Origin of the sequence: Pseudomonas sp. MWU16-30317, assembly GCF_020515695.1 — a bacterium.
In the GTDB taxonomy this organism is placed as follows: domain Bacteria; phylum Pseudomonadota; class Gammaproteobacteria; order Pseudomonadales; family Pseudomonadaceae; genus Aquipseudomonas.
In genome coordinates this window covers 1-45,233 of sequence record NZ_JAIWJA010000017.1, presented here as the reverse complement: position 1 = coordinate 45,233, position 45,233 = coordinate 1, and the positions used below count along the sequence as shown (strand labels likewise).

General features: G+C 60.5%; 44 protein-coding genes and 6 pseudogenes. 29 read left to right on the top strand and 21 right to left on the bottom strand.

Features of this window, described 5'->3' with window-relative positions:
• Positions 1-121: 121 nt before the first annotated feature.
• A pseudogene (locus tag LIX93_RS28955) lies at positions 122-382 on the bottom strand (transposase); the annotation flags it as partial.
• Between the two features lie 88 nt (positions 383-470).
• Positions 471-1,121, bottom strand: a complete 651-nt coding sequence (locus tag LIX93_RS28950; protein ID WP_226507453.1) for a TetR/AcrR family transcriptional regulator — start codon at positions 1,119-1,121, stop codon at positions 471-473.
• Between the two features lie 124 nt (positions 1,122-1,245).
• On the opposite strand from LIX93_RS28950, the pseudogene LIX93_RS28945 reads away from it, so the two are divergent.
• From LIX93_RS28945 to LIX93_RS28935, 3 genes and pseudogenes are all read left to right on the top strand, one after another.
• Positions 1,246-1,464 (top strand): annotated as a pseudogene (locus LIX93_RS28945) (transposase domain-containing protein); the annotation flags it as partial.
• A 313-nt stretch (positions 1,465-1,777) separates the two neighbouring features.
• Positions 1,778-3,265: a SulP family inorganic anion transporter gene (locus LIX93_RS28940; RefSeq protein ID WP_226507452.1), complete on the top strand. Its 1,488-nt coding sequence runs from the start codon at positions 1,778-1,780 to the stop codon at positions 3,263-3,265.
• Positions 3,266-3,633: 368 nt separating this feature from the next.
• Positions 3,634-4,853 (top strand): IS3 family transposase gene (locus LIX93_RS28935; RefSeq protein WP_226507451.1). Its coding sequence is split into 2 segments (ribosomal slippage): positions 3,634-3,979 and positions 3,979-4,853, totalling 1,221 coding nucleotides; the frame shifts between segments, so codons are not numbered across the junction.
• Between the two features lie 39 nt (positions 4,854-4,892).
• Here the strand turns inward: LIX93_RS28935 and LIX93_RS28930 are convergent.
• Positions 4,893-4,999, bottom strand: a pseudogene (locus LIX93_RS28930) (VOC family protein); the annotation flags it as partial.
• 776 nt (positions 5,000-5,775) lie between these two features.
• Between LIX93_RS28930 and LIX93_RS28925 the strand changes: the two are divergent.
• Complete coding sequence (locus LIX93_RS28925) at positions 5,776-6,480, top strand: YoaK family protein (RefSeq protein ID WP_226507450.1); 705 nt, start codon at positions 5,776-5,778, stop codon at positions 6,478-6,480.
• 87 nt (positions 6,481-6,567) lie between these two features.
• Here LIX93_RS28925 and LIX93_RS28920 read toward each other — a convergent pair whose 3' ends face one another.
• Positions 6,568-7,425: a LysR family transcriptional regulator gene (locus LIX93_RS28920; protein ID WP_226507449.1), complete on the bottom strand. Its 858-nt coding sequence runs from the start codon at positions 7,423-7,425 to the stop codon at positions 6,568-6,570.
• Positions 7,426-7,538: 113 nt separating this feature from the next.
• Here LIX93_RS28920 and LIX93_RS28915 point away from each other — a divergent pair, with 113 nt between their 5' ends.
• The 7 genes from LIX93_RS28915 (at position 7,539) to LIX93_RS28885 (ending at position 14,836) form a co-directional block, all read left to right on the top strand.
• The gene (locus tag LIX93_RS28915; protein ID WP_226507448.1) at positions 7,539-8,768 is read left to right on the top strand and encodes a gamma-glutamyl-gamma-aminobutyrate hydrolase family protein; all 1,230 of its coding nucleotides are present in this window, start codon (positions 7,539-7,541) and stop codon (positions 8,766-8,768) included.
• 217 nt (positions 8,769-8,985) lie between these two features.
• Positions 8,986-9,804 carry an ABC transporter substrate-binding protein gene (locus LIX93_RS28910; protein ID WP_226507447.1) on the top strand — a complete coding sequence of 273 codons (819 nt, stop codon included), beginning with the start codon at positions 8,986-8,988 and terminating at the stop codon, positions 9,802-9,804.
• 69 nt (positions 9,805-9,873) lie between these two features.
• Positions 9,874-10,599 carry an amino acid ABC transporter permease gene (locus LIX93_RS28905; protein ID WP_226507446.1) on the top strand — a complete coding sequence of 242 codons (726 nt, stop codon included), beginning with the start codon at positions 9,874-9,876 and terminating at the stop codon, positions 10,597-10,599.
• Between the two features lie 28 nt (positions 10,600-10,627).
• Positions 10,628-11,386: an amino acid ABC transporter ATP-binding protein gene (locus LIX93_RS28900; protein WP_226507445.1), complete on the top strand. Its 759-nt coding sequence runs from the start codon at positions 10,628-10,630 to the stop codon at positions 11,384-11,386.
• Between the two features lie 38 nt (positions 11,387-11,424).
• Positions 11,425-12,567: a M20 family metallopeptidase gene (locus LIX93_RS28895; RefSeq protein WP_226507444.1), complete on the top strand. Its 1,143-nt coding sequence runs from the start codon at positions 11,425-11,427 to the stop codon at positions 12,565-12,567.
• Positions 12,564-13,661, top strand: a complete 1,098-nt coding sequence (locus LIX93_RS28890) for a mandelate racemase/muconate lactonizing enzyme family protein (protein WP_226507443.1) — start codon at positions 12,564-12,566, stop codon at positions 13,659-13,661. The genes LIX93_RS28895 and LIX93_RS28890 overlap by 4 nt, the downstream gene beginning before the upstream one ends.
• Positions 13,661-14,836, top strand: coding sequence for a Xaa-Pro peptidase family protein (locus LIX93_RS28885; RefSeq protein WP_226507442.1), 1,176 nt, complete (start codon positions 13,661-13,663; stop codon positions 14,834-14,836). The genes LIX93_RS28890 and LIX93_RS28885 overlap by 1 nt, the downstream gene beginning before the upstream one ends.
• A 41-nt stretch (positions 14,837-14,877) precedes the next feature.
• Here the strand turns inward: LIX93_RS28885 and LIX93_RS28880 are convergent, their stop codons facing one another.
• From LIX93_RS28880 to LIX93_RS28870, 3 genes are all read right to left on the bottom strand, one after another.
• The gene (locus LIX93_RS28880) at positions 14,878-16,083 is read right to left on the bottom strand and encodes a pyridoxal phosphate-dependent aminotransferase (RefSeq protein WP_226507441.1); all 1,206 of its coding nucleotides are present in this window, start codon (positions 16,081-16,083) and stop codon (positions 14,878-14,880) included.
• A 103-nt stretch (positions 16,084-16,186) separates the two neighbouring features.
• The gene (locus tag LIX93_RS28875) at positions 16,187-16,972 is read right to left on the bottom strand and encodes an SDR family oxidoreductase (RefSeq protein WP_226507440.1); all 786 of its coding nucleotides are present in this window, start codon (positions 16,970-16,972) and stop codon (positions 16,187-16,189) included.
• 35 nt (positions 16,973-17,007) lie between these two features.
• Positions 17,008-17,964 (bottom strand): GntR family transcriptional regulator, encoded by a 957-nt coding sequence (locus tag LIX93_RS28870; RefSeq protein ID WP_226507439.1) that lies wholly within the window; start codon positions 17,962-17,964, stop codon positions 17,008-17,010.
• Between the two features lie 166 nt (positions 17,965-18,130).
• Here LIX93_RS28870 and LIX93_RS28865 point away from each other — a divergent pair, with 166 nt between their 5' ends.
• The 3 genes from LIX93_RS28865 (at position 18,131) to LIX93_RS28855 (ending at position 20,970) form a co-directional block, all read left to right on the top strand.
• Entirely contained in the window at positions 18,131-19,054 is a 924-nt protein-coding gene (locus LIX93_RS28865) for a dihydrodipicolinate synthase family protein (protein WP_226507438.1), read from the top strand.
• 76 nt (positions 19,055-19,130) lie between these two features.
• Positions 19,131-20,096 carry an agmatinase gene (speB, locus tag LIX93_RS28860; protein ID WP_226507437.1) on the top strand — a complete coding sequence of 322 codons (966 nt, stop codon included), beginning with the start codon at positions 19,131-19,133 and terminating at the stop codon, positions 20,094-20,096.
• Between the two features lie 79 nt (positions 20,097-20,175).
• Positions 20,176-20,970 carry a transporter substrate-binding domain-containing protein gene (locus tag LIX93_RS28855; RefSeq protein WP_226507436.1) on the top strand — a complete coding sequence of 265 codons (795 nt, stop codon included), beginning with the start codon at positions 20,176-20,178 and terminating at the stop codon, positions 20,968-20,970.
• A 43-nt stretch (positions 20,971-21,013) separates the two neighbouring features.
• Here LIX93_RS28855 and LIX93_RS28850 read toward each other — a convergent pair whose 3' ends face one another.
• Positions 21,014-21,979, bottom strand: a complete 966-nt coding sequence (locus LIX93_RS28850; protein WP_226507435.1) for a biotin-dependent carboxyltransferase family protein — start codon at positions 21,977-21,979, stop codon at positions 21,014-21,016.
• Positions 21,976-22,707 carry a 5-oxoprolinase subunit PxpB gene (gene pxpB / locus LIX93_RS28845; protein WP_226507434.1) on the bottom strand — a complete coding sequence of 244 codons (732 nt, stop codon included), beginning with the start codon at positions 22,705-22,707 and terminating at the stop codon, positions 21,976-21,978. The genes LIX93_RS28850 and pxpB overlap by 4 nt, the downstream gene beginning before the upstream one ends.
• A 169-nt stretch (positions 22,708-22,876) precedes the next feature.
• Here pxpB and LIX93_RS28840 point away from each other — a divergent pair, with 169 nt between their 5' ends.
• Positions 22,877-23,650 (top strand): 5-oxoprolinase subunit PxpA, encoded by a 774-nt coding sequence (locus LIX93_RS28840; protein ID WP_226507433.1) that lies wholly within the window; start codon positions 22,877-22,879, stop codon positions 23,648-23,650.
• Between the two features lie 19 nt (positions 23,651-23,669).
• Here LIX93_RS28840 and LIX93_RS28835 read toward each other — a convergent pair whose 3' ends face one another.
• Complete coding sequence (locus LIX93_RS28835; protein ID WP_226507432.1) at positions 23,670-24,590, bottom strand: NAD(P)-dependent oxidoreductase; 921 nt, start codon at positions 24,588-24,590, stop codon at positions 23,670-23,672.
• Positions 24,591-24,727: 137 nt separating this feature from the next.
• On the opposite strand from LIX93_RS28835, the gene LIX93_RS28830 reads away from it, so the two are divergent.
• From LIX93_RS28830 to LIX93_RS28815, 4 genes are all read left to right on the top strand, one after another.
• The gene (locus LIX93_RS28830; RefSeq protein WP_226507431.1) at positions 24,728-25,363 is read left to right on the top strand and encodes an urea carboxylase-associated family protein; all 636 of its coding nucleotides are present in this window, start codon (positions 24,728-24,730) and stop codon (positions 25,361-25,363) included.
• A 4-nt stretch (positions 25,364-25,367) separates the two neighbouring features.
• A complete protein-coding gene (locus LIX93_RS28825) occupies positions 25,368-26,174 on the top strand; it encodes an amino acid ABC transporter ATP-binding protein (RefSeq protein WP_275948765.1) in 807 nt (268 codons plus the stop codon).
• A complete protein-coding gene (locus LIX93_RS28820; protein ID WP_226507430.1) occupies positions 26,171-26,827 on the top strand; it encodes an amino acid ABC transporter permease in 657 nt (218 codons plus the stop codon). The genes LIX93_RS28825 and LIX93_RS28820 overlap by 4 nt, the downstream gene beginning before the upstream one ends.
• Before the next feature lie 153 nt (positions 26,828-26,980).
• Entirely contained in the window at positions 26,981-27,694 is a 714-nt protein-coding gene (locus LIX93_RS28815) for a GntR family transcriptional regulator (RefSeq protein ID WP_226507429.1), read from the top strand.
• Between the two features lie 88 nt (positions 27,695-27,782).
• Here LIX93_RS28815 and LIX93_RS28810 read toward each other — a convergent pair whose 3' ends face one another.
• Complete coding sequence (locus LIX93_RS28810) at positions 27,783-28,796, bottom strand: GntR family transcriptional regulator (RefSeq protein ID WP_226507428.1); 1,014 nt, start codon at positions 28,794-28,796, stop codon at positions 27,783-27,785.
• A gap of 300 nt (positions 28,797-29,096) precedes the next feature.
• Here LIX93_RS28810 and LIX93_RS28805 point away from each other — a divergent pair, with 300 nt between their 5' ends.
• From LIX93_RS28805 to LIX93_RS28770, 8 genes are all read left to right on the top strand, one after another.
• Complete coding sequence (locus LIX93_RS28805) at positions 29,097-30,458, top strand: amidase (RefSeq protein ID WP_226507427.1); 1,362 nt, start codon at positions 29,097-29,099, stop codon at positions 30,456-30,458.
• A 71-nt stretch (positions 30,459-30,529) separates the two neighbouring features.
• Positions 30,530-31,411, top strand: a complete 882-nt coding sequence (locus LIX93_RS28800) for a polysaccharide deacetylase (RefSeq protein ID WP_226507426.1) — start codon at positions 30,530-30,532, stop codon at positions 31,409-31,411.
• 24 nt (positions 31,412-31,435) lie between these two features.
• On the top strand, positions 31,436-32,794 hold the full coding sequence (locus LIX93_RS28795; RefSeq protein ID WP_226507425.1) for an MFS transporter: 1,359 nt from the start codon (positions 31,436-31,438) through the stop codon (positions 32,792-32,794).
• 12 nt (positions 32,795-32,806) lie between these two features.
• Positions 32,807-33,580: an SDR family NAD(P)-dependent oxidoreductase gene (locus LIX93_RS28790; protein WP_226507424.1), complete on the top strand. Its 774-nt coding sequence runs from the start codon at positions 32,807-32,809 to the stop codon at positions 33,578-33,580.
• Positions 33,581-33,595: 15 nt separating this feature from the next.
• A complete protein-coding gene (locus LIX93_RS28785) occupies positions 33,596-34,360 on the top strand; it encodes an SDR family NAD(P)-dependent oxidoreductase (RefSeq protein ID WP_226507423.1) in 765 nt (254 codons plus the stop codon).
• Between the two features lie 58 nt (positions 34,361-34,418).
• Positions 34,419-34,718, top strand: coding sequence for a hypothetical protein (locus LIX93_RS28780; protein ID WP_226507422.1), 300 nt, complete (start codon positions 34,419-34,421; stop codon positions 34,716-34,718).
• Positions 34,715-35,704 carry a GTP-binding protein gene (locus LIX93_RS28775; protein ID WP_226507421.1) on the top strand — a complete coding sequence of 330 codons (990 nt, stop codon included), beginning with the start codon at positions 34,715-34,717 and terminating at the stop codon, positions 35,702-35,704. The genes LIX93_RS28780 and LIX93_RS28775 overlap by 4 nt, the downstream gene beginning before the upstream one ends.
• Entirely contained in the window at positions 35,701-36,885 is a 1,185-nt protein-coding gene (locus LIX93_RS28770) for an extracellular solute-binding protein (protein ID WP_226507420.1), read from the top strand. The genes LIX93_RS28775 and LIX93_RS28770 overlap by 4 nt, the downstream gene beginning before the upstream one ends.
• Before the next feature lie 124 nt (positions 36,886-37,009).
• Here the strand turns inward: LIX93_RS28770 and LIX93_RS28765 are convergent, their stop codons facing one another.
• From LIX93_RS28765 to LIX93_RS28720, 10 genes and pseudogenes are all read right to left on the bottom strand, one after another.
• Positions 37,010-37,222, bottom strand: coding sequence for a hypothetical protein (locus LIX93_RS28765; RefSeq protein ID WP_226507419.1), 213 nt, complete (start codon positions 37,220-37,222; stop codon positions 37,010-37,012).
• Between the two features lie 121 nt (positions 37,223-37,343).
• Positions 37,344-37,769 carry a hypothetical protein gene (locus LIX93_RS28760; RefSeq protein WP_226507418.1) on the bottom strand — a complete coding sequence of 142 codons (426 nt, stop codon included), beginning with the start codon at positions 37,767-37,769 and terminating at the stop codon, positions 37,344-37,346.
• On the bottom strand, positions 37,770-38,075 hold the full coding sequence (locus LIX93_RS28755) for a hypothetical protein (RefSeq protein WP_226507417.1): 306 nt from the start codon (positions 38,073-38,075) through the stop codon (positions 37,770-37,772).
• Positions 38,076-38,077: 2 nt separating this feature from the next.
• Positions 38,078-38,299, bottom strand: a pseudogene (locus LIX93_RS28750) (site-specific integrase); the annotation flags it as partial.
• A gap of 468 nt (positions 38,300-38,767) precedes the next feature.
• The gene (gene arsH, locus LIX93_RS28745) at positions 38,768-39,481 is read right to left on the bottom strand and encodes an arsenical resistance protein ArsH (RefSeq protein WP_226507416.1); all 714 of its coding nucleotides are present in this window, start codon (positions 39,479-39,481) and stop codon (positions 38,768-38,770) included.
• Between the two features lie 47 nt (positions 39,482-39,528).
• Positions 39,529-39,999, bottom strand: coding sequence for an arsenate reductase ArsC (locus LIX93_RS28740; protein WP_226507415.1), 471 nt, complete (start codon positions 39,997-39,999; stop codon positions 39,529-39,531).
• A 16-nt stretch (positions 40,000-40,015) separates the two neighbouring features.
• Positions 40,016-41,299 (bottom strand): arsenic transporter, encoded by a 1,284-nt coding sequence (locus LIX93_RS28735; protein WP_226507414.1) that lies wholly within the window; start codon positions 41,297-41,299, stop codon positions 40,016-40,018.
• Between the two features lie 39 nt (positions 41,300-41,338).
• A complete protein-coding gene (locus tag LIX93_RS28730; protein WP_226507413.1) occupies positions 41,339-41,680 on the bottom strand; it encodes a metalloregulator ArsR/SmtB family transcription factor in 342 nt (113 codons plus the stop codon).
• A 183-nt stretch (positions 41,681-41,863) separates the two neighbouring features.
• On the bottom strand, positions 41,864-42,532 hold the full coding sequence (locus LIX93_RS28725; RefSeq protein ID WP_226507412.1) for a response regulator transcription factor: 669 nt from the start codon (positions 42,530-42,532) through the stop codon (positions 41,864-41,866).
• A gap of 547 nt (positions 42,533-43,079) precedes the next feature.
• Positions 43,080-43,625, bottom strand: a complete 546-nt coding sequence (locus LIX93_RS28720) for a cytochrome b (RefSeq protein ID WP_226507411.1) — start codon at positions 43,623-43,625, stop codon at positions 43,080-43,082.
• Between the two features lie 256 nt (positions 43,626-43,881).
• Between LIX93_RS28720 and LIX93_RS28715 the strand changes: the two are divergent.
• Positions 43,882-44,560, top strand: a pseudogene (locus LIX93_RS28715) (thermostable hemolysin).
• A 117-nt stretch (positions 44,561-44,677) separates the two neighbouring features.
• Positions 44,678-45,097: pseudogene (locus LIX93_RS28710) on the top strand (transposase); the annotation flags it as partial.
• Positions 45,098-45,233: the final 136 nt, after the last annotated feature.

The window sequence follows — 45,233 nt, the reverse complement described above, 5'->3', positions numbered from 1 at the left end:
CTGGGTCAAGTTTTTTGACGGGGACTTAGCCTCCAAAAAGCCAGCGACCACTGTCCAGAGAGTTCAGTGTAGTACGTAGTGTTTCTAGTCCAGTGGGCCGCGGCGCGCCGGGGAGGCGGTTTTTTAATATAGATTTTTCCCGTTCCAACCGATTGATTCGAGCTTCCAGTTCCTGGATTTTTTGCTGCTCGGGTGTCAGCGCTTTGCTAGTCGGTGTGACACCACCCCGTTCCTGCTGGAGTTGATTGACCCACCGGCGCAGGGCCGACTCAACCAACCCAAGCGACTGCGCTGCATCTGCGTAGCTGTAGCCCTGGTCAAGCACCAGGGTGGCAGCTTCGCGCTTGAATTCGGGGGTGAAGGTACGTCGTTGTCTGCTCATCGAACACCTCTGTGTGGCGATCATTTTCGCCTAAAAAGGTGTCCGGGGTTAGTAGACCACTACAATGCGAGAACTGGTTAACGCGAGCCTAACTTTCAGTAGGAAGGGTGAGTGCCAGCCGATCGATGAAGCTATCGAAAAGCTGCATGGCATCAACCTTGTCGGGGCACCTGAGCCACTGGATCTGAGCACCATCCATCATGGCGAAAATTTCCTGCGCTAATAGCTTCAGATCAATTTTTGAACTAATCTCGCCCGCATCAACTAAGCCTTCCAAGTAGGAAGCCATGACCCCGTGGACGCGGTAAAACCGCTGCTGGAAGCGGAGCCATGCTGGATGGTTCTGCGCCAAACTTTCGACATTCAGCATCATGAATGCTTGGCTGATCTCTACGAACTCAATGCTGTGGTAAAAAATCGTGCGCAGTCCTTGCAGGAACTCAACCATAGAACCTCGCAAATTCAGTCGTTCGAATTCAGCTGTTGCCACTGCCTCTCGTCGATCCAGGACTGCGGTGAGTAGGGCTATCTTGTTAGGAAAATAGTGGAGCAATCCCGTAGTGGTGATACCGGCAAGCCTAGCAACGTCTTTCATCGACGCACTCGTATACCCAGTTCTGGCGATGATGACGATCGCGGCGTCCAGTAGAGCTTCACGTCGCATTTCACCTTTGGGGGCCTGTCGCCTTTTGGGGACGGCAGCAATGACGGGATCGGAGTGCGGATCTGACCATTTCATTAGAGCCTACTTGTCATTAACGTGTTACGTGTGAGGAACGCTCAAAACGATTGAGCTTACACCCTCGACTTTTCCACTGCACCCTAAGCTTGAAAATTTTCGGCACAGCGGCCACACCAACCCTGTCGAGAACACGATCCGCCCCTGGGCACTGGGTCGCTCCAACTGGTTATTTGCGGGGTCTCTGCGCGGCGGAAAACGTGCTGCGGCAATCATAAGTTTGATCCATTCGGCACGCATGAACGGTCATGATCCGTATGCTTATCTCAAAGATGTGCTGACGCGGTTACCGACCCATAAGGCTAGTGAGGTCTCGAGTCTGCTGCCTCACCATTGGCGTTAACGGGCTTTTCATCCTGCGGCACTGCCTCGCTGTACGGGGTGCGGTTGTAAGATTGCGCCTTTCACCTGTATAATTCGTGGGTTATTTCTACGACATCTCGAAGGGAATTACCTTTGCCCCGTTCCAACTGGCTGCCTACCCCTCCTTAGCGCTACGCCCCCTCGCAATACTCTGACCGCCTCATAGCTGCGGTCGCGTTCAGCTGCGCCTGATTTTTGGTCGCGGCTATCCCACAACCTAAATGAAGACAGAAGCACCTGCATTGCTCAGCGTTGGCCGCTGTGCGTCATGCCGTGCCTGCTATAGGTAAACCATGCTTGAAAAAATCAAAGCTGCCTGGCTATCAAATGTCCGGGCTGACGTTCTTGCTGGACTCGTTGTTGCGCTCGCCCTCATTCCCGAGGCTATCGCCTTCTCGATTATTGCTGGAGTCGACCCCAAGGTTGGCCTTTACGCCTCATTCTGCATTTGTACCGTGATCGCATTTGTCGGTGGCCGGCCCGCAATGATCTCTGCGGCCACGGGTGCTATGGCTTTGCTGATGGTGAATCTGGTCAAGGATCATGGCCTTCAGTACCTGCTTGCTGCCTCATTGCTTTGCGGCGTACTGCAAATAGCAGCGGGATATTTAAGGCTGGGAGAGCTGATGCGGTTTGTATCGCGCTCGGTTGTAACTGGTTTCGTAAACGCTTTGGCGATCCTGATTTTCATGGCGCAGTTGCCCGAGCTGACTGGTGTTACATGGCCGGTTTACGCCATGACCGCTGGAGGCCTCGCGATTATCTATCTCTTCCCTCGACTGCCTGTCGTAGGGAAGCTGCTGCCATCGCCGCTAGTGTGCATCATTGTGCTCACCGCAAGCTCGATATACATGGGCCTGAAAATTCATACGGTGGGAGATATGGGCTCATTGCCTGACAGCTTGCCAGTTTTCATGTGGCCAAGCGTACCGCTGAATTTGGAGACCCTGCTGATTGTGCTTCCTTACTCAGCCGCGTTGGCAGTGGTAGGACTCCTAGAGTCCATGATGACCGCGACGATTGTGGATGACTTGACGGACACCAACAGTGACAAGAACCGTGAGTGCAAAGGTCAGGGAGTTGCCAATATCGCAACTAGCCTCATAGGGGGCATGGCCGGCTGCGCCATGATTGGCCAGTCGATGATCAACGTTAAGTCAGGCGGTCGCACGCGACTTTCTACCTTGTTTGCTGGAGTTTCTCTGCTGATCATGATGATCTTCCTGGGGGATTGGTTGGGCCGGATACCAATGGCCGCGCTGGTTGCAGTAATGATCATGGTGTCTATCAGTACCTTCAGCTGGGGATCGATCCGCAATCTCAAGGGATATCCGCTCTCAACCAACATCGTTATGGTTGTCACCGTTGTGGTTGTAGTTGCGACTCATAACCTGGCGTTCGGAGTGGTCGCAGGAACCCTGCTCGCCGCGATGTTTTTCGCAAACAAAATCGGCCACTACCTGGACGTGTCCTCCAAGCGTGATCCGAAAAATGCTCACCGGACATACTACGTTACGGGGCAAGTGTTCTTCGGTTCAGCAGACAGGTTCTCCAACGCCTTTGATCTCAAGGAGCGGCTCGACACCCTGACGATTGACCTGTGTGAAGCTCATTTTTGGGATATCACAGCTGTAGCCGCGTTGGATAAGGTTGTGCTCAAGCTACGCCGCGAAGGCATCCAGGTAGATGTGATCGGGATGAACCAAGCGACCTCAACGCTGTTGGATCGCTTCGGAGTACATGACAAACCCGATGGTATTGACACGCTGATAGGACATTGACGGTGATCCCCGGGGGCAATATCTACTGACTTACTTAGGTACGTACACGACCAATGGGAGGCCATTGGTCTGTGGCTAGCAGTCAATATGTGTTCACGGGACGTGAACGTTGATTCCATAGCAAGCTTGGACATACGTAGGGGGGACCGTTAGAACGGAAGAAAATCTGGATGGGGCAAAAAGTGGGGGCAACAACGGGAGAGGGGAGGAAAGCTTGGGCATAAAAAAATCCAAGAACCGCTAAGCTCTTGGATTTGTTAAGAATAAATGGTCGGGACGGAGTGATTCGAACACTCGCTGAACGAGCCCCATGAAAGACAGGACACCGTTCCCCCCTTAAGATAACGGATAGGCAAACGGGTATGTTTATGACTAACAGCAACGATAAGGGTGGCGAGCTACTCGGACAGGAACGCCGACGCCGCTGGAGCACCGACCAGAAGCTGGCCATGGTTCGCGAGAGCCTTGAACCCGGACATTGTGTGTCCGTGGTGGCCCGGCGCAACGGCATCAATGCCAATCAACTGTTCCTGTGGCGCAAGCTGTACCAAGACGGGAGCTTGTCGGCGGTCAGTGCTGGCGAGGCCGTTGTACCTGCGTCGGAACTGACCGACGCGCTCAAGCAGATCCGCGAATTACAACGGATGCTGGGCAAGAAGACGATGGAAGCCGAAGTCCTCAAAGAGGCCGTGGAGATCGCCCGGTCGCGAAAATGGATTGCGCACTCACCCTTGTTGCCGGGGGACGACCAGTGAAACTGGTCAGCGAATGTCTCGGTGTGTCGCGCTCGCAATTAACGGTTCGAATCAAGCAATCGGTATCGCCCAAAGTACGGCGACGTCGGCTCGTGAACGATACGGAGTTGGTCGCTGAGGTTAAGCGGCAAGTCAGCGAGTTGCCGAGCTATGGCTACCGTCGTGTTTGGGGGTTGCTGCGCCGCGAGCGTGAAGCCCAGTCACTGGCCCCGATCAATGTGAAGCGGGTTCACCGCGTCATGCGCGATCACAATCTGCTGCTGGAACGCCGCATCAAACAGCCAGGCGTGCAGCGCCGGCATGAAGGCAGGATTGCCGTTACGACCAGCGATACGCGCTGGTGCTCGGACGGCTTCGAGTTTCGCTGCGACGACGGTGCGAAGTTGAGCGTGACTTTTGCCCTGGACTGCTGTGACCGCGAAGCCATCAGCTGGGTCGCCAGCCCGACGGGCTACAGCGGTGACGACATCCGAGACTTGATGTTGGAAAGCGTGGAGAAGCGATTTGGCGATCAACTACCGAGCACGCCCGTCCAATGGTTGAGCGATAACGGTTCGGCCTATATCGCCGAGCAGACGCGTCTGTTTGCTCGCCAGATCGGCTTGCAGCCGGTGACCACACCGGTACGCAGCCCGCAAAGTAACGGCATGGCAGAGGGCTTCGTGAAGACGATCAAGCGTGATTACGTGGCGCACATGCCTAAACCGGATCGAGAAACCGCGCTGCGCAATCTGACGATTGCCTTCGAGCATTACAACGAGCACCATCCTCACAGCGCCTTGAAATATCGGTCGCCGAGAGAGTTTAGGCGTTTGGCAGCAGCATCAATTTAACGGGGAGTTGGTGTCTGGTTTGGTAGGGGCAAGTCCAGTCTTAACCCCGGCCTTGCTGCGCGCGACGAAACCCACATACGCTGCCGCCCTTCGACAACCCCCTCACGTGACCAGAAGAACATCCGCTCTTTGGCGCCAAAACCTTTAAATCAGGATGCCGGGGCGACTAAATATCAAGTTAACGGCGCAGCTTTGAATGCGTCGCTGTGGATCGCAGGCGCGGACGATCCACAGCTTGGCCGAAGTCGGCGGGGAATCTGGCGGAAAATGATGTTCGGCTACAACGGTTCCAGGGGGTGGTCGATAGATTAGATGCCAAAACAGTCGTCGCAGAGCCGAATTGTTCCTAGCCCGGCCGGAGGAGCAATCACAAAGACATAATCCCGGGCTGGATCATCTGCGCATATGCTGCATACATCCGAGGCTCCCACCACTGTGATTCCAGCTTCCGTCATAGCCGCCTGTCTCGGGTCCCATTCGCGCAGAGAAGCAAACCACTCAGGTGAGTACGGACGGAGCACTCTGCGAGGCACCGGTTCAAGCAGTCCTCGGCATTCCAACCATGTAGTAGCCGCATTTATGCGTCGGGCGTGAAAACTCGCTAAGAGGTGGTATAGCTCCACCTGTAAGGCAAAGTACTTGCGCGGATACACCTCGTTTAAGCTCACATAGCCCCCGTGATTGAGCACAAAACGGTTTGGGCCTGTCTTCTGGTCTTCGAGCAGATCTTCGCAGTACTTCCGCTTTCGCTCCTCCGAAACTGAATCTGATAGTAATTCTTGAATTCCACGGTGGTGGTGCTCCGGGGACGACGATGACAAGCATCATGCACCCTGTAGCGGTTACCGTCTGCTGGGGACTGAGCTTAAGGTGATATAAATCGACAACGGCGCCCTGCCATCCCTTTACCAGGAACGATCCGATGCTGCCCAAGCCTCGCAGGATCTTCAATAATCAACGCCTTGCCCGTGCACGAATATGGCGAGGCCGGATCGGCCTGTTTCTTGTCGCCGCACTCAGCATGCTATCGGGCATGACGGATGCCATCGGATTCATGGCGACGGGGGATTTTGTCTCGTTCATGAGTGGAAATACCACGCGCCTGGCAGTCGAGGTCAGTGAAGGCAATTGGCGCGCGATCCTGCACTTGGTACTGGTGGTCATCACATTCGTGATGGGTAACTCGGTTGGGGTGGTCATCAGTCGAACAACCGGCCGACGCGCCTGGCCCTTGATGCTATGTATCGCAGCCCTGCTCTGCACCGCAGCACTTTCAACACTGGCGCCGCAAGCGCTCTCGCTGTTCACCACCATTCTTGCCATGGGCGCGCTCAATGCCGCCGTAGAACAAGTCAATGGCTTGCCGATCGGTGTCACCTATGTCACGGGTGCGCTTTCCAGATTTGGCCGGGGGCTTGGCGGATGGTTGACGGGAGAACGGCCTCTAGGGTGGCGCGTACAGCTTGTGCCATGGTCGGGAATGTTGATAGGGGCGATAGTCGGTGCGACATTGCAAAACCACCTTGGTTTGCGTGCACTGTGGGTCAGCGGCGTGTTCGCGTTGGTGCTAGGCATCACTTTTACCCAAGTCCCGCGGCGCTGGCAGCTGAGTTATACCTCCCGTTAAGGGCTTGGGCTCAGGGCCACTGGCGGGGGAGCGATCCCAAGGCCGGCTCGAAAGCAGAACCACCTCGATCCAAAACCCGCCAGCTCCTCAGCGTTTAGCCAACGATTGCAGCAAAGCCTCAAGCATACGTGGCCGGTCGGTATGGGCCAGCATGATCAACACGATCTGGCGGTCATAGCCTTCACCCACCGGAGTAATGTTGAAGTCCTGGGCCAGCCGATCCAGCCCCGCCCATTGAGGGACCAGACTGGCACCCACGCCGTCTGCCACCAGCATGGCAATCGCCTCCAGGCCGTCGAGGCTGAACAGCGGCTTGAGCGCCAGACCGTTGTCGTTGAGGTAGCGTTCGGCATGCAAACCACCCCAGGACCTCGGCTCGTAGCAGATATAAGGATGGGCCTGCAACACGTTGGCAATCCCGTTGGCGGGCAACGCTTTGGACGCCAGTACCAGCTTCTCCCGGTGGAGTAGCGCCACGCGAAACATCTTCGGGGGCTCGAACGGTGGCGCGACGATGATCGCCGCATCGAGCTCGCCGTTCTGCAGGGCCGCATACAGCGAGCGTGACGTGCCGGGAAGAATCGAGGTCTGGATACCGGGGGCCTGTCGACTCAGTTCCAGCAAGGCGCTGGGCAGCAATCCTGTGAGCATGGTGGAAATGGCACCGATGCGCAGGGAACCGGTCATGCCGCTCAAATCGGCATCGCCGGCCAGCAACTGCACCTCACTGACAATATGGCGGGCGCGTGGCAGCAGCGCCACGCAGGCTTCGGTGGGTTTGGCCGAATGCCCCACGCGTGATAACAGCGCGAACCCCAGCGAGCGTTCAAGCACTTGGATGCGTTGACTGACCGCCGCGGCAGTCAGACCCTCCGCGCGCGCAGCATCGGCGATGGAGCCGCATTCGATCACGGCCAGCAGGCTTTTCAGGTATCGACTGTCCATAAGAAATTCTTTTGATTGAAACAAAAAATACAGGCTATCTCTATCGGCGTTAAAGGGACACTCTTGATTGCATCGCAACGTTGCGCCCGTGCGCGCCCCAACGGAGACCCTCGATGGCCCTCACGCTGGTCACCCATTCCAATGCCAGCCCTGCCCTGTTCGGTGCCCTGGCGGCCAGCGTCGCGCACATGGACGACGCGCTGCTGATGCACTGCGCAGTCGCGTTCAGACCCGAGCATGGGGCAGACACCGTGCAGATGGTTGCCGCCGCCGGCGCGCTGGTGCCCAGCGGCCTGCTTTGGTATGAGCGCCTCACCGCCAATAACGTGCTGCCGGTCAGCAGTGTCGACCAAATAGTCGAGATGGCAACCCAGCGTGCCGTCGTGGTGCCGTGGCATCCCGAGTACCAAAATGCAGCGTTGCGTGCCGAGTTGCTCGATAAAGCCGACCGGGCTGGGGTGGCGGTCGTCCATCTGCAGGGTCGCCGCCTGCAGGATCGCTGGGTTCTGCAGACGGCCCAACAGCAGCCCTCGCAATACGGAACCTGGACCCGCGATGCCTTCGGCCGTTGGGGCCGCTCGCAAGATGGCCTGCAGAGCCCCCTGGGCACACCCACGCTCACCGTCGTACTGATCGGCACACAATCCGATCAGACCGACATTTACCCTGCCACGCTGGCAGCGCTGGGCGACGCCGCGCAGGCCACGCAGATCGATCTGCGGGTGCGGTTCGTTGCGCCACAGCATCTGCAGCCCTCGGAGCTGGCTGAAGCGGCCGGCATCGTTCTGCCAGGTGGCTCGGACATGCGCAACGTGCCGGGGCAAATCGAAGCGGCGCGACACGGCCTGCGCACGATGACCCCGACCTTGGGGCTGTGCCTGGGCATGCAATCGATGACCACCGCATTGGCGCAGTCTTGCCCCGGGCTCGAGCAGGTCAATATGGCTGAGGCAGCGCCCGATGCGCCCAGCAAAAGCTTTACGCCAATGGCCGGCACACCGGGTTTGCCGACGCATCGGCTGGGGAGCCACACGCTGAGCTTTGCGAACAGCGCGCTTGAACGGCAGTTCGGTGAGCACCGCGAGATTCGCTGCAACCACCGGTTCATGCTTGACCCCGCCCTGATTGAACCGCTGCGAATCGTTGGCCTGGAAATCACCGCAACCGATCTCAGTGGGCACATCATCGATGCTATCGACTGGCCACAGCACCCCTTCTACAAGGGCATGCAAGGCCATCCGGAACTTGGCTCACGAAGTGACAATGCACATCCGTTGATCGAAGCGTTTCTCCTTTCGGCCTTGGCGAAGGACAGCATGAGGCGTCAGGTCGCAGGCCCCTGAAATACCCCATCGGATAAAACAGCCAGAACATGGAATGCATATTGCTGCACAACCTTGACGCCTGATTAGGCATCACCCCTCCTGCTAAAAACGCCGCAAGTCGCACCCGCTGCATCATTACAGAGCGGCATGCCCCTCAAGGGCTCACTGCAACTGCCGGATAATTTGCACTTGTTGACACAACTCGTGCAATACACCCATAGTTTTGGAGTTATTCATGATGACACCCTCACGCATCAGCCTGCGCCCCATCACCCTGATGATCGCCCTCCTCGCCGCCCCGTGGGTCAACGCCGCCAGTTCAGCTCCGGTCATGACTCCAGGTCAGCTCACTTATGGCACTGCGGCGACTTTTGCGCCATTCGAGTTCCAGGCCGACGGCAAGCTCAGCGGTTTTGACATCGATCTGATCGAGGCCCTCGGCAAGGTCATGGCACTCAAGCCGACGGCCATGAACATGGAGTTCCAGGGCCTGATCCCGGCACTGCAAGGCAAGCGCGTAGACCTCATCAACTCGGCGATGTACATGAACGAGGCGCGGGCCGCACAGGTCGACTTCGTCCCTTATTTGCGCATTGGCAATCAGGTGGTGGTCACTCAGGACAACCCCGCGAAGATTACCGGTCGCGACAATTCGCTGTGCGGCAAGACCATCGCCGTGACGCTGGGCGGTATTGAAGAAACCTACGCCCGCCAGGACGACAAGCGCTGTCGCGATGCCGGGCTGAATCCGGTCACGGTACAGACCCTGCCCACCGCCCAAGCCTCGGCGCTCAGCCTGCGCCAGGGCCGCGCCGATGCCACGTTCGATTCCACCCCCGGCGTGGTGCAGATGCTGCGAGATGTGCCTGGCGTCTACAAGACGGCTGGCCCCGAGTTCGAATCCGAGACCCGCATCGGCATGGCCGTGGCCAAGGGCAACACCAGCATGAGCGATGCGCTGCAGGTCGCGCTCAAGCAGCTGGTTGCCGACGGTACCTACAAACAGATCATCGAGAAATGGAAGTTTCCTGCAACGGTTTCACTGTTCGACTGATGCCTGACCATCGAGAGGCCACGGCGCTGCAAGGCTTCAGCGCCAGGCAACTGCAATTGAGGACCGATCATGTCGCTTGAACTGGTTTGGCAATATTTCATCTCTGCGGCGTTTTTCCACGGGGCCGTGACGACGCTGCTCATCACCCTGTACTCGCTGGTGTTCGGCGTCGCGGTCGGCGTTGTCATCGCCCTGCTGCAAGACAGCCAGACGCGCCTGGGGCGCACGCTGGCGCTGATGTATCTGTGGTTGTTTCGCGGCACGCCAGTCTTGTTCCAGATCATCTTCATCTACAACGTTTTGCCCACCTTCGGCATTCGCCTGTCGGCCATGGTCAGTGCGGTATTGGCCTTGTCGCTCAACGAAGGTGCCTACATGGCCGAAATCATTCGTTCCGGCATGCAGGCCGTGAAAAAAGGCCAGCGCACTGCCGCCCTGGCACTGGGCATGAAGCCCTTTGCGGTGTTGCGCCATGTGGTGATCCCGCAAGCCACGCGGATGATTCTGCCGCCCATCGGCAATCAGATGGTCGGCATGCTCAAGCTCAGCGCGCTGGTCTCGGTGGTGGCGGTGGAAGAGCTGATGCTGGTGGCCAACCAGACCGCGAGCGCGAACTTTCGCTATTTCGAGGCCCTTACTGCCGCAGGGATCTACTACCTGATCCTCACCACCCTGTTCATGGGCGTTCAGGCGCTGATCGAACGCAAGCTCGATCCCAAACGACGTCGCAAAGGCCCGCGCACCAGCCTCACGGAACGCATGCTCGGCACTTCACGCGGCGCCGCCGTTCGTTAGGGCCACTGCTTGCCAGGAGCAATCGCACATGCAAAAGAATTTCTCGGCCAACGCCAAACCGCTGCTGGAACTCATCGGTATCGACAAAAGCTACGGGCCATTCAAGGTACTGAAAAACTGTTCGCTGAATGTCCAGACCGGCGAGACCGTAGTGATCATCGGGCCTTCCGGATCAGGCAAATCCACGTTGCTGCGCTGCGTCAATCAGCTCGAGCCTGCCGATGGCGGCGACCTGTTTTTCGAAGGTCGGCGCATTGACTACGACAAGCGCAACGTCCATCTGCTGCGCCGGGATATCGGCATGGTGTTTCAGAACTTCGAACTGTTCTCCCATCTCTCGGTGGTGGAAAACATCATGCTCGCGCCCATCCAGGTATTGGGCATGAGCCGCGCCGACGCCCATGACATAGCGCTCGAGTTGCTCGGCAAGGTGCGCATCCCGGAAAAGGCCGACGCCTACCCGGACGAGATTTCCGGCGGTCAGCAGCAACGGGTAGCCATCGCCCGCTCGTTGGCCATGAAGCCCAAAGTCATGCTCTACGACGAACCGACTTCGGCCCTGGACCCGGAGATGATCCGCGAAGTGGTCGACGTGATGGCCGAGCTGTCGAGCGAGGGGATGACCAGCCTGGTGGTGACCCACGAGATGGGTTTCGCCCGCCGCGCCGCGGACCGCATCGTCTTCATGGAAAGCGGCGAAATCATCGAAAACGCCAGCAGCGCCGATTTTTTTGGCGGTGCGGTCAACCCCCGCACCCGACATTTTCTTGATCAGATCCTGCACTGAGATCCTTGCACATGAACCAGCAACCTGATTTTGCCCGAATGAAACGTGACCTTGCCGCACTGGTCGCGATCAACACCGAGAACCCGCCGGGCCACGAGCTTGAAGCCGCTCAGTACCTGAAAACGCTATTGGAAGCCGAGGGCTTCGATCTTTCGCTGTCGGAGTACAAACCCGGCCGCGTCAATGTCATCGCCCGCTACGCCAACGGTCCTGGGCCGACCTTCGCCTTCAACACCCATATCGACACCGTACCGGCCGGCGAAGGCTGGGCCACGGACCCGTTCGTGCTGCACGAGGCCGACGGCAAGCTGTATGGGCGCGGCAGTTGCGACGCCAAGGGCCCGATGGTGGCGATGATCGAAGCCACGCGCATGCTCATGGCCTGCCGCGACCGGTGGTCCGGCACGCTGATGGCGGTGTTCACCGCCGATGAAGAAATCGCCAGCGAGGGTGCCAAGCACTACGTGGCCAACCAGCCGCCGCACATCGATTTTGCGGTGATCGGCGAGCCGACCTCCAACACCGCCTTTACCGCGCACAAAGGCAGCCTCAGGCCCTTGGTACGAGTGCACGGCGTGACAGCGCATTCCGGTACGCCGCACCTGGGCGAAAATGCAATCTACCGGGCCGGACAGCTGCTGGGCTTGATCGAGCAGCACCATGAAACCGCGGTCAAGTGCCACTGCCACGCGCTGGTTGGCGAAGCCAGCCTCACTGTCACACGGATCAACGGCGGGCACGCTGACAACGTGCTGCCCGGCGCCTGTGATCTGCTACTGGACCGGCGCATGGTTCCCGGCGAAAACGAAGACGACGTCAAAGCCGAAATTTCACAGCTGCTGGCCTTGGCCAATGAGCAGTTCGGTGTACGGGCAGAGGTGCTCAAGTACGTGCCCACCACCGGCGGTGCCACCGAGACCGCGCTGTCCGAGGCCATCGTGCAGGCCAGCCTCGCCGCCTGCCGCGAGCACAATCACGGCAACGCCGGGCCTTTCGGATTTCAGGGCGGCTGTGACCTCGTGCATTTCCGCAGCCTGGGCACCACCGGCACCGTGATTGGCCCGGGCACGCTGGCGGTGGCGCACAAGCCCGACGAGTTCGTGCCCATCGACGAATTCATCGCTGCCAGCTTGATCTACCGTGACATCGCCCTGCAGATGCTGCGCCAGGCGCAGGCATGAGCATCAAAGCTTCGTTGCGCCGTGCGGATCTGCATTACGGCAACGGCGTGCAACTGCACACTGCGGCCTCGGGCAGTGTCGGCGCGCTTGAGGCACTGTATCTGTGCCTGGACGACGGCCAGCATCAGGCCGTCGGTGAGGTGCGGATCAACATCGGCTACCTTAATGGCTATACGCCGGATCAGGTGATCGCGCAGGCACTGCAGGCCGTATCGTCACTCGACTGGCAGCAGGACCCGCAACGATTGCTGACCGACATGCCGCACTGGGCGGCCGACATGAGCATGCCAGTGCGCACGCTGATCGACTGCGCCTTGCATGATCTGCTCGCGCGGCGTGCCGGCGTGCCTTTGGCACAATGGTTGGGAGCCCCAGACGCGGTCGTTGGTCATGCCAGCAACCAGACACTGTTCTGGTCGTCGTTCGAGGTGTTTCTCGCACAGGCGCAGGCCTACGTCGATCGAGGCTTTCGAGACCTCAAAGTGCGTATCGCCGTGACCCACTTCGACGACGACCTGCAGCGTTTGCAGGCCTTGCGCGATCGCTTCGGTGACCGCATCAAGATCGCCGTCGATGCCAATGGGCAATGGACACAGCGACAAGCACCAGCGTACCTCCAGGCTCTGGCGCAATTCGATCTGGCCTATGTCGAACAACCCATCGCAGCCGGTGACTGGAACGCCATGGAGCGGCTCGCCGCGCACAGTCCGCTGCCGCTGATGATCGACGAAGGCCTGGCAGGGCCCGCCGATCTCGATCGACTCTGCGCCTTGCGCGGCAAGCTGTGGGCGCACCTGAAACTGGTCAAGATCGGCGGCATCGCGCCCTGCCTGGCTGCTGCTCGGCGCCTGGCCGACGCGGGTGTCACCTGCATGATCGGACAGATGAACGAAGGCGCGGCCGCGACGGCCGCCGCGCTGCATGTGGCCTGCGCGAGCCATCCGCCCTTCGCGGAACTGTACGGCGCCGATGGGCTATGTGACGACCCCGCGACCCCCCTCCACTACCAGGATGGCCAAGTCTGGATGCCCATGGCACCAGGCCTGGGCATCTCCCTTGACCTCGACAAAACTCAACTGATTTGGAGTTTCTGATGAACCTGACGCCCCCTGTCAACGTCCGCCAAGGCAGCGAGTCGGCATTCGCTGCCAGTGAATATGCTGAGCGCGTGCGCCGCGCCAAAGCCAATATGGTGCAGGCCGGTATCGACGTGATGATCGTCACTGGCCCGGAGAATATCTTCTACCTGACCGGCCAGCAAACGCCCGGTTACTACACCTTTCAGGCGCTGGTGTTGCCAGTGGAGGGCGAGCCGATGTTCGTCATTCGGCAGTTGGAGTACTTCAACTTCATCGCCAACACCTTTATCAGCGATGCCTCGGTGTATCTGGACGGCGACGACCCCGTGGGCTTTCTGGTGGCGGCCATTGCCCGCAAAGGCTGGAGCGGTCGGCGCATCGCCATCGAAAAGCGCGGCTGGTTCCTGCCTGTGGCGGTCTATGAAGCGCTTCAATCGAAGCTGGGCACGCTGCATGACGCCACTGGCGTCGTGGAAAAACTGCGGGCGGTGAAATCTCCCGCCGAGGTGGAAAAGCTCGAATGTGCCGCGCGCTATGTCGATGCCGGCATGCGCGCGGGCATGGCCGCGGTGCGCGAAGGCGCCAGCGAGAACGATCTGGTGGCGGCGATGCTGCACGCCTCGATTGGCGCTGGGTCCGAATACATGGGCATGGAGCCGCTGGTGTCCAGCGGGCCGCGGACGGGGATTCCCCATGGCACCTGGCGCCGACGCACTCTGCAGGCTGGCGAGCCTGCCTTCCTGGAAATGGCCGCCAGCCACGACCGCTATCACGCTGCGCTGATGCGCTGTGCCTGGCTTGGCAAACCACCCGCCATTGCGGTGGAAATGGAAAAAGTCTGCCAGGAGGCCTTGCAAGCGGCGCTGCAGGCCTTGCGTCCAGGTGAACCGTGCGAGGCATCGCACTTCGCGTGCCAGGCGGTCATCGATCAGGCTGGCTTCACCGACGCGTTCAAGAAGCGCACGGGCTACTCGGTGGGCGTTTCATTCGCGCCTGACTGGGGCGAAGGCTCGATCCTGAGCCTGTACAGCGGGGTGAAAACCGAGCTGCAAGCGGGCATGTGCTTCCACATCCCACCGGCCTTGCGCATCTACGGTGAATTTACGGTGGGCGTCAGCGAGACAGTGCTTATCACCGAAACCGGGTACCGCGTGCTCGGTACCGTCGAGCGTCCCTTGCTGTTGGTCTGAGCCGAAAACCGCGGGTACGAGCGATCGTACCCGCGCCTCGCCTAGCGCAACTGCGCGCAGGCTGTTTCGATTCGCTGGCACGCTTCATCAAGCACGCGATCATCGACCGCATAGGCAATGCGCAGATAACCCGGCGTTCCGAACGCCGAGCCATGCACGGTACCAACCTTCGCGACATCGAGCAGATAGCTGGCAAAATCGAAATCATCGGCAATCACCCTGCCGTCCGCTGTCTGCTTGCCGACCATGCCCTGGCAATTGACGAACAGGTAAAACGCCCCTTCCGGCAGCTGGCAGCTCAGCCCGACGATGCGCTCGATACTCGCAAGCACACGATCCCGGCGGCACGCCAGCCGCTCGATCCAGTCGTCGATAAAACCGGTGCCGCCATCCAGGGCAACGATTGCTGCCGCTTGGGAAATCGAACTGGGGTTCGAGGTGCTTTGCGATTGCAGCACCTGCAGCGCGTCCACCAGCCATTTCGGCCCGCCTGCGTAACCGATCCGCCAACCGGTCATGGAGAAGGCCTTGGACAGGCCGTTGACCGTCAACGTCCGGTGCAGCAAACGCGGCTCGACCTGGGCCGGGGTGCAGAACGCCTTGCCGTAACGGGTGTGCTCGTAGATGTCGTCGGCCAGTATCAGCACCTGTTCGTGACGCAACAGCACGTCCGTCAGCGCTTTCATCTCGGTTTCGCTGTACACCGCACCGGTCGGGTTGCTGGGCGAATTAAGCAGCACCCAGCGCGTGCGTTCGGTGATCGCCGCTTCAAGCGCCTCGGGCTGGAGTTTCCAGCCGTCGCCCTCATGACACTGGACCACTCGCGTTTCGCCTTCAGCCAGCGCGACCATGTCGGGGTATGACACCCAATACGGCGCCGCGATGATGACCTCATCGCCGGGATTCACCGTCGCCATCAGCGCATTGAAGATCAATTGCTTGGCGCCGGCACCGGCGATCACCTCGCCGGCGGTGAAATTCAGGCCATTCTCGCGGCTGAACTTGTCGATGATCGCTTGCTTGAGGCGCGCGCTGCCGGGCACCGCGGTGTACTTGGTTTCACCCGCATTGATCGCCACGATACCGGCCTGGGCGATGTGCGCTGGAGTAGGGAAATCCAGCTCGCCCTCACCCAGGTTGATCACCGAATGCCCCGCGACCGTCAACGCGCGGACCTTGTCGGAGATTTCTGCGGTGGGCGATGGCCGGACACGGCGCATGCGCTGTGCCAAAAGGGCTGTGGACATGGAATTTTCTCTCGGTCAGGGCATGGAAGGGGCAGATCCGCCCGCCCGCGTCAGGCACCGTGTCGGCGCCACAACGCTGGACTGATCTGCCCGTTGGGAGTGTTCAGATGCTGCGAATCAAGCCGCCATCGACGCGTAGATGGGTCCCGGTGATATAGCCTGCGCGGGCACTGGCCAGAAAGGCCACCGCGTCGGCGAATTCGGCGGGATCGCCATAACGGCCAACCGGAATGGTCTTGCGCGAGGCTTCGGCGACCGCTTGCGCGGTGGTGCCGGTGCGCCTGGCCGCTGCTTCGTCGAGCTCGCCGACGCGATCCGTGGCAATACGCCCGGGGATAACCGAGTTGACGGTAACGCCATCTGCCGCGACCTCTCCCGCCAAGGTCTTGGCCCAGCCGATAATGGCGGCGCGCAAGGTATTGGAAATACCGAGATTGGGGATGGGTTGCACAACGCCAGAAGACACCAGATTGATCACCCTGCCCCAGCCGCGCTCGCGCATGCCTGGAAGCACCATGGCGGTGATGTCGAACAGCGCGCTGACCATGCTCTCGAAAGCGCCCTGCCACTGCGCAGGCTCGACAGCACTGACCGCACCCGGCGCAGGCCCACCGCTGTTATTGATGAGGATGTCGTAGCCGCGCCCGTCGGCCAGTTGCGCTTCGAGCGCGGCGCGGCGCTGGAGAGGATCGGCCAGATCAAGCACCAGATAATCGGCGTTTGCACCGCTTGCGGTGATCTTTACGACCGCGTCCGTGAGCGCTTCACGGTTACGGCCGCATAACGTGACTGCGGCGCCTTCGGCCGCCAGTGACTGGGCAATCGCCAGCCCCAGGCCACGACTGGAACCCAGCACCAGTGCGCGTTTACCTTGCAAACCAAAATCCATGAAGACCTCTCTCGAATGGGGCGCTCCTCGCGAAGCTAGCCGGGAATGGGCACCGTCGCGACCTTGCGCGGCGGGCGGGGTTTGGTCGCCGGTCTGCGCGCCGATTTGTTGCCCGGCTGCGCGGCATCGTCGGCGTGAGTCAAGTGTTTGCGCATCAACGCGCTGGCCTCGGCGTACTGCCCATTGGCAACGGCGTCGATGATCGCCAGATGCTCCGTGCACCAGGCACGGACCCGCCGACGGTTGGCGTAGCCGGCAAACTCCAGCAGCTTGCGCAGGCGATTCTGTTGCTGGATGGCCTGAATCACGAAGGTGTTGCCACCGAACTCGGCGAACATCTCGTGGAATTGCGCGTCGGTTTCGAATAACAGCGCGTTGCTGACGGCCGCATAATCAGCATGGCTGGCCAGATACAGATGCTGTAGCCGCGAGCGCTCGAGCGCGGCGGGATTGGGCGTGAACTGAGGTTCAAGGAAGTTGGCCGGCTCGACCATCAGGCGAAACTGGTAGCCACTGCGCAGCGCCTTGTCGTTATCCAGCGTCGGCAGGAAACTCCAGCCGTGCCCCTTGTTGCGCATCAGCAGCCCATCTTCGGCCAGCCGCGTCAACGTGGTCATCAGCGTGACCCGGTCGACGTCATAGCGCTTGGCGATTTCGGTCTGGGTCACGGAATTGGCGATCTCGCCACTCAGACGATCATTCACCAGGCGTTCATACAGTGAATCCTCCAGGCTCGACGAGACACTCAGTTCCACCCGTTGCAGGGCATCGAACGCTTTGAGCAGGAAGAAGCCCTGGTTGCGTCGGGCTTCGACGATCCCTTCCTCTACCAGCAACGTGAGGGCATTGCGGATCGGCGTGCGGGACACGCCCAGCAGATCGGCGATTGGTTGTTCACGCAGGTGGTGCCCCGGCTCGAATTTCGCCTTGCGGACGAAATCGAGAATCTGGTTAGCCAGACGTCGGCTGTTCTGACCCGGTAACGAAGCCATGGAAAGGAAACCTCGAAAATAAAGTGCGCACATCCTATCAAGGACCTACACCGCTGCCGCCTGCCTATGGGAAAAAGCGCATCCGCGACAGACGAAAAATTATTGTACATATGAATACAAATAATACAATATCGAATCACTTCGACCCACAGCCCACGGGAAAATCATGCACAACCTTCAAGAATGCCGCGAACGCCTTCACGGAATCTTCAACATCACCGTGACCCCCTTCAACGCTGCGGGAGATTTCGACTACCCGGCCATGGCCGAGAACATCGAGCGTGTCATCGCGCTGGGTTACGACGGCTTGTTGATTGGCGGGACCTACGGCGAATTCGCCGTCATGACCTGTGAAGAGCGCGCCGAGATGTTTCGCAAGGTCATGGCGATCGTTGGCGATCGGGTGCCGGTGATGCTCTGTACGGCAGGCTCGGACAGCCGCGTGGTGCGCGAACTTACCCAGCTGGCTGGCGACCTGGGTGGCCTGCCGATGGTCACGCCGCCTTTCGTTTCCGAGATCACCGACGCCCAGATCGTCAGCTTCTTCAAACAGATGGCGCCGCTGTCGAAGACCGGGATCCTGATCTACAACGCTCCCGGCATCGGTATCACCCTCTCTGTCCCCGTGATCGAGCAGTTGGCTGCCATCGATGGCGTGGTGGGTTTGAAGCAAGGTGACCTGACCCCGACCGTCATCGACCGTATTGCCAATACCCTGGGCGGCAAAGTGCGGTTGTTCTGCGCCTCGGACCTGGTCTTCAGCGGGCCGATGATGGCTGGTTTCGATGGCATCAGCTCGACCAACAGCGGCGCATTGCCCGAGCTCATTCTGGCGACATTCCGGGCGCTGCAGGCCGGCGACGCCAAGCTGGCCATTGAATTGCATCGTATTTGGTTCCCGCTGCGCGAACTGGCACGCAAGCACGGGCAACCACAAACCACCAAGGCGATCATGAACCTGCGGGGTTTCAAAGGCGGCTCGGTACGCCAACCGTTGCTTGACCTTCAAGGGCCAGCTCTGGAGGAAGTGGCTGCGGCGCTGCACTTACTCGCCAGCGACCCGCGCTCAGGCATCCTGCTGCCTGCGTAGGCCCGAACCAATGCCACGCGGCGATGCTTGATTGCGTCACCACCCCGCCCACCTGTTGAGCCACTGGATAAATGACATGAGCGTGCTCCCTACCGATTCCCTCTCGACGCCGCGGTTCTGCGGCGTACCGACGTTCATGCGGCTGCCCATGGCGACCACGCTCGACGGCCTTGATGCTGCGGTGATCGGCCTGCCTTCCGATTCCGGTGCGGCGTTCCGTACGGGCTCGCGGTTCGCACCCAATGCGGTGCGGGCAATGTCAGTAATGCTGCGCCCCATCAGCCCGTATCGCGACAACATCAATATCTTCGAGACGTTGAACATTGCCGATGCCGGAGACGCTGCCGTGGTGCCCGGCTATGAAGAAGAATGCCTGGCGCGCATCGAGCAAGCGGTGGCAGGTCTGGTCAACGCTGGCGTGGTGCCGTTCGGTATCGGCGGCGATCATTCGGTGACGCTAGGCGAATTGCGCGCCGTGGCGGCCAAGCACGGGCCGGTAGCCTTGGTGCAATTCGACTCCCACAGCGACACGTGGGACAAGTACTTCGCCGACAAACTGTACAGCGCCGGAACGCCTTTTCGCCGGGCCGTGGACGAGAACCTGGTCGACCCGGCGCACTCGATTCAAGTGGGCCTGCGCGGCTCGTTGTTTCGGACCACCGACATCACTCAGTCGATCGACCTGGGCTACGACGTGGTGACCACCGACCAGATGTTCGAAATGGGCATCGCCGCGCTTGCCGAGCGCATCAGGGAACGCACGGGAGGTCGCCCGACGTTCATCACTTTTGACATGGATTTCGTCGACCCCGCCTCGGCACCAGGCGTACAGACCCCGGAAGCAGGCGGCCCGACCACCCGTGAAACCCTGCAACTGTTGCGCGCCCTGCATGGCATCAACCTGGTGGGTTGCGATGTCACCGAGATCAGCCCGATGTACGAGGGCCCGGGGCAGATCACCTCGTTGCTGGGGGCCACCGTGCTGAGTGAGTTCATGTCATTGCTGGCGAGCGAACGTGCACGCGGCGCGACATACGCCTGATCGATTTGATGGACTGAAACTCCGGCCTGCCCGTGCCTGCTACCCGCGATCAACATCAACCCGCATAGAGAGCGTGACCATGAAAGTCAGAAATATCGTGCAGATCTTGGCGGCAATGTCGGTGCTGACGTTCGGCACTTGGGCAAGTGCCGATGAACCGCTGGAGCTGATACACCCAGGCAAGCTGCTGGTCGCTACCGAAGGCACGTTTGCGCCGTTCAGCATGCGCAGTGCCAACGGTCAGCTCGATGGCCTCGAGATCCGGGTCATGAAGGAAGTCGCCCGCCGCTTGAACCTCGAATACACCCCGGTGCTGATCAAATGGGATGCACTGCTGGTGGGCCTGGCGGCCAATCAGTACGACGTGATCAGCGCGGCGATGGACATAACGCCGGCCCGGCAGCAGCAAATCCTGTTCTCCGACGGCTGGCTGGAATCGGGTGGACGCGTCGTCACGCCGGTGAACTCGCCGATCAAGTCAGCGGCCGACCTGAAGGGTAAAAATGTCGGAGTCCAGGTGTCCACCACCTTCAGCGCCATCGCCGAAGAAAAAGGCGCCGTGCTGAAAAACTACAAGGCTGAGTCCGACGCGATCCAGGACCTCGTCAACCACAATACCGATGCGGTCATCACCGACTCCATCAGCGCCGCGTACCTGATGAAAACCGTGCACCTGCCTATCGTCATGACCGACGATTACGTCAGTCATATCCAGAAGGGTTTCGCCTTCAAGCTCGGCAAGGACAACCTGGTCAAAGCGGTCAACAAGGCCCTGGCCGACATGAATGCCGATGGCACCTACGACAAGCTGACGCTAGACCTGGTCGGCTACAACCCGGCACCGAAAGAGCCCATCCGTTCGATCTTCAAATAAACCATTGTCGCCGTGGGGTACGGGTCCCTCGGGCAACCGGGCATCAACGCCGACGTCCATAGCGCAGCGACAGCTCGTCCAGATAAGCGCCGAGCAGTGCTTGTCGCTCACACCACAGGTCTTCGGCGTCTTCGACCGACACTTCGCTGAAGCTGAGCCAATCCCCGGGCTTGAATTGCCCCAACCGCGCGAGGTCCGCACGAATCACCGTGGCGATTTTAGGATAGCCACCGGTGGTTTGTCGGTCATGCATGGCGATGATCGGGTGGCCACTGCCGGGGATCTGGACGCTGCCGGTACTGATGGCATCCGAGACGATATTGAACCCCTTGAGGTGAGTGATCCCTGGCCCGGTCAGGCGGTAGCCCATGCGATCGCTCTGGCCCGAGACCTGAAAGGATTCGCTGAGGAAGCGGCTGATTTGCTCGGGGCTGAAATATGCCTGCTGCGGCCCCAATACCACGCGCAGCGGCAGGCGTTCGCGTTGCGGCCACAGGCGCTGCCCAGGTGCACGGGCGGCCACTGGCAGATATTGCGAGGGCGCAGCCAACGGCAGGTCGTCACCTTTGACCAGCGCACGACCGGCAAAACCACCCAGCGCACCGCGCAACAAAGTCGAGACGCTGCCCAGTACCGGCTCGGCGGCAAACCCGCCGGCAACCGCCAGATACCCTCGCGCGCCGCTGAGCGCGCGGCCTACCTTGAGCACTGCGTGGGACTGCAGCACGTGGCACTGATAGGAGGCGACGGGCTGATCATCGATGAATACCTGCATGTCCCCCGTGACCGCGATGACACACCCCCCCTGTCCGACCTGAAATTGCCCGCCCAGCAACGTGAACTCCAGCGCCCCGGTGCCCGACTGGTTGCCGACCAGGGCATTGGCAATGGCAAAGCTCAATTCATCCAGCGCACCTGAAGGTGGTACTCCGCGGTCCTCATAACCGCTGCGGCCATGATCCTGCAAGGTCGTCAGCAGCCCAGGGTTCAATACGTGCAGCGTGCTCATGTGCGCCACGTCCAGTGCGGGAGGTAATCAGGTTGAGCGCAGAGATCGTCGAACTCATCCACGCCGATGGCGAAAAACCGAATCTCATCGCCCGCGCCGAACAGAAAAGGCTGCTCGCGCGATGGCTCGAAACTGCGCGCCGGCGTTCGCCCGATCAGATGCCAGCCGCTGGGGGCTTCGACTGAGGCGACAGCCGTTTGCATGCCGCCGATGCTGACCGAGCCTGCCGGGACGTTAAGTCGTGCAGATTCGCGGCGCGAGGTGTGCAGGCGCTCGTCGAGCCCACCCAGATAAGCGAAGCCTGGCATGAAGCCGATCATGTAGACGCGATACGTCACCGCGCTGTGCAGGCGTATGAGGTCTTGAGGATCGAGGTGGTGCAGGTCGCATAGCCAGTGCAGATCAATACCGTGGTCGCCCCCGTAAGCCACCGGAACCTGCCAACTGCGCACCGGATCGGCGCCGACGTCGGGCTCGGCCAACAGCTCCTCGATGCGCCCACGCAGCCGTGCCTGGCGAATCCGCCTGCAGTCATACGCCACGGTCAGCGCCCGGTAGGTGGGAATCAAGCCCGTGACCCCGTCTATACAGGCTGCGGCAACATGCTTTGCCAATGCCGTGACGCGCTGGTTGACCACTGCATCGATCACTTCACCGAAGTCGATGTACAGCGCATGATCAGCGATGGGTGCAATGCGCACAGACGATTCCGGCTCTTCGGTGTTCACTGCGAGGCTCCCCGTGATACGTTGGAATGCTTTTGGAATACCAGAAGTATTCTGTCAATATGACATGACTAAAGCCAGCGCGAATGCTGGATTTTTCAGCCACTGGGCCCGGCATATCCAGCGGGTTCGACTTGACCACGATGACGCTGATCGTCCCACAGGTGAACGCATGCTGATCGACTTGAACTGCGACATGGGTGAAGGCTTTGGCGCTTGGAAAATGGGCGACGACAGCGCAATGCTCGACCTCGTCAGCTCCGCCAACATCGCGTGCGGCTTCCACGCAGGTGATCCGGACATCATGTTCGACACCGCTGCCATGGCCCGTCACAAGGGAGTGGCGGTGGGTGCCCATCCCAGCTTTTTCGATCTGCACGGCTTCGGTCGTCGGCAGATACGCGGTGACAGCCCGGCACAGATCGAACGCCAGATCATCTACCAGATCGGCGCGTTCAAAGCGCTCGCGGCCGCTGCGGGACTGCCCTTGCAACACGTCAAGGCCCACGGTGCGCTGGGCAACATGGCCAATGAAGACCCTGAGCTGGCGCTGGCCGTGGCGCGGGCCATCAAGGCGGTGGACCCAGCGTTGATCTTCGTGGTGATGCCCGGCCTTGAAACCGAGCGTGCGGGCGAGCAGCTGGGCCTGCGCATGGCGCGGGAAATCTACGCGGACCGCGCTTACGCCGCCAATGGCAATCTGGTGTCGCGCAACGCGCCGGGGGCGGTGATCCACGACAGCGAAATAGCCGCCGCCCGCGTGCTGCGCATGATTGAAGAGCAATCTATCACCACCGTTGACGGCACGCGGATGCCGGTACGCATCGACACCGTCTGCGTGCATGGCGACACCCCCGGTGCGACCCGCATGGCGCAGCATTTACGCTCCCTGCTGGAAGCGGCCGGCGTGAGAATCGCACCCATGGCCACGGTGATTGGCCAATGACCCGGCGCCGCGTACCACGCTAGGCCAGACGATCCTGCGGCTCCCCGCCGGCCAATACATGCAACACGCCTCGGGTCACTGCGCTGGCCATGCGGATCAGTGATTGCTCGGTGGAAGCGCCGGTATGGGGGGTCAGCAGAACATTGGGCAGGTGCAACAGCGGATAGTCGGCCGCCATGCTGTCGAAGGCATAGACATCCAGCCCTGCGCCGGCGATGACGCCCGACTGCAACGCCTCGATCAAGGCAGCCTCATCGATCAGCGGCGCACGGCCGGTGTTGATCAACAACGCGGTCGGCTTCATTTCCCGCAACTGCTGGGCGCCGATAAGGTGGTTGGTTTGCGGCACGCTGGGCACGTGCAGTGAAACGATATCGCTGCTGTTGAGCAGCCCCTTCAGGCTCTCGACCCGCCCCATGCCCAAAGCCGCCAATTGTTCGCACGTGGCGCTGCGCGCCAACACCTGAACCTGCATACCCAACGCCAGCGCCAGCGACCCGGTTGCCCTGCCGATTGCGCCAAAACCGACCAGCCCCAGTGTCTGCCCGTGCAACTCGCGCAACTGCGCCCGGAACCTGAATGCCATGTCCCCGGCCCGCGCGGCCTGATCGCTTTGCAGCAACTGTTTGCTCAGCGCAAGCATCAGGGTCAGCGCGTGTTCGGCTACAGAGCGGGCGTTGCGTCCGGGAGTGTTGAACACCGCAATGTTGAAGTCCCGTGCGGCCGTCAGGTCGATATTGTCGAATCCTGAGCCGTGCACTCCGATGACGCGCAGATGCTTGAAGCGCGCCATCTCCGGGCGGCCGAACCGATCGCTGCGAAAAATGCCCGCCACGACCTGCTCTGGATCGGCGTGTGCGCAGGCCTGCTCACCGATCAAGGGCTCCAGGCCCGCAGTACGCAATATCTCGATACCACTGGGGTGAATAGGTTGCGGCATCAGACACTGCTTCATGGCGCCCTCACAGGATGTGGCTGGGAATAGCGCGGTGGCATTTACCTTGCATTCCACGGGTATACCGAGAATCTACCAGAACTGAACGCCTTCTGCGATTCGTTCCCGCCAGAGAGGACGCCATGCCCCGCTTAACGCCCGACGATGATTCACAGCAGATCCTCAAGGCGACACGAGGGACCGCCATCGAGCTGTACAAGGGAGAGGCCATCCGGATCACCAACCTGCATGGCAGTCAGGTGGTCGACACCTGGGCCGTCAACCTTCTGGACTCTAGCGAGTGCGGTGCCTTGGAACATACCCGCTCGATCAACAGCAATATATTCTTTGAAACAGACATGACACTGGTCAGCAACCTGCGCCGGCCCATGCTCACGCTGATCGAAGACACTTCGCCCGGTCGCCATGACACCCTGCTGTGCCCGTGCAATAGCGCTATTTACCAAGAGTTGGGCTGCACCGACTATCACCGTAGCTGCACCGACAACTTTCACGAGGCACTCGCCGAGCGGGGAGTCGCCTGCAGTTACACGCCCGCGTCGCTGAACCTGTTCATGAACATTCCAGTGGCCGATGACGGCAGCGTGCAGCGCGTGCCGCCACGTTCAAAGCCCGGCGACAGCGTCACCCTGCTCGCTGAAATGGACGTGCTGGTGGTGCTCTCGGCCTGCCCGCAGGACATCACGCCGATCAACGGCGCCGAACGTCAGCCCAGCGACATCGCCTGGGTCATCCAACCTCTTCGCGCTCAGGAATGACCCCATGAACCAAGCCGTCAAACCGATGCTGCGCATCAAGGAACTGAGCAAAAGCTACGGCGATCTGCATGTGCTAAAGAACGTCGCTTTGGATGTCTACCCGGGTGAAGTGGTTTCGATCATCGGCGCCAGCGGGTCCGGTAAAAGCACCTTTCTACGCTGCCTGAACGTCATGGAAATGCCCCAGGAAGGGTTCATGGAGTTTGAGGATTTCTCGTTCGATTTTCGCGACGGGGCCCGAGCCCAGCCAACCCCCGATCAATTACGCGCCTTGCGTGCCCAGATAGGCATGGTCTTCCAGAGCTACAACCTGTGGCCGCACAAGACCGTGCTGCAAAACGTCATCGAAGCGCCGATGCGCGTGCTGAAAATCCCCAGAGCGCAGGCCATCGAGGAAGGCGAAGCGCTGCTGACCAAAGTTGGGCTGTTCGACAAGTGCCACCAATATCCCGGCAAGTTGTCCGGTGGCCAGCAGCAGCGCGTCGCGATTGCCCGTGCGCTGGCGATGAAGCCCAAGGTGATGTTGTTCGACGAAGCCACCTCGGCGCTCGACCCTGAACTGGTCGGCGAAGTGCTGGCGTTGATTGCCGCTCTGGCTGCCGAAGGCATGAACATGCTGCTGGTAACCCACGAAATTGCCTTCGCCCGCGATGTCGCCAGCCGCGTGCTGTATTTCGATCAAGGCTGCATCGCCGAGGACGGCCCCCCTGAAGAAGTGCTGCGCAACCCGAAGAACGAGCGCCTGCGCCAGTTTCTCAAGCGCATCCTGCGTGAAGACATCACTCCGTCAGCCCTGGAGCAACCGCGATGAATCAGTTGTACAGCGACATTGTTCTTTACGGCGCCGGCTTCATGGAAGCCGCCTGGCTGGTCCTGCTGATTACCTTGGCGACCATCGTCCTGAGCTGGGTGTTCGGCTTGCTGGCGGTGCTGGGCAAACGTTCCAAATTCGGCGGGCTGCGGGCAATCGCCAGCTTCTATGTGTGGTTCATCCGCGGCACGCCGGCATTGATTCAGGTGTTCATCATCTACTTCGGGCTGCCGCAACTGGGGCTCAACCCTTCACCGTTCATGGCTGGCGTGATCGCGCTGGGCCTGAATAGCGGTGCCTACGTGGCAGAAATCATTCGCTCTGGATTGCTGGCGATTCCCCAGGGCCAATTCGAGTCGTCGCAAGCGCTGGGCATGAGTCATCCGGAAACCATGGTGCGCATCGTCCTGCCTCAGGTGTTCCGGATCATCCTGCCGCCGCTGACCAACGAGGCCATTTCCGCGCTGAAGAATACGTCGCTACTGTCCACCATCACCGTGGTCGACCTGACGATGTATGCACAGACCATTATTTCCACGACCTTCCGCCCGTTCCAGTTTTTCATTGCCACGGCGCTGATCTACCTGGTCCTGACCACGCTGCTGACGCAGATGGCGTCCTGGATGGAGCGCCGTCAGACGCGTTTGAGCTAAGCGCGTTGAGTGGGCAGCCATCACCGCTCAAGTGGGGCCGCGTGCTATCGCGCGATGAGCGACACAGCGTAAAATCCGCACGTTAATTGGCGGCCGCTCGCACTGATCGGCCGCCGATCCACTTTTTCCGATAGCCATTGTGTGAAGTGACTCATGGAACCGATCAAATCCACGGCCGACTTCCTCGGTGAGCGGGAACAGAACCTCAGCGCCAAGGCGTATGACGCCATGCTGCAGATGCTCATCAGCCGCGAGCTGCCCGCCAACACCGTGCTGCAGGAGCGCAGGCTCGCCGAGTTGCTGAATATCTCCCGTACCCCGGTGCGCGATGCCCTCACTCGGCTGGAAAATGAAGGCATGATCAGTCGAACCGCCGGGCGTACCTTGGTGGTCCGGCAGTTTTCAATCCGCGAATTGATCGAAACGCTGCACGTGCGCCGTACGCTGGAGGCTGAAGCCGCGCGCTTGGCCGCAGGTCGCGTGCCCGCCGCCGAGCTCGACGAGATGGAAGCCAGCGTGCGGCATCTGCTTGCCGCCGAAGTGCCCGACGCCGAGGAAGACTGGATCGTCGACAGCAAGCTGCACCAGATGATCTCCCATTACAGCGGCAACCTGCTGCTGACCCAGTACATTGAAACGCTGCGCTTGAAAACCCGCATGTTCAACCTGAGTGTCGCGCCAGAACGTTTTGAAAGTGCTCATCATGAGCACCTGGCGATCGTGCAAGCATTGAAGGTCGGTTATCAGGAGCATCTGGCGATCATCGCGGCGCTGCGCTCTGGCGATGCGAACACTGCGCAAAGCGCCGCTGCGGCGCACATCGACAGCGTTCGCCAAGGCATCATCAGTCGCTTCAGCCAGCTTTGATCCGTCGGCATTGCGCGACCAGCGCCAGGGAATGCGGGTGCAATTTGAAGTTTGTCGGGCTAAGGGTCGACGACTACACGACTGGCGCTCAACTCAGACGCGTCAGATAAGGCGGCAGGTCAGGCTCGGGCAGTACCGACAATACTTTGAGACGTTGCAGCGTTCGATCCCGGGCGCGCAACAAATGATCACGCAGACTGAGCGCCGCCGAGTCGACATTGCCATGCAGCAAGGCTTCGATGACCAACCGGTGCTCAATCAATGTGGCCTCGTCAACGCCCATTCCCAATGCATCATGAAAGATGCGGCTGACGTTCATCGGGCTCTGACATTGCTGAATCAGCACCGCCATCTTGCGGTTGCGCAGGCCGCCCAGGCAATGCTGGTGCAGATCCCGCTCCAGTTGATCGACCGCCTCACGCGTCGCGTTGGCTGCATCCCCCTGCAACTGCGCGATGCGCTCGAGCATGGCCTGCAATTGCGGATGCGACAGCTGGGCAGCCGTCTGCTGCAAGGCCTGCGGTTCGAGCAAAGCGCGCAGTTCATAGTCATCGCTGATTTCGCGCGCCGTCAACGGCCCCGCCAGCCACTGGGCATAGGGTTCCTTTTCGACCAGGCCGCGGTCACGCAGACGCAACAGGGCTTCGCGCACCACGCTGCGGCTCACCCCCAGATATTCGGCGGCCCGCTGTTCATCCAGGCGGTAATGCCCGAACACCATCACCGTTGATACACACGCGGCGATGTCGTCATACACCCGCTCGCCCAGTGGGCGCAGGTCGATCAGCTCTTCATGGGTTTCCAGACCCAGCAACTGCCGAGTCAAGGGCAAGCGCTGGGCAGGCAGGTCCAGCCCCTCGGGATTGATCAGGTAGCCGCGGCCTTCGAAACGACTGATCAGCCCCTCTTCATGCAGCAGGGTCAACGCTTGGCGCACCGGTACGCGACTGGTCGCGAACAGCTGCGCCAACGGCCCTTCCACCAGCACCAGCCCAGGCTCGGCGAGGCCCTGGATTATCGCGTCACGCAAAGCACTGCGGATCAGTTCGTAGCGAGGGGCACTGCGGTTTTCGTCAGTTACGGCGTCTTCTTCGACCAGCATCGGCTGCCATCCCTACTGTAGTGGGGAAATTCTCTCACACCTGCGGGACGACGGAGCGTCGACCCTCAGCACCAAAGTGGGGCCAGAAGTAGCAAGCGTGTTACTTTTCTGCGCACAGATGGTTATTTATTAAATATATACATTTGTTAACAGCGCGCATCATATTTTAACGAACCGCTCTGTCCCGCGATTGCCAATGCATGATCTCTGCTGCCCAACCGCTTGGCACGATGCCTGCTACATAAAACGTATCTATGTAGCAAATATACATTTGTTGATATACGTTTTTTGGAGCGCTTCATGCCATTCGATTTCGCCACCGCCGATGGTCACGACCTGGCTCATGCCTATGCCACCGGCCAAACCGATCCCGTCGAGGCGTTTGAAGCCGCGCTGGAGCGCTTGCCAGTGGCAGAACATGCCTTTATCGCACTGACTCAAGGTCGCGGCCGACGCGAAGCCGAGGCAGCGCGCCGGCGCTGGCTGGACCACGGCCCCTTGTCTGCGCTTGATGGTGTGCCAATCGCCTGGAAAGACCTGTTCGACATGAAGGGCATGGTCACCACCGCCGGAGCCGCCATCCGCCGCCATGCGGAGACCGCGCCGCAAGATGCGGCCCTGGTGAGCAGACTCGCTCAGGCCGGCATGGTCAGCCTCGGCAAGACAAACCTGAGCGAACTGGCCTACTCGGGGTTGGGCCTGAACCCGCATTTCGGGACGCCGGTCAACCCGCGTTTTTCTGCAGCGCCACGGGCACCGGGCGGATCGTCCAGCGGTTCGGCCATTGCCGTGGCGGCAGGTGTCGTGCCCATTGCAATGGGGACGGATACAGCGGGGTCGATTCGCATCCCGGCCGCCTTCAACGGCTTGGTCGGCTACCGCAGCAGCCGCAAAAGATATGGCTTCGCCGGAGTCTTCGGGCTGGCCCGCTCGCTCGACGCCTTGGGGCCGATCACGCGCAGCGTGCGGGACGCCATCGCCCTCGACCAACTGTTCACCCACACCCATATGAACCTTGACACCGCCGACCTGCGCGGCCTGCGACTGCGGGTCGACGAAGCCACGCTGAACGATCCCCGCGTGCAACCGGCAGTGCGCGACAACCTGGAGCACTGCCTGCAACGCCTGGGCAGCGCCGGCGCGCACATCGATCGCCGCCCGCTGCGGGCATGGCAATCGGCGCTGGACTGCATCGCCCAGCAAGGCTGGCTTGGTGCCGCAGAGGCGTTCGCCTCCCACGAGCGACTGCTCGACAGTGCCGACGCGGCCGGACTCGACCCCCGCGTGCGTCGGCGCCTCGAAGCCGCCCGCTCGATGCCGGCCAGTCGCCAATTGCGGCTGTACGAGCAGCGCGGGCTATTGCAGGCGCAGTTGCACAGCGAACTCGACGGCGCCTTGTTGATCACCCCTACCGTCGCCCATGTCGCCCACTTGCTCGAGCCGCTGCAAAGCGATGACGAACTGTTCGCCAGCACCAATCTGGCCACGTTGCGCTTGACCATGCCCGGCAGCCTGCTGGACATGCCAGGGGTGACGCTGCCCAGCGGCGTCGACGGCGATGGGCTACCCACCGGCCTGCTGCTCGCCGCGTGCAGCGGCAACGACATCGCTGTACTGCGCGCCGCGCTGGCCGTGGAAACATTGCTCAAGCAACACCCCTGACCGCCTGAATTCAAACGCCCGGGACCCGGCCCAGGCGTTTGCCAGCAATACGCCGGGACGAGGATGCAAGCATGGCTAAAGAAATTCTGGTATCGATCGGCGTCGACGTCGACGCGGTGGCTGGCTGGCTCGGTTCGTACGGCGGCGAAGATTCGCCGGACGATATCTCCCGCGGCATGTTCGCCGGCGAAGTCGGTGCACCGCGCCTGCTCAAGCTGTTCAAGAAATACGATCTGCGCACCACCTGGTTCATCCCCGGCCACTCGGTAGAAACCTTCCCCGAGCAGATGAAGGCCGTCGCCGAGGCGGGCCACGAAGTCGGCATCCATGGCTACAGCCATGAAAATCCGATCGCCATGACCGCCGAGCAGGAGGAGATCGTCCTCGACAAGTCCATCGCGTTGATCACCGAACTGACGGGCCGTCGCCCCACCGGTTACGTCGCGCCCTGGTGGGAATTCAGCCGCGTCAGCAACGAGTTGCTGCTGAAAAAAGGCATCAAGTACGACCACAGCCTGATGCACAACGACTTCAGCCCCTACTACGTGCGAGTTGGTGATACCTGGACCAAGATCGACTACAGCCAGCACCCCGACACCTGGATGAAACCACTGGTGCGCGGCGAAGAAACCGACCTGGTCGAAATCCCGGCCAACTGGTACCTCGACGACCTGCCACCGATGATGTTCATCAAGAAATCGCCGAACAGCCACGGCTTCGTCAACCCGCGTCATCTGGAAGAAATGTGGCGCGATCAGTTCGACTGGGTCTACCGCGAACATGACTACGCCGTGTTCCCGATCACCATCCACCCCGATGTCTCCGGTCGCCCACAGGTGCTGTTGATGCTCGAACGCTTTATCGAGCACATGCAAGGCCATGCCGGTGTGCGCTTCGTGACCATGGATGAAATCGCCGACGACTTCATCAAACGCCAACCCCGCCAGCGCTGACCTTTATCCCGCCGAGGATTGACCATGACTACGCCCACCGCTGTTTTAGACTCCCAACCCGCGCTCAGCGCTGACTGGCAACCCCAGTACCTGACGTCGGGTGACGTCAAATACGCGACCTGGATCGCTTTCTTCGCCTGGGTATTCGCGGTCTATGACTTCATCCTGTTCGGCACCCTGCTGCCGGTCATGGGTGAGCACTTCAACTGGAACCAGGCCACCCAGGCCGAGATCGCCACCTGGGTAGCGTTGGGAGGGGCCGTGGTGGCCTTCGCGGTCGGGCCAGTGGTCGATCGACTGGGGCGGCGCGCGGGGATCATCTTTACCGTGACCGGCTCGGCGCTGTGCTCGTTGCTGACCGCCTTCACGGCCGGTATGGGCAAGGGCGCGCTGATCGGCGTGCGTTCGGTGGCGGGCCTGGGCTATGCCGAGGAAGGCGTCAACGCGACCTACCTGACCGAGATCTACGCCGCGTCCACCGATCCCAAACTGATCAAGCGCCGTGGCTTCATCTACAGCCTGGTACAGAGCGGCTGGCCAGTCGGTGCGCTGATTGCGGCGGGCCTGACAGCGTTGCTGCTGCCCCAGATCGGCTGGCAGGGCTGCTTCGTGTTTGCCGCCATTCCGGCCTTCGTGGTGGCGTTCCTGGCCCGCAAGCTCAAGGAAAGCCCGCAGTTCCAGGTGCATCTGCGCATCGCTCAACTGCGCAAGGCCGGCCATGAAGCCCAAGCTCAGCTGCTGGCCAACACCCACGGCGTGGATTATCACGAGCACGCCAAGGCCGGCATCGCAGCCGCCTTTCGTGGTCCGGCGTTGCGCGCCACCCTGGTGCTGAGCATCGCGCTGCTGCTGAATTGGTCCGCCATCCAGGTATTCAGCGTACTGGGCACCTCGGTGATCGTCAGTGTTCACCATGTGTCATTCCAGAACTCGCTGTGGATCCTGGTGTTGTCCAACCTGGTGGGTTTCTGCGGCTACCTGTTCCACGGCTGGCTGGGCGATCGCATCGGTCGACGCAACACCGTGGCCCTGGGCTGGATGTGTGGTGGCGTGGCCTTCGCCGCGATGATCTATGGCCCGAGTGATCTGGTCACCGTGGTCACCCTGTACAGCGTGGGGCTGTTTTTTCTCAACGGGCCTTACTCGGCGCTGCTGTTCTTCATGAGCGAAAGCTTCCCTACCAGTATCCGCGCTACCGGCGGTGCCATCGTCCATGCCATGGGGCCGATCGGCGCCGTGTCGGCCGGGCTGGGCATCACCGGCGTGTTGACGGCGGGTGGCGAGTGGTACAGCGCGGCCATCTGGTTTGGCGCAGTGCCGTGCTTTCTGTCCGGGTTGGTGATGCTGGCCGCCCGTCACGTCGCCCCTGACAGCGTTAAATGACTGGAGACGCGAATGACTGATTCACACAACCTTCCCGTGGCGTTGGTGACTGGCGCTGCCAGTGGTATCGGCCAGGCGTTGGCCGTGACCTATGCCCAACGCGGTGTACGGGTGGTGGGCGGCTATTTTCCGGCTGACCCGCACGACCATCAAGATACCTTGAAGCGCGTTGCCGCGACAGGTGGCGAGTGCATCATGCTGCCGCTGGATGTGACCGATACCACATCGGTCGACGCCCTGGCCGCTGCTGCCATGGAACATTTCGGCCGCCTTGATTACGCCGTCGCCAACGCCGGCCTGTTGCGCGCCGCGCCGCTGCTGGAGATGACCGACGAGCGCTGGAATGAACTGCTCAACGTCGATCTGACCGGGGTCATGCGGACCTTCCGCGCGGCCGCGCGCCATATGGGCGACGGTGGCGCGATGGTCGCCATTTCGTCCATTGCCGGCGGCGTATATGGCTGGCAGGACCACTCGCACTACGCCGCTGCCAAGGCCGGCGTGCCGGGGCTGTGCCGATCGCTGGCGGTGGAGCTGGCACCTCGGGGCATCCGCTGCAACGCGGTGATCCCGGGGCTGATCGAAACCCCACAGTCGCTCGATGCGAAAAATTCGCTTGGCCCCGAAGGCCTGGCCAAGGCCGCGCGCAGCATTCCCCTGGGCCGCGTCGGCCGCGCCGATGAGGTCGCGGCGCTGGTGGCCTTTCTGACATCGACCGAGGCCAGTTACCTCACCGGGCAAAGCATCATCGTCGACGGTGGCCTCACCGTTCGCTGGCCGGATTGACCGATGGAGAACCCTATGCAAAGAACCCTTGCTACCCCGCTCGCCGGGCGCCGCGCCGTGATCACCGGTGCCGCCAGCGGTATCGGCGCGGCCATTGCCATGGCTTACGCACAGGCGGGTGCCAGCCTGGTGCTGGCCGACCGCAACGGCGCCGCGCTGCAAGACGTGGCCGCCACTTGCCGCGCGCTGGGTTCGACGGTGCATGAATGCATTGCCGACGTCGGTACGCGCAGTGGTGCCCAAGCCGGCGTGGACGCCTGCGTGCAGGCCTTCGGCGGTATCGATATTCTGGTCAACAACGCCGGTATGCTGACCCAGGCCAAGTGCATCGACCTGACTCAGGAGATGTGGGACGACATGCTGCGCGTCGACCTCACCAGCGTCTTCATCGCCAGCCAGCGTGCCCTGCCGCACATGCTTGCGCAGCGCTGGGGGCGGATCATCAACGTCGCCTCGCAACTGGGCATCAAGGGCGGCGCAGACCTGACGCACTATGCTGCGGCCAAGGCCGGCGTGATCGGCTTTACCAAGTCGCTTGCGCTGGAAGTGTCCAAGGACAACGTACTGGTCAACGCCATTGCCCCTGGACCGATCACTACCACACTGGTGGACGGCCTGAGCCCGGACTGGAAAACTGCCAAGGCCAAGGAGCTGCCTCTGGGGCGGTTCGGCTTGGCCGAAGAGGTTGCGCCGATTGCCGTGCTGCTCGCCAGCGAGCCGGGCGGCAACCTGTTCGTCGGCCAGACCCTGGGACCCAACTCCGGCGACGTAATGCCCTGACCGAACGACTGCGCGCCGGGTCAGCAACGGCCGGCGCACTCTGCAAAAGGCAATCAACATGTGTGGACTCTGTGGCCTGCTAGGCGAAGACATTCATTGGAGCGACCCCCTGGGCGACACCTTGCCACGCCGTCGGGAGCGCTTGCGACGGATCACCGCGATCAATCGTGTCCTCGCCCCCTTCCGCCTGACGGTCAGTGATTTTCAGGGCTCGGCCTACCTGCTGCTTGGCGCTACCGGACGCCAGGAAATGGCCAGCGGCCTGGATGAACTCTGGAGCAAGGCCGGCGCCATTCTCGGCCGCGCTGTGGACCCGCTTGATCTGCGCGTGCTGGAACATCTGGAGACCCATCGATGAGTATCCCGCTGAACGTCATCACCGGCTTCCTCGGCAGCGGCAAGACCACCCTGCTCAAGCGCTTGCTCAGTGACCAGGCACTGGGCGATACCGTGGTGCTGATCAACGAGTTCGGCGAAGTCGGCCTGGACCATCTGCTGATCGAAGCAATAGCCCCCGACGCGATACTGCTGCCCAGCGGTTGCGTGTGCTGCTCGGTGCGCGGCGACCTCAAGGCCGCACTGCTCACGCTTGAAGGGCGCCGCCAGCGCGGTGAGCTGCCGGCCTTTCGTCGGGTGTTGCTGGAAACCACCGGCCTGGCCGACCCAGCGCCCATCCTCGCGACCTTGGCCAAGGACGCCAATCTGCGCGGTCATTACCATCTGGGCTTGATGATTACCGTGGTCGATGCCTTGCACGCCGAACTGCAGGAACGCCTGCACCCGGAGTGGCTGGCGCAGGTCGCTGCCGCCGATCGCTTGTTGCTGAGCAAGGACGATCTGGTCCCTGGCGACGTGCTGGAGCAGTTGCGCGAGCGGCTCATGCAGCTCAACGGCGATGCCCCGCAGCGGCTAAGCCGCGACGTGGGCGGTGGCGACGAACTGCTGTGGGGCGAGGGGCTTGGCGGCGCCAGGATAGAGGCTGAAGTCGCCCGCTGGCAGTTGCTCAAACCGGTCGATAGCCTGCGCCACAGCGAGGCGCAGGTGTGTTGCCTGAGCCTCGACGAGCCGCTGGACTGGATGGCCTTCGGCGTGTGGCTTTCCATGCTGCTAAGATGCCATGGTGAGCGAATTTTGCGAGTCAAAGGCATCCTCGAAGTGATCAACAGCGAACAACCCATCGTCATTCATGGCGTCCAGCATTGCCTGCACGCCCCACTGCACTTGCCCCGCTGGCCCACTGGCGAGCGCGGCTCGCGGCTGGTGTTCATCGTTCGCGGCCTGGACCCCGACCTGCTGCGCCGCTCGTTCGCCGCCTTTCTACAACCGCCGGGCCTGGCCGCATGAGCGAACCCATCACCCTGCGAGTACTTGGCACCTCGGTCACGCTGATCGAATCCATCCGCCAGCGCGCCGAAGAGGAACTGGGGATCCGCCTGGTCTATCAGATTCATGAAGTGCAGCAGGCCCAACGCATCGCCGTCATGCACCCGGACAGCTACGACCTCTACGACCAATGGTTTCATAACGTCGACCTGGTCTGGCCGGCACGCGCGATACAACCCATCGACACCCGCCGCCTGGCGCTGTGGGAAGAAATCAACGACCTACCCAAACGTGGGCGCTTGAACCCCGACGACCGCCTGGCCACCGGCAGCCTGCCGTGCGATCGCCTGTTCGTGCAGCACGATGGCAATCTGGGCAACCGTCCTGGCGAGTTCATCAGCATGCTGCCCCTCACCCACAATGCCGACAGTTTCGCCTATCGCCCGGAGCGCCTGCCGGCGGGCCTGGCGGGTGCCGAGGAGAGCTGGTCGTGGCTGGTGGATGAACAATGGTGTGGACGCATCGCCTTGCAGAGCGACGCATCGATCGGCGCCCTCGATGCGGCCCTCGCGGTACAGGCAGCGGGTTTGGCCAGCTTCAACAATATCGGCAACCTTGATCTGGATGAAATCGACCGCCTGGCCAAGGTGTTGATAGAAAAACAGCGCCACGGACACTTTGCCGGGTTCTGGTCCGATGGGCAGGAGGCCGGCGAGTTGATGTTGCAACCGCGTATCGATATCCAGAGCCTGTGGTCGCCCACCCTCATGCAATTGCACCGCGCTGGCGTGCAGTATCGCCTGGCGGTGCCCAAGGAAGGTTACCGCGCCTGGTTCGGCGGCCTGTCGCTGTCGCGCTGCGCACAGGGCCGCGTACGTGATGCGGCCTATGCGTACCTGAACTGGTGGCTGGCGGGCTGGCCCGGCGCGGTCATGGCCCGACAAGGGTTCTATATCTCCAATCCGTTGCGCGCACGGGACCATTTGAGCGCGGCCGAATGGGATTACTGGTATGACGGCAAGCCAGCGCGCGAGGAACTGCCCGGTAGCGATGGCTTGCCGTTGATTGACGTTGGCCTGTGTCGGGAAGGTGGTTCCTATGCCCAACGCATGGGCCACATCAGCGTCTGGAACTCGGTGATGGACGAACACAACTACCTGGTCAGGCGCTGGGCGGACTTCTTGCGCTCGGGTAATCGCTAGACTGCCCGAGCGGTGAAGTCCCCAGCTGTGCGGCGAGCATGGCTGCGGCATGCGGGCATTAGGGCATTGGGGCATTGGGGCATTGGGGAAGACCCTCAGGACCTGTGCTTTGCTACCGCCGCCCTCACTGTTTCAGGTCATGTTGCAAATTCTGTTTTGCCACCGTGATGATTGCGGCGGGATCTTTGGGCAAGTCATGCTCGACGATGTAAAGCGGCTTGCCGGTCTTCTGCGCGGCGGCAATGATTTGCGGCCAGGCCAGCAGCACCTCGCCCAGCGTTGCGAAGTTGGCTTCATCGTCCCTGACCTCGATGCCCGCATTATCCTTGGCGTGCAAGGCGAACAGGCGGTCGACATAGCGTTTGATCAGTCACTCAGGATCCTGGCCGCCGCGGGAAACCCAGGCCGCGTCGATTTCCAGCATCAGATTCAGCGGCTGAGTGGTATCGACCAACCATTCATAGCCAGTTTTGCCGGCGTACTTCTTCATCGAACCGTTTGCGGTTGTTTTTTGCATCGAAGCTATCTGAAACACAGGGCAACTCCTGCAGGTATTGCTTCAGGTGGCGCATCGACGCTGTCTTCAACTGTTCCAGTGAGGCCGTAAAATTCCCACGCGCCAGCGACGCACGGCACGCCTGCAGCTCCGCTTCCTTGTCCTGAAGCGCCTTATCGTAGTAATGCATTTGCAAGGCATGAAAAACGGATAGGCGCGCGTCCCCCTGTATAAACGGCTTGGTGCGAAAAATTCTGAAGTTGAAAAGCAGCTCAATGCGATCTTTGAGGCCGATGCGCTGCTCACCTAGATAGGCCAGGTAGGCCATTAAGTCCGCGCTCTTGTGCGGCGACAGTTCGTACTTGTCCAGCGAGGCGACGGCTTGCACTCAACTGTCCGTCTGCCATTGCTGCAGGTAACGCCGCTCGATGTTCAGCTCGTCAAGTTCGACCTGCAGTTGCGCCGCCCGATTATGATCGTCTAAGTGCTGTTTCAAATGCGCGAGCTGAGCCTGGATTTCATCCAGCGTTGGTGCAGAGTCCAGCTCGCTCAATGGCCACGCCGGCAGGTCGGCGAAGAAGTCCTCGCGGTTTTCTTGGTTACCAAGTTTGGCGGCCAGGTGGCCGAGGCTGCATTTCTCCAGTTTCTCGTAGATGTTCTGGACAGCCGCATTGTTGTTGAACAGTACTGCCACCGTGTTGCACGCTTGGTCTTCCCTAACGGGCGGGCTCTCTCAACCTCCACCAGGTATCGGTCGATGATTTCAGCCAAGGGCACACCTACCCGGTTTGCCTTCTCGATTGCATCAGGCTCGTATAGCTCAGCCTCACGTCGTCGAATCCAGGCTTGAGCGGCCTGTTTCCGCGCGAAGGTCTGCGTCTCTTGATAGACTTGCGCTCCATCGCGATTGATCCGGATCTGGGCGGTATAGCTGACTGTACCGTCGGCTCCTTAGCGGGCTCCGAGAGTGGCCATGGAATGGGTCCACCCCTTCGTTCAGTTGGTACGTAGTGCCAACAACATGAAAAAGCGCCCGAAACGCCCGAAAATGGTAAAAAATACGCAGACCAAAATGCATACGAAATCAGCTTCAAACCCAGTGAACACAAGGCCTGAGCCCTCCCGCCGCTTCAGCGTTGCACCGATGATGGATGGGAGCAACTCTTTTATAACTGTCTGATTTAAATATCAAAACACAAAAACCAAGCTTTCCTCTTACCAATTTTGTACCACTTTTATTTCAAATTCTGTCCATGCTTGACCCCCGCGACGCCAACGGTATAGCCAGCCGTCCCATCACCCGGACGTTCCGATTTGAAGTCAGGAGCCATCGCCGCCAGTGCTCGGATCATGTTGTTGATCTGAATAATCCGCGTTGAAAAATACCTAGATAGAACGCTGATTGACACGCTTGGACAGTTCTCCAGCGGACTCTTTACGCTCAGAATACCGATCAACCAGGTAATCCTGGCGATCACGCAGCAGCAGCGTGAATTTGATCAACTCCTCCATCACATCCACCAAGCGGTCGTAATAGGACGAAGACTTCATGCGGCCGGCCTCGTCGAATTCGGTAAAGGCCTTGGCCACCGAGGACTGGTTGGAGATGGTGAACATCCGCATCCACCGCCCCAGCACTCGCAGTTGATTAACCACGTTGAATGACTGCGAGCCACCACATACCTGCATGACGGCAAGGGTTTTGCCCTGCGTGGGGCGCACGGCGCCAATGGCCAGGGGAACCCAATCGATCTGTGCCTTGAATACCGCGCTCATGGCGCCATGGCGCTCCGGAGAGCACCACACTTGTCCTTCCGACCACTGCATCAGCTCGCGCAGCTCCGCGACCTCGGGATGAGTCTCGGGTGCATCATCCGGTAGCGGCAGCCCTGAGGGATCGAAGATTCTCGTTTCGGCGCCCAATACTTCCAGGAGCCGGGCAGCCTCCTGAGTGACCAAACGGCTGAACGAGCGCTCCCGCGTCGATCCGTAGAGCAGCAGAATTCTGGGTTTGTGGAGCGATGCTCCACGAGGCTCCAAAAGCTCCAGGGAGGGAATGTGGATCAGATCGTCGTGTACATTCGGCAATGTTTCTTGCATATCAAACTCCTGCGACGGCGCCGGCTGGATGCCACCTCGGTTGACCGCTAAAGGTTACCAATACGGCTGAGTTCAGCTTCAAGCCTGTCAGCGCTCATGGTCTTCAGCGGCAGCTCGAGAAAGGCGCTGGCGCGTTCACGAATTTCCCTGAGGGTGACTGCAAACGCAGCGGTAATTTCCGGCTCCGAGCCCGTTGCTTGCGACGGATCTGCCAGGCCCCAATGCCCCTTCAAGGCCGGTCCAAAGAAGATGGGGCAGGCTTCACCCGCCGCCCGATCACAGACGGTGATGACAACGTCCGGTGGAGAGCCCTCAAAGGCGTCCGACGCCTTGCTGCTCAACCCCGCAGTCGCGATTCCCGCCGCTTCAAGCGTTTGCAAGGCACGTGGGTTCACCCGGCCACTGGGAAAGCTCCCCGAACTGACAGCTTCAATGCCCTCAGGCGCCAAGTGGTTGAACAGCGCCTCGCAAAGGATGCTGCGGCAGCTGTTGTGGGTACACATGAACAAGACTTTCATCAGTGAATTCCTTTATTCAGAAACTCAGGCGCAACGCCAGAGCGCAGAGAGTGACGAAGAGAACGGGCAAGGTCAGCACGATCCCGGTCTTGAAGTAGTAGCCCCAACTGATCCTGATACCTTTCTTGGCCAGCACGTGCAGCCACAACAGCGTGGCCAGGCTGCCAATAGGCGTGATCTTAGGACCCAAGTCGCAGCCGATGATATTGGCGTACACCATGGCCTGCGGGACGACGCCTTCGGTGCCAGTCGCCTGAATTGACAACGCGCCCACCAGTACGGTCGGCATGTTGTTCATGATCGATGACAGAAACGCAGTCAGCAGCCCCGTGCCGAGAGAAGCGCCCCAGATGCCATGGCCGGCGAATACGTTGAGGATCTGCGCGATGTGGTCGGTCAGGCCGGCGTTTTTCAGCCCATAGATGACCAGGTACATACCCAGAGAAAAAATCACCACCTGCCAGGGAGCGCCCTTGAGCACCTTGCCGGTGTCGAGGGCGGGCCCGCGAGCCGCGATCACATACAAGATGAATGCGCACACCGCTGCTATCGCGCTGATCGGAACACCCAGCGGCTCTATCACGAAGAAGCCGAGCAGCAACGCCGCCAGAACCCACCAACCGGCGATGAAGGTTGGGCGATCTCGAATCGCGTCCTCCGGGCGGTGCAACTGCGCCAAGTCATAAGTCCTGGGCAATTCCTTGCGAAAGAACCACATCAGCATGATCAGCGTCGCGGCCACGCTTACCAGGTTGACCGGCACCATGACAGATGCATATTCGCTGAAACCTATCTTGAAGTAGTCCGCAGAGACAATGTTTACCAGGTTCGAAACCACCAGTGGCAGGCTGGCGGTATCGGCAATGAATCCCGCAGCCATGACGAACGCCAAGGTAGCTGCAGGGCTGAAGCGCAACGCCAATAACATCGCGATCACGATAGGCGTGAGGATCAGTGCCGTACCATCATTGGCGAATAACGCCGATACGACGGCGCCCAGCAGGATGATAAAAGCGAAGAGCTTGCGCGTATTGCCCGCCCCCCAGCGTGCAACATGCAAGGCCGTCCACTCGAAGAAGCCCGCCTCATCGAGCAAGAGGCTGATGATGATCACGGCGATAAAGGTGGCGGTGGCATTCCAGACGATATGCCAAACCTCGGGAATATCCCCCAGCGTGACGACGCCGGTCAGCAGGGCGAGCACGGCGCCAAAGGTCGCGCTCCAGCCAACGCCCAGCCCTCGAGGCTGCCAGATGACCAGAACGATGGTGGCGATAAAGATCAATAGGGCAATCAGCATTTTGCAACTCACTTCGCAGGCAAATCAGCTGCACACGGCCTAGTTGTCAGGGCGACCATCCATGCCGCACAGGCGCGTGGTTTCGGTCCCAAGCCAGCACTGATTGGCGTCCACGACATCTTTCAACAGCGCAGTTACCCAGGTTGGGAGCGCTGGATGCAGCCGGTAGTAAACCCACTGGCCTTGGCGGCGATCCATCAGCAAGCCGGCTGAACGAAGCAACGCAAGGTGGCGAGAGATTTTGGGCTGGCTCAGGTCAAGGGCAGCGGTGAGTTCACAAACGCACAGCTCACCCTGAGCCACGATGAGCAACGTGATTTTGCTGCGTGTGTCATCTGCCAGGCATTTGAACAAGGCAGTGGGTGTGATGGGCTGTGTCATAGCGCGTCCATTGAATCGGAGACTCTTCGCAACGTAGATATGCGAAAATTCGAATATACGCTTCGGCGAATATCCGGTAAAGCAGATATAAAAACGCGCCCAGATATCTATCAGCCTACTGCCCTGGGCGGGCACCGTCAGGGGTTACTGTGTGAATGGAGCCGTTGAGTTGATTACCATGGCTCACTCAGCGAGCTTGTAACCGGTACCGTGCACCGTATGCAGCAAGGGAGTGGCGAAGTCCTTATCCATTACCCGCCGCAGCAGATGGATATTGCTGCGCAGGCTGTCGCTGGCCGGCACGTCCCGCCCCCAGACCAAGTCCTCCAGCTCCTGGCGCCGAACAGTCCCGGGGCTACGGCGCATCAATAGATCGAGAATCTTCAGATTGGTCGGATTGAGCTTCAAAGACCTTCCCGCGCGCGTGACTTCGTAGGTGTCCAGGTCATAATGCAAATCAGCGACCCTCAAGACGCGGGTACCACGGTGAGTTCGTCGATTAACGATTGCTTCCATACGCGCCAGCGCCTCGCTCATGGCGAAAGGCTTGGTGATGTAGTCGTCAGCACCTACGTCGAAACCCGCCAAGCGATCCGCGAGTTGGTCACGCGCACTAAGCATCACGATCGCCACATTGGAACGTGAGTGATGCCGGAGGCTGTGGCAAATCTGATTGCCGTCTATCCCTGGCAGCATGATGTCGAGCAGGATCGCGTCGAACGGCCGGCTGGCGGCCAGGTTCAAGCCAGCCAGCCCGCTGAGCGCCCCTTCCACTTCGTGACCCTTGAGCGTCAGGAACTCGATCAGGTTGTCATGTATGTCTCGACTATCTTCAACCACGAGAATACGCATAGCGTCTCGATCCTATCGCTGGATTGGGTAGTGGGGATGAGTGAACCTGCACTGTTCAGTCGTGTGCCAGCGGCGACAACACAACGTGGCAATGCGTACAGGATCGAGAGTCGATGGCAACAACCCCAGAACACATGGAGCACCGTCGATGATTGCTCGAAATGCCCAGCCGGCTAGCCACGGCTCTGGAGGCGGCTTCATCGATCGGCTCAAGTAGCCAAAGCATGAACAGCGCGAAGAAAGAAAGGATCAGCCCCCGCAAAAACCACAGGGCCCCTGGCCGGCGCCGCTACTGCGCATAGAACGCGCAGGCGGCGGCTACCGCTAGCCAGATGATCATGCATTTCATTGAAGTGTTGCCGTTTTCCAGTGCAGCCCGCTGCGCGGTTGGCGGCCAGCAAAAACGGAAAACTTCCAGACGTTCCCTGCTAGGATTCGGACAACCACGGCAACTCCCTTCGCTCCATGTCCAGCTTGAACCATAGTTTAAAACTGAGGAAACGTTCGTTTTAATCGCGTCGGCACCGCTAGCGCCGATACGCCTACTTCATCGGCGCAACGGCAGCATGCGCTTCAAGGTGTTGTCTTTGACCCAATAGTGATGAAAAAGACCTGCGACCGCATGTAGCCCGATCAGCCAATAACCGGCGTTACCCGCCCACTCATGCCACTCCTTCAGCGAATGCGCAGTGTCAGGATCGATAGCCAGAGGTGACGGCAAATAGAATTCGAAGTAAGGCACCGGTTTGCCAGCTGCGGACAGCATCAGCCATGCCAGCATGGGTGTCCCAATCATCAGGACATACAGGGCACCGTGCACCAGGAAAGAGAGCGCCCATTGCCACGCTGGTGGCTGCGGCAGGATAGCGGGTGCAGGCCGTAACCTGCCGAGCAGACGAATCCATACCAAGGCGAAAATGCCCAGCCCCAGCAGCCCATGCACTCCGAGCAGCAGGCTTCTGGCGATACTGCCGCGAGGCATGAAGCCCTTGAGTTCGATGCAGGCATAGACGCCCACAAACAGTACCAACATCAACCAGTGCAGGCTTATGGACAATGTGCTGTAGCGTTGCGCCGTAGCGGCAGTGGGCATGGAGAAGCCTCTGTGAAGTGAATATGGAGTAAAGCCTGCCCGGTGTTTCTTAACCCTTCCTGAAGATGGCAACCGCGCGAGGGACGGCCTGCTCGGATATCCTCGATCTGATCGAGCAGTTTGCAAACCGTAAGTACACGTTCCCTCATTGTGAGCTCCTGCGCCTGATATTCGGCGCCTGGATCATTCGCCTTCAGACTTCCCTAAGATTGTCTGCAGATACTGGCCCCACTCACCACCGAGGGGGCAGCCACCTATGCAAGCGCTGAATTGGAATTTTTGTTTGCCACTGCGGTTCGGAAACAGCAATACGCCGTTGCTGGAACTTAGGCGGGCCGTAACCCAGGATCCGTCGCGCGAGCGCTTCGAAGCCTTTATCCAGGAACGTTTTCGCAAGGCCCACAAAGCGCAGATAAGCCAGTTCATGCCCGAACTTTTCGGCTTGCAGGATAGTGAAGGCAGCTTGCAAGCCGTGGCCGGCATTCGTTTAGCCATCTCCGAACCCCTGTTTCTGGAACGCTACTTGGATGAGCCGATGGAGCACACTCTCGAGTCGACATCAGCGCGAGCAGTGGACAGGCTGGGCATCGTCGAAGTCGGCAACCTGGCCGCCGCCAATCTAGGCAGTGCCCGTTTGAGCATCATCACCGTGACCTGGTTGCTGGCGATGGCTGGACTCGAATGGGTCGCGTTCACCGGCAATTCGGCCCTGGTCAATAGTTTCAACCGACTGGGGCTGCGCCCGGTGACGCTCTGCCCTGCCGACCCTTTGCGCCTGGGTGAGGAACGTCACGCCTGGGGCAACTATTACGAAACGCGTCCCCCACGTACATGTCGGCGATATTCGCTCCGGTTTCCTGCACTTGCGCCAATCCGGCGTATTCGCATACTTCGGCCTCCCGCCCTCTCTGGAGCGTTCCTGCCATGTCGCCTGAACTTCAGTCTTTCCGCCACGGCTACGGCAGCTGTCGACGCAAAAGCCCAAGCAGATTGCGCTGCGGGGCGATGCACAGATCACCTACGCGCAACTTGATGTCGAAATCGACCAGCGCGAGATCAATGAACGCGTCAATGCGTTCCTGGATCGCCCCCTTGAGGGCGACTGGCCGTACCTCTGGATCGACGCCACCTACGTTAAAGTGCGTGAGGCAGTTCGTATCGTTTCGGTCGCGGTAATAATCGCCGTGGCTGTGAGCACCAATGGCGGTCGGGAAGTTCTGGGCATGCGGGTGGGACCTTCCGAGGCTGAGCCGTTCTGGACGGACTTCCTGCGCAGTCTGATGCGTCGCGGTTTGCGCGGGGTAAAGCTGGTGATCTCTGACGCTCACGAAGCCCTGAAGGCGGCTGTCGCCAAGGTCTTTCACGCAACTTGGCAGCGCTGCCGGGTGCATTTCATACGCAACGCGATGGACCACGTCGGCAAGGGCCAGCGCAGCATGGTGGCGGCGTTGTTGCGCTCAGTCATCGCTCAGGACAGTCGCTGTCAACGCCAACCCAAAACTGACCCCTTTACTGCATTTTTCGCCAACTGAAATCTGACCCCCTCGGCCTGCTTTTAAACGCTCTTCACCGCTCGCGCAGGGCTGGTACCCGCCTTGCGTTTATCCT

Bases quoted from the DNA above. Each gene is read 5' to 3' on its own strand.
- LIX93_RS28950 (WP_226507453.1), bottom strand. From the start codon at position 1,121: ATGAAATGGTCAGATCCGCACTCCGATCCCGTCATTGCTGCCGTCCCC.
- LIX93_RS28940 (WP_226507452.1), top strand. From the start codon at position 1,778: ATGCTTGAAAAAATCAAAGCTGCCTGGCTATCAAATGTCCGGGCTGAC.
- LIX93_RS28925 (WP_226507450.1), top strand. From the start codon at position 5,776: ATGCTGCCCAAGCCTCGCAGGATCTTCAATAATCAACGCCTTGCCCGT.
- LIX93_RS28920 (WP_226507449.1), bottom strand. From the start codon at position 7,425: ATGGACAGTCGATACCTGAAAAGCCTGCTGGCCGTGATCGAATGCGGC.
- LIX93_RS28915 (WP_226507448.1), top strand. From the start codon at position 7,539: ATGGCCCTCACGCTGGTCACCCATTCCAATGCCAGCCCTGCCCTGTTC.
- LIX93_RS28910 (WP_226507447.1), top strand. From the start codon at position 8,986: ATGATGACACCCTCACGCATCAGCCTGCGCCCCATCACCCTGATGATC.
- LIX93_RS28905 (WP_226507446.1), top strand. From the start codon at position 9,874: ATGTCGCTTGAACTGGTTTGGCAATATTTCATCTCTGCGGCGTTTTTC.
- LIX93_RS28900 (WP_226507445.1), top strand. From the start codon at position 10,628: ATGCAAAAGAATTTCTCGGCCAACGCCAAACCGCTGCTGGAACTCATC.
- LIX93_RS28895 (WP_226507444.1), top strand. From the start codon at position 11,425: ATGAAACGTGACCTTGCCGCACTGGTCGCGATCAACACCGAGAACCCG.
- LIX93_RS28890 (WP_226507443.1), top strand. From the start codon at position 12,564: ATGAGCATCAAAGCTTCGTTGCGCCGTGCGGATCTGCATTACGGCAAC.
- LIX93_RS28885 (WP_226507442.1), top strand. From the start codon at position 13,661: ATGAACCTGACGCCCCCTGTCAACGTCCGCCAAGGCAGCGAGTCGGCA.
- LIX93_RS28880 (WP_226507441.1), bottom strand. From the start codon at position 16,083: ATGTCCACAGCCCTTTTGGCACAGCGCATGCGCCGTGTCCGGCCATCG.
- LIX93_RS28875 (WP_226507440.1), bottom strand. From the start codon at position 16,972: ATGGATTTTGGTTTGCAAGGTAAACGCGCACTGGTGCTGGGTTCCAGT.
- LIX93_RS28870 (WP_226507439.1), bottom strand. From the start codon at position 17,964: ATGGCTTCGTTACCGGGTCAGAACAGCCGACGTCTGGCTAACCAGATT.
- LIX93_RS28865 (WP_226507438.1), top strand. From the start codon at position 18,131: ATGCACAACCTTCAAGAATGCCGCGAACGCCTTCACGGAATCTTCAAC.
- speB (WP_226507437.1), top strand. From the start codon at position 19,131: ATGAGCGTGCTCCCTACCGATTCCCTCTCGACGCCGCGGTTCTGCGGC.
- LIX93_RS28855 (WP_226507436.1), top strand. From the start codon at position 20,176: ATGAAAGTCAGAAATATCGTGCAGATCTTGGCGGCAATGTCGGTGCTG.
- LIX93_RS28850 (WP_226507435.1), bottom strand. From the start codon at position 21,979: ATGAGCACGCTGCACGTATTGAACCCTGGGCTGCTGACGACCTTGCAG.
- LIX93_RS28840 (WP_226507433.1), top strand. From the start codon at position 22,877: ATGCTGATCGACTTGAACTGCGACATGGGTGAAGGCTTTGGCGCTTGG.
- LIX93_RS28835 (WP_226507432.1), bottom strand. From the start codon at position 24,590: ATGCCGCAACCTATTCACCCCAGTGGTATCGAGATATTGCGTACTGCG.
- LIX93_RS28830 (WP_226507431.1), top strand. From the start codon at position 24,728: ATGCCCCGCTTAACGCCCGACGATGATTCACAGCAGATCCTCAAGGCG.
- LIX93_RS28825 (WP_275948765.1), top strand. From the start codon at position 25,368: ATGAACCAAGCCGTCAAACCGATGCTGCGCATCAAGGAACTGAGCAAA.
- LIX93_RS28820 (WP_226507430.1), top strand. From the start codon at position 26,171: ATGAATCAGTTGTACAGCGACATTGTTCTTTACGGCGCCGGCTTCATG.
- LIX93_RS28815 (WP_226507429.1), top strand. From the start codon at position 26,981: ATGGAACCGATCAAATCCACGGCCGACTTCCTCGGTGAGCGGGAACAG.
- LIX93_RS28810 (WP_226507428.1), bottom strand. From the start codon at position 28,796: ATGCTGGTCGAAGAAGACGCCGTAACTGACGAAAACCGCAGTGCCCCT.
- LIX93_RS28805 (WP_226507427.1), top strand. From the start codon at position 29,097: ATGCCATTCGATTTCGCCACCGCCGATGGTCACGACCTGGCTCATGCC.
- LIX93_RS28800 (WP_226507426.1), top strand. From the start codon at position 30,530: ATGGCTAAAGAAATTCTGGTATCGATCGGCGTCGACGTCGACGCGGTG.
- LIX93_RS28795 (WP_226507425.1), top strand. From the start codon at position 31,436: ATGACTACGCCCACCGCTGTTTTAGACTCCCAACCCGCGCTCAGCGCT.
- LIX93_RS28790 (WP_226507424.1), top strand. From the start codon at position 32,807: ATGACTGATTCACACAACCTTCCCGTGGCGTTGGTGACTGGCGCTGCC.
- LIX93_RS28785 (WP_226507423.1), top strand. From the start codon at position 33,596: ATGCAAAGAACCCTTGCTACCCCGCTCGCCGGGCGCCGCGCCGTGATC.
- LIX93_RS28780 (WP_226507422.1), top strand. From the start codon at position 34,419: ATGTGTGGACTCTGTGGCCTGCTAGGCGAAGACATTCATTGGAGCGAC.
- LIX93_RS28775 (WP_226507421.1), top strand. From the start codon at position 34,715: ATGAGTATCCCGCTGAACGTCATCACCGGCTTCCTCGGCAGCGGCAAG.
- LIX93_RS28770 (WP_226507420.1), top strand. From the start codon at position 35,701: ATGAGCGAACCCATCACCCTGCGAGTACTTGGCACCTCGGTCACGCTG.
- arsH (WP_226507416.1), bottom strand. From the start codon at position 39,481: ATGCAAGAAACATTGCCGAATGTACACGACGATCTGATCCACATTCCC.
- LIX93_RS28740 (WP_226507415.1), bottom strand. From the start codon at position 39,999: ATGAAAGTCTTGTTCATGTGTACCCACAACAGCTGCCGCAGCATCCTT.
- LIX93_RS28735 (WP_226507414.1), bottom strand. From the start codon at position 41,299: ATGCTGATTGCCCTATTGATCTTTATCGCCACCATCGTTCTGGTCATC.
- LIX93_RS28730 (WP_226507413.1), bottom strand. From the start codon at position 41,680: ATGACACAGCCCATCACACCCACTGCCTTGTTCAAATGCCTGGCAGAT.
- LIX93_RS28725 (WP_226507412.1), bottom strand. From the start codon at position 42,532: ATGCGTATTCTCGTGGTTGAAGATAGTCGAGACATACATGACAACCTG.
- LIX93_RS28720 (WP_226507411.1), bottom strand. From the start codon at position 43,625: ATGCCCACTGCCGCTACGGCGCAACGCTACAGCACATTGTCCATAAGC.